Raw genomic sequence first — 56612 nt, 5'->3', positions numbered from 1 at the left:
CGCAAAGAAACGGCCTTTTTCAGCAATGCTTTGCCGACAAGGCAATGGCAAGATTCGACCGTATCAGGAGTCCGATGAAAAAGGTCATGTCCACAATTCATTTCGTCTTCGGCGCACTTCTTGCGGCATTGATCGCGTTTGCCGGCATGCCCGCCGCTGCCCAGGATGGTCCAATCAAGCCCTTCAAGGACGACCTGTTCTCGCGCCAAGCTGTATTGGAGACCCGCGACAGCGGCGCCTATGACGTGATCGACTACCAGGAAATGCGGGACATCAACGGCCGCGACCGGGTGCCGGAGCGACGCGTCAAGGATGCCTATGTTTCCCTCGGCGTGCGGCGCCACCAGGAGAACGAAACGCTGAACCTTCCCGAGAACAGAAAGCTCGATGTCACCAGAGTGGGACAAATGGAAGGTGCGTCCTTTACGGTGATTTTCATCCACGGGCGCGGCGGCGACCGTAGGCTCGGCGCAAACGACTACACGTTCGGCGGCAATTTCAACCGGCTGAAGAACCTCGCAGTCAACAATGGCGGCACCTACTATTCGCCGAGCGTTACCTCCTTCGACGACAAGGGGGTCGCCGACATCGCCGCGCTGATCCGCTATGCGTTCGACCGGTCCTCAAGACGGCCGGTCATCCTCGCCTGCGCCTCGATGGGCGGTTTCATCTGCCAGGGTGTCAGCCGCGACGCGGAGACCGTGCATTATCTCAAAGGCATGGCGCTCCTCGGTGGTCCGCCTGATGCGGGTCTGCCGAAAACGCCTCTCGCAAAGCTCAAGCTGCCGATCTATTTCGCCCACGGCAGCGCCGACGGCGTCTACAAGGCCGAGGAGCAGGCGGCAATCTATCGCAAGCTTGGAAGCGCGGGCTATCCAACCCGTTTCACGCTGTTTCAGACCGGCAGCCACGGCACGCCTATCCGCATGGTTGACTGGCGGAAAGTGCTGAACTTCCTGCTTACCGCCGGCTGAAGCCCCGCCGTTAACCAAAGTCTTGAACCAAGACCTGTCTTTTGCATACCAATTCGGACGGGATGTGTCTAAAACAGGTCCCCGTATCTGTGGAGGTTTCGGTTTCTGCCATCGAAAGAAACCGAACAGGAGAGGAAGCTATCGCCGATGACGCCCGATGTGCGCCCGCTTGTTGCCGGAAACTGGAAAATGAACGGCACGCGCGAGTCCCTGACAGAGATCAAGGCTATGGCCGAGGGCGTTCAGGGCGCGCTGTCCGAAAAGGTCGATGCGCTCATCTGCCCGCCGGCAACGCTGCTCTATGTCGCGACCGCGCTTTCAACCGACAGCCCGCTGATGATCGGCGGTCAGGATTGCCATCAGGATGCTTCCGGCGCCCATACGGGTGACATCTCGGCGGAAATGATTGCCGACTGCTTCGGAACCTATGTCATCGTCGGGCATTCGGAGCGGCGCACCGACCACGCCGAAACCGATCATCTGGTGCGCGCCAAGGCGCAGGCGGCCCATGCGGCAGACCTCACCGCCATCATCTGCGTCGGTGAAACGGCGGGCGAGCGGGACGCTTACCAGACCCTCGAGGTCCTGAAGCGCCAGATTTTCAACTCAGTTCCGGAAACGGCGACAGCCGCAAATACCGTGATCGCATACGAACCGGTCTGGGCGATCGGCACCGGGGTCACACCGACCGCCGATGACGTCGAGATCGCCCATGCCTTCATGCGGGCCGAGCTCACGGCCTGCCTCGGAGAGGAGGGGAGGCGCATGCGCATCCTCTACGGCGGCTCGGTGAAGCCCGGAAATGCCCGGGAGCTGATGAGCGTCGAGAATGTGGATGGTGCGCTGATCGGTGGTGCGAGCTTGAAAGCCAACGATTTCCTCGCCATCTATCGGGTCTACGAGACACTGATGGCCTGAGCCTTTCGATAGGGGCTTGGAATGCACGCAGCTCTCATGTAAAGAGCCGCCAACTCTTTTTGTTGTCTCCCCCGCGGAGGCATGGATTTTGATATGCAGACCGTTCTGATCGTTATTCACCTCATGATCGTGCTTGCCCTCGTCGGCGTGGTGCTGATCCAGCGTTCCGAAGGCGGCGGACTGGGCATCGGCGGCGGCTCCGGCTTCATGTCGGCGCGCGGCACGGCCAATGCACTGACCCGCACCACCGCAATCCTCGCGACGCTTTTCTTCCTCACGTCGCTGGCGCTCGGCATCCTGGCAAGATACGAAAGCCGCCCGAGCGATATCCTGAACCGTATTCCGCAGAGCCAGCAAGGTCAGGGCAGCGGCATTCTCGACCAGCTTGGTCCCGCCCCGACACAGACCCCGGCCCCCGCGGAAAACGGCGTTCCGTCCGGTTCCGGCGCGGCTGCGCCCGCTCCTGCGGCTCCTGCTACGGGTGCAGCTCCGGCGACGCCGGCCGTACCTTCTGCTCCGGCGGAACCCGCCGCTCCGGCCGCACCTTCGGGTGTCCCGACCGGCCAATAAGGTCCGGTCAACGCTTAAAGCTCCGGCAGGCCAAAAGCCTGCCGGTTTTATTTTGGGAAGATTCCACAGCCGTTTTGCCGAAACGGACAATTTGTGCTGGCGGAATCACGAATGAAAAGGTATCCGGTGACTCCCATGGCGCGATATGTATTCATCACTGGCGGCGTGGTTTCCTCCCTCGGAAAAGGAATTGCGGCCGCGGCACTTGGAGCACTGCTGCAAGCCCGGGGCTACCGGGTGCGGCTCAGAAAACTCGACCCCTATCTGAACGTGGATCCGGGCACGATGAGCCCGACCCAGCACGGCGAAGTCTTCGTGACCGATGACGGGGCGGAAACCGATCTCGATCTCGGCCATTACGAACGCTTCACGGGGCGTTCTGCGACCAAGACCGACAACATCACCACCGGCCGCATCTACAAGAACATCATCGACAAGGAACGCCGCGGCGACTATCTCGGCGCGACAGTGCAGGTCATTCCGCACGTCACCAACGAGATCAAGGATTTCGTGACCGAAGGCAACGAGGACTACGATTTCGTCATCTGCGAGATCGGCGGTACCGTCGGCGACATCGAGGCGATGCCGTTCCTGGAAGCGATCCGCCAGCTTGGCAACGACCTGCCGCGCGGCACGGCCGTCTACCTGCACCTGACCCTGATGCCTTACATTCCGGCAGCGGGCGAGCTCAAGACCAAGCCGACCCAGCATTCGGTGAAGGAACTGCAGGCGCTCGGCATTGCGCCCGACATCCTGCTGGTGCGCGCCGACCGGGAAATCCCGGAGGCCGAACGGCGCAAGCTGTCGCTGTTCTGCAACGTACGGCCTTCCGCCGTCATCCAGGCGCTCGACGTCGCCAACATCTACGACGTGCCAATGGCCTATCACAAGGAAGGCCTCGACAACGAAGTGCTTGCCGCCTTCGGCATCGAGCCGGCACCGAAGCCGCGTCTCGAACCCTGGGAAGAGGTCTGCAACCGCATCCGCACGCCGGAAGGCGAGGTGACGATCGCGGTGGTCGGCAAATATACCGGCCTCAAGGACGCCTACAAGTCACTGATAGAGGCGCTGCATCACGGCGGCATCGCCAATCACGTCAAGGTCAAGATCGAGTGGATCGAGTCGGAAATCTTCGAGAAGGAAGATCCCGCGCCGTATCTGGAAAAGGTCAACGGCATCCTCGTGCCGGGCGGTTTCGGCGAGCGCGGCTCGCAGGGCAAGATCAATGCGGCGCGCTATGCCCGTGAAAAGAACGTGCCTTATTTCGGAATCTGCTTCGGCATGCAGATGGCAGTCATCGAGGCGGCCCGCAATCTCGCCGGCATCGACAAGGCTTCTTCGACCGAATTCGGTCCCACCAAGGAGCCGGTGGTCGGCCTGATGACCGAATGGGTGAAAGGCAACGAGCTCGAGAAGCGCTCTGCTTCGGGTGACCTTGGCGGCACGATGCGCCTCGGTGCCTACAAGGCAACTCTGAAGCGTGAAACGAAGATCGCCGATATCTATGGCTCCACCGATATTTCCGAGCGTCATCGCCACCGTTACGAGGTCAATATCGACTACAAGGACCGGCTGGAGAAATGCGGCCTGGTGTTCTCGGGCATGTCGCCGGATGGCGTGCTGCCTGAGACGATCGAATATCCCGATCATCCGTGGTTCATCGGCGTGCAATATCATCCGGAGCTGAAGAGCCGGCCGCTCGATCCGCACCCGCTCTTTGCCAGCTTCATAGAAGCGGCCCTGGAACAGAGCCGGTTGGTTTAATGCGTTTAGAAAACCCGGCTTCGGCCGGGTTTTCTGATTCACGTCCCGCTTCAGGCAGCCTGAGGCAGCGGGCCGACATAAACCGAGCGTGGTCGGATGAGCCGGCCTTCAAGCGCCTGTTCACGGGCATGAGCGATCCAACCGACCGTGCGGCCGATCGCGAAGACCCCGGTGAACGCTTCGCGCGGAAACTTCAGCGCATCCAGCAGCAGAGCCGTGTAGAACTCCACATTGACGTCGAGCGGCCGGTCCGGCTTGCGTTCCCTCAGGATGGCAAGCGCTGCCTGTTCGACCGCTTCCGCAAGCCGGATGCGGTCATGATCGACCTGGCCGGTTGCGATCAACGGTTTCAGGGCACCTTTCAATGCATCGGCGCGCGGATCGCGGACGCGGTAGATCCGGTGGCCGAATCCCATCAGGCGCTCGCCGCGATCGAGCGCATGGCCAAGCCAGGTTTTTGCATCGGCTTCAGTACCGACGGCATCCAGCATGTCGAGTACCGGCCCCGGAGCGCCTCCATGCAGAGGTCCCTTAAGCGCGCTGATCGCCGCCAGGACCGACGAAGTGAGGCCGGCTCTCGTGGAGGCGATGACCCGGGAGGCGAAAGTGGAAGCATTCAGCCCGTGGTCGGAAATCGTCACCAAATAGGCATCAAGGGCGGATACCTGTTCCCGGCTCGGGAGATTCGCATTCAGCATAGCCAGGATGTCGGCGGATTGCGAAAGCGACGGACTCGGCGCGACAGGTGTCTCGCCCTTCTGCAGCCTCAGCAAGGCCGGCAGGAAGACGGCAGGAGCGGCCAGCAGCCGCAGCACGGTTTCGAAATCCTCGCCGTCCGGCAGTCTTGCGATAAGAGCCCGCATGCCATCCACCGGTGGTAATTCCTGGAGTGCCTCATCCGCCGCCTGGACATGCGCAAAGACTTCGGCACGCATGCGGCCGAGCCGGGTCTTCAAGTCATCCGCAATGACAGGACGATCCAGTAGACCCTCCAGCAGCAGGGCTGCGGTATCCTCATACGTCGCGCGCTCGACAAGACGATCCAGCGATACGCCACGAATAACCAGGCGTCCGGCTTCACCATCCACGTCCGACAACCGGGTTTCGGCGGCAACGACGTCTTCAAGTCCATTCTTCATGGGTGTTTCTCCAATGAAAGAACACAAGGGGCAAAACACCTTCGGTTGGCGGCTTTTCCTTGGGTTCGGTTATGTTTTGACCGGCGTTTTGACCGATCGGCTAAATCTCTTCCCTCCGCTGGACAGGTTGTTCCCGTCCTTCGGTCTTGAACCATGCTCCAATGCGTGACCCTGATGCGTCAGCTTCGGTCACAGAATGGCGTTCGGCTCCCGGTTTCCCATTCTCCTTTAAGAGCGCAGCCCAGTTTTACCGGGCTCGCTAGCCACTCATCAGGACAACCGGGATATTGTCGACGCGCCTTCCGTGGTGCTGGTGTCGCGCTGCTCATAGGCGCGCTGATCACGCAGGATCTGGAAGGCGATCGTCAAAAGCTTGCGCGCGATGGCCACACGCGCCTTGTTCACTCCTCTGAACTTCAGATGCTCGTATTGGGCCTGCAGCTGCGCATCGCTGGCGATGGCGGGGGCGACCGCCTCGACGAAGGCCCAGCGCAGCCACTTGTTGCCCTGCTTGATGATTTTGCCGTGAAAGGTCTTGCCGCCGCTCGAATAGGTCGACGGCACAAGCCCGGCATAGGCGGCAAGCTTCTTCGGGTTGCGAAACCGCGATATGTCATCGATCTCCGCATCGATCAGCCGGGCGAAGAACTCGCCGATGCCGGGGATCGTCTTCAACAGCTTCACATTGGCATTGGCTTTGGTCATCGCCCGGATAGTTGCTTCCGACTGTTTGATCCTGACATCGATGTCGCCGATGAAGGCAAGACCTCGGTCGATCTGAATGCGGTCGATCTCCGAGACCTTGACCTGCGCAAGTTGAATGCGGCCGGCCTTGCCGAACAGATCACCAAGCTTCTTCAACTGCGCCGTCTGCTCGGGATAGCGATCAAACACCGTGACGATGCGGTTCTTCACCATCGTGCGCAGCCGCACATAAAACATCCGCTCGCGTAGCGCGACACGCAGCTGTCGTGCCTTTTCGCTGGGCGCCCAGGCCTCCGGCACCAGGTCGGCCCTGAGCAGATGCGCCAGCACCGTCGCATCGATCTTGTCGGTCTTGATCTTGGCATCGGCAATCGCCTTGACCTTCCACGGGTGGGCGAGAACGACATCATCACAAATGTCGTCGAGCCAGTCGTACATCACCATCCAGTTGCGGGTCGCCTCGACAACCGCGTGGCTGTTGTCGCGGTAGCGTTCCAGAAACCCGCCGAGCGACTGGCGGTCGTTCTTCACCCGACCGGAGCGCAACGTCTTGCCACCGCTGTCCTGGACGACCAGATGGCTGTAGGATTTGTGGTAGTCCACGCCGATATGGTAATCGTAAGAGGCAGTCATGCTTCCAACTCCCTTGTTGAGATCTGCAAAACCCCAATAAGGTAAGCCCAAAGGCCGGAAGTGTGACTGTCCCTCGATCTTCACCTGCATGTCAGTGATCCGTTCTCTCAACGGCCGCGGCCTCTTTCATGCCATCTCCTTTACGGCGAGGATGATCCGCCCTAGTCTTGTTGACGTCAATCTTGATGCAATCGATCAATATGAACATGCTCTGGATCACCGCCGACGAGGCCCTTGCCCGGCTCGGAACCAAACCGCAGACGCTCTACGCCAATGTCAGCCGCGGACGCATCCGTGCCAAGCCGGACCCTGCCGACCCGCGTCGCAGCCTTTACCGGGCCAGCGATGTGCAGCGGCTCGCAGAGCGCCATGCCGGCCGGCGCCAGGCGGCTGCGGTCGCGGCGGAAGCCATCCGCTGGGGCGATCCGGTTCTGCCGACCGCCATCTCGACGATTTCCGACGGAAAATTGTTCTATCGCGGTCATGATGCGATCGAGCTTGCCGGCCATGCGACGCTGGAAAAGGTCGCCGCCCTTCTTTGGAACAGCCAGGACATCCGTGTCGAAACGGGTGAGCACCGAACGGGAGAGGCGTCACGCATGGCAAATGCCCTGACAGTCCTTGCGGCGCGCGTCATGAACGACCTGCCGGCATTGGGCAGGACGCCTTCCGTCCTGCAAGCCGAGGCTGTCTCGGTGCTCTCCACGGTGGCCGCCGGGCTCGCACCGTGGAATGGCGAGCCGGTGTCACTGCATCAGCGCCTTGCGCTTGGCTGGCAACGGCCCGAAGCGGCCGACCCGATCCGCAGGGCGCTGGTGCTTGCGGCGGAGCATGAGCTCGCCGTCTCGGCTTTCGCGGCACGCGTCACCGCATCATCCGGTGCGGCCCTTTCGGCAGCAACGCTTTCGGGATTGGCGACGCTGACCGGTCCACGGCATGGCGGCGCATGGCTCAGCGTCACGCGGCTTGCGGAACAGGCCGTATCTGTCGGCGTGCGGGAAGCGATTCGGGGCGCCCTGTCATCGGAAGGACTGGTGCGGGCCTTCGGCCACCGGCTCTACCCGCAGGGCGATCCCCGCGCCAAGGCCCTGTTGGCAAGCTTCGAGGTTCCACCCCTCTACAGATTCCTGGCGGAAGCCGGAGAGGAACTGCTCGGCGAGCCGGCCAATATCGATTTCGCACTTGCCGCGCTTGCGGCCACGTTCGGGCTACCGGAAGACTCACCGCTCGTCATCTTCGCTCTTGCCCGTACCCCCGGCTGGCTCGCGCATGCCATGGAGCAGGTCGATAGCGGCCAGCTGATTCGACCGCGGGCCCGTTATGCAGGCATCCCGCCAGACGATGCTCTTTGAGGCCATGCGAGGGCTCTTGCACCGCGCCTGAACCCCGCTTCCCAAAGCCCCTATAGCGTTTCAGGACCGGATGGATTCGTTCTGGCCTTGTAGGCTGCGAGCGCTCTGTCTCGGGCAAGGCCGTGATCGACGATCGGCCTCGGATAGGTTCGGCCGAGCTCGATTCCGGCCTTATCCAGAACGTACTTCGGAGCATCGAAGGGCTTGTGGATGTACTTGCGGTCCAGGTTGCCGAGTTCCGGTACGTGCTCGCGCACGTAATCGCCCTCCGGATCGAATCTCTCGCCTTGCAGGACCGGGTTGAAGATACGGAAGAAGGGCGAAGCGTCGGCGCCCGAGCCCGCGACCCACTGCCAGTTTGCGGCATTGTTGGCCGGATCGGCATCGACCAGTGTATCGCGGAACCACTTCTCGCCTTTCCGCCAGTCGATCATCAGATCCTTGATGAGAAAAGATGCGGTGATCATCCGCACCCGATTATGCATGAAGCCGTAGCGCCAGAGTTGGCGCATGCCGGCATCGACGATCGGGTAACCCGTCAGCCCCTTCGTCCAGGCGCGGAATTCCTTCGCATCATACCCCCACTGGAAGGTATCGAAAGTGTTGTCCCAGTTCTTCTCGTCCAGTTCCGGGAACTCAATCAGCAGGCTGTAGCAGAAGTCGCGCCATGCGAGTTCACGGCGAAAATGTACCACATCTTCGGAAGCGGTCTTCGGCATGCCCCTGGTCGCATGCCAGATACGAGCCGGGGAAATCTCTCCGTGGGTGAGATGGGGCGACAGCAAGGACGTGGCTCGGACGCTCGGCAGGTCACGACCATGCTTGTAGTCCTGGAGCTTCCGGTCGATAAAGTCGGCGAGCTTTTCCCGAGCGCCATCTTCACCGGGGGTCCATATTGCCGGGAACCCGGCCGCCCAGTCTGGCTTTTTCGGAAGAAGTCCCCAACTGTCCAGTCTCTCTGACCGGTGATGATGATCCTGCGAAGGAATTTTCAGCGGCGGGCCGATCGGCTCCCGCGGCTCGCCGGCCTTTTGCAGAGCGTTCCAGAACGGTGTGAAAACCCTGAAAGCCCTACCGGCGCCGGTGCGGATCGCATGCGGCTCTTGCAGAAGCTGGCCATGAAACGCACGGACGGCGATATCGCGCTTCTTCAGTTCGAGCGCGATGCCGCGATCGACCTGATGCCGCTCATAGGCGCGATTGACAAAAACCATGCGAGCGCCAGTCTGGCGGGCGAGATCGACCAGCACGTCCTCCGCCTTTCCGGAAATCAATGTCAGGCCGCTGCCGGCGGACTTCAGGGATTTCGCCAGCGCCGTCAGGGAGTGATGCAGCCACCATCGCTGAGCGGCTCCCAACGGGCCGACATTCAAATGCTGCGGTTCACGGATGTAGACCGGAATGACTGGGCCGCCGGTTTCCATCGCCGCGTGCAATGCCGGGTTGTCATCCAGGCGCAAATCCCTGCGGAACCAGACGATGCTGGGGACTTCTGATTTCGGCACACTATTCTCCGTGAGGGGACAATGCTTCCCAAGCTCCGGATTCAGTCGATATCCGGATCGTCGTCAGGGACGTATCAGCAGTACGGGACAAGGAGAGCCTGCAGGCAGTTCCGGCGCGTGCGGAGGGCGGATGATCAGCCCGCCGGACTGGGCAAAAATCTTCATCATCGAAGAATCCTGTTTCTGGAAGGCCTCGGCCACCAGATTACCGGCGTGATCCTTCGAGATCTTCGCACGCAGATAATCCTGGCGCTGGTCGTTGGCGGCAACCGCCTTCGCCGTGATGCCTTCCACTTCGCGATGCCTTTCCGGCAGGCGGGCGAGCTTGCGAAGCAGCGGCTCCAGAAAGAGCATACCGGTAACCAGGCTTGCGACCGGATTGCCCGGCAGGCCGAGCACCTGCATGCCTTCAAGGGTCCCGACCATGAGCGGCTTGCCTGGCCGCATGGCGATCCGCCAGAAATCGAGTTGCATGCCTGCGTTCTTCAGCGTCGCCTGCACGAGGTCGTGATCGCCGACCGAGGCGCCACCAAGCGTCACCAGCACATCGGCTTGCGCGGCGCGGGCCTTTTCGATCGCAGCAGCGATATCCTCCTGCCGATCCCTGACGATGCCGAAGTCCAGAACCTCGCCGCCATTGTCGCGCACCAGCGCGGAGACGCCGAACGTGTTGGACGCGATGATCTGCGCCGGACCGGGTGTGTCGCCGGGCAAGACCAGTTCGTCACCGGTCGCCAGGATTGCGACGCGCGGACGGCGATAGACGGAAAGCTCCGGATGGTTCATCGCAGCGGCGACCGTCAGGTGCGAAAAATCGAGAAGGGTGCCGGGATGGAGCACCGTCTCGCCCTCAAAAAAGTCCTGGCCGCGCGGGCGTACATGCCGGCCCTTCACGACGGCGAACGTGGTGCGGATACGGTTGCCGTCGAGCCTTTCGGCATCCTCCTGGATCAATACGGAATCGGCACCTTCCGGCAGGGGCGCTCCCGTGAAGATGCGAACGGTCTCCCCTTTGCCGACCACCCCTTCGAAAGCATGGCCGGCAGCGGCACTGCCGATAACCGTCAATTCGGAGCCGATCGCAGATGCATCTTCGGCCCGCAAAGCATAACCATCCATCGCGGAAGCATCGAATGGCGGCTGAGTAAGCCGGGCGACCACTTCGGCCGCCAGAATCCGGCCGCTGGCCTCGCCAAGCGGAACGGTTTCGCTTCCGGCAATCGGGTCCGCCTTGTCCAGCAGGCAGCTCTTCGCCTCGGAAACGGGCAACAATGCCATCTCTCAGCCCTCCCACTCAGTCCTTTGGGCGATAGGTTCCGGACTTGCCGCCGGTCTTTTCGAGAAGACGAATCCCCCCGATCTCCATCCCCTTGTCGGCGGCCTTGGCCATGTCATAGATCGTCAGGCACGAGACGGAAACTGCTGTCAGCGCCTCCATCTCGACGCCGGTTTTGCCGGTAAGCTTCGCTGTCGCCGTAACGCGCAGGCCCGGAAGTGTCTCGTCTTCCGTGATATCCACCGAAACCTTGGTCAGCATCAGCGGATGGCAGAGCGGGATGAGGTCCGACGTCTTCTTGGCTGCCATGATGCCGGCCAGTCGCGCCGTGCCGATCACATCGCCCTTTTTAGCGTTGCCCTCGCGGATCAACGAGAGCGTTTCCGGCAGCATGCGGACGTAACCTTCGGCCGTCGCCGAACGGTTCGTCTCGGCCTTGTCGCCGACATCGACCATATGCGCCTCGCCGGACGCGCCGATATGGGTGAGGTTCGCCATTATTCCGCCGCCAGGGTCGCGGTCCCGCCGGTCAGGAGCAGGCGGGTCGCCGCAGCCACGTCGTCCTTGCGCATCAGGCTTTCGCCGACGAGGAAGGTATTGATGCCGACCTGTCTGAGGCGCTGGCAATCCTCGTGCGTGAAAATGCCGCTTTCTCCGACGAGCAGACGATCGGCCGGCACCATCGGGGCCAGTTTCTCGCTCGTTTCCAGGCTCAATTCGAAGGTGCGCAGGTTACGGTTGTTGATACCGATCAGCGGCGAGGGGAGTTTGAGCGCCCGCTCCATCTCTTCGGCATCATGGATCTCGATCAGCACGTCCATGCCGAGTTCTGCGGCAACATCGTAAAGCTCGCGCGCCTCACCATCGGACAGCGAGGCCATGATCAGCAGGATACAGTCGGCGCCCCAGGCACGCGCCTCATAGACCTGATAGGGCTCGAACATGAAATCCTTGCGCAGAGCAGGAAGCGAGCAGGCATTACGGGCCGCGGTCAAAAATTCCGGAGCTCCCTGGAAGCTCGGCTTGTCGGTCAATACCGAAAGGCAGGCGGCGCCGCCGGCTTCATAAGCGGCTGCAAGGGCAGGGGGGTCGAAATCCGGGCGGATCAGGCCCTTTGACGGGCTGGCCTTCTTGATCTCGGCAATGAGACCGAATCCGCCTGCATCCTGCTTTGCCTTCAGCGCCCGATAGAAACCGCGCGGGGCCGGCTGGTTGGCGGCGCGGACCTTCACCTCGGCGAGCGGCACACTCGCCTTGGCAGCGGCGATTTCCTCGCGCTTGTAGGCTTCGATCTTCTTCAGGATATCGGTCACGGCTTCAATCCTTTTCGTTCGAGACGGCGACGAGGCGGTCGAGGGCCGCCGCTGCCTCGCCGCTTTCCAGCGAACGGGTGGCAAGCCTCATGCCATCCGCGATCGTCTCCGCCTTGCCGGCAATCACCAGGGCCGCCGCCGCATTGCAAAGGGCGATATCGCGATAGGCATTTTTCGCACCGGCAAGCACCGCACGCAAGGCCGCGGCATTGACCACCCCATCGCCGCCTTTGAGTTCGGCGAGCGTCGCAGGCTGCACACCGAAATCCATCGGTGTCAGCTCGAAGGAACGGATCTTACCGTCTTCCAGCGCGGTAACCTGGGTGATGCCTGTCGTGGTGATTTCATCCATACCGTCGCCATGCACCACCCAGACGGTTTCGGAACCCAGGTCGCGCAGCACTTCAGCGATCGGCTCCAGCCATTTCGGCGCGAAGACACCGAGAAGCTGGCGCTTGGCTCCGGCCGGGTTTGAGAGGGGACCAAGCAGGTTGAAGATCGTGCGCGTGCCGAGCTCGACGCGACTCGGGCCGACATGGCGCATCGCCGCATGATGCATAGAGGCGAACATGAAGCCGATGCCGGCTTCCCTGATGCAGCGGGCTATCAGTTCAGGGCCGATTTCCAGATCGACGCCCAGCACCGACAGCGCGTCGGCCGTGCCGGATTTCGAACTCTGCGCCCGATTGCCATGCTTGGCGACCGGCACGCCGCAGCCGGCGACGATGAGCGAGGCGAGGGTGGAAATATTGTATGTACCCAGTCCGTCGCCACCGGTGCCGACGATATCGATCGCGTCAGCCGGGGCTTCGACGGGCAGCATCTTGGCGCGCATGGTTGCGACTGCGCCGGTAATCTCTGCGACAGTCTCGCCGCGAACACGCAGTGCCATCAGGAAGCCACCGATCTGCGACGGCGTTGCCTCTCCCGACATCAGAATATCGAAGGCTTCGCGCGCTTGCTCACGCGTCAGGCTCTCGCCATTGGCGACCTTGGCGATAAGGGGTTTCAGCTCAGGCATACTCGGTTACCTCGCGCGTCACTGGAGCATGACCTGATTAAGGACGGTCTGGTTGACGGAGACGCCATAACTGTTCTTCAGGCTGTTAACCATCTGATCGAGCATGTCGTCGCCGACCGCCTCCGCCATACGCTCCAGTTGCTCATCGCCGGAAAGCGCATCGGTGGTCACCTGATCGACGGCTGTGACCTTCATCAGGAGACGGCTTTCACCATCGGCGCCAAGCGCGGTGGCAATGATGCCGACCGGGCCGGAGAAAGCTGCCGCGATCGCTTCACCTCCGAAAATTGCGTCCTCCTCACCGCGGCGCAGGCCCTGCTTGTTTTCGACCGAAAGGCCGAGCTCTGCGCCGATGGCCTCAATCGTCTCGCCCTTATCCAGGCGACCCTTGAGCTCATTGGCCTTGGCTGCCAGCGCCTGGCGCTGCTGGTCCGCGGTCCAGTCGGCAATCGCCTTGTCGCGCACTTCGGCAAGCGGCCTGTCGCGCTCGGGGACGATGTTGCGAACCTCGAACCAGACATAACCGTCATTGCCGAGGTTTACCGGGATGGTATCGGCGCCAGGCTCGGTGCGGAAGACCTCGCCGAGCAACTGATTGGAAGCCGGAATATCCTCGATACGCTGCTCCTGCTCGTTGCGACCCGATGCGTCGGCGGTCACGGTGACGATCTTGAGGTTGAGGTCTCTGGCTGTATCCTCAAGCGATGTGCCGCCGCTGCGCATGTCCTCGAACCGATCGTGCACGTTCAGGACTTCCTGGGAGGCTGCAGAAACCGCGAGCTGGTTGCGGATATCCTCCTTTACCTCGTCGAACGAACGGGTCGTTTCCGGGCGAATATTGGTGACGCGCAGGATCACCGGACCAAAGGTGCCGTCGATGACGGGCGTCGTGCCGCCAGCCGCTGCAACCTTGAAGGCGGGCTCGGCAAAAGTCGGATCCGGCATGTTATCTCGGGTGAAATCACCCAGCAGCACGTCGGTCGCCGTCTTGCCCTGGTCCTTGATGATCTGGTCGAAGGTCGCCGTACCATCCTTGAGCTGCGTTGCGGCAGCTTCCGCCATTTCCTTGTCCGGGAAGGTAAGCTGCTCGATCGTGCGGGTTTCGTGGGTCTTGTAGCTGTCCTTGCTTTTCTCGTACTGGGCACGCACCTGATCATCGGAGATCGAGGATGCATCGGCGATATCGGCCGGCTGCAGCTTTACATAGGCGAAGGTCCGGTATTCCGGCGCCCGATAACGGCTTTTCACACCTTCGAACCAGGCGGAAAGCACGTCGTCGGCCGGCGCCTTGACCGGATCGATATTGGCGTTGGAGAGCAGGAGATAGTCAACGGAACGGCTCTCATCGCGATAGTGCTTCAAGGCCTCGACGAGCACTTGCGGCGGCTTGAATCCGTCGGACACCGCCTCGACGACCTGGCTTCGCACCGCAACCTTGCTGCGCTCCTTGATATAGTCATCCTCCCGGATACCTGCATTGCGCAGCCTCGACGTGAAGAGGTTGCGATCAAACTGGCCGTTGACGCCCTTGAAGGCCGGATCCTCGGCGATCAGGCCCGCGAGCCTTTCCTCGGAAAGACCAAGGTTCATATCATCCGAAATCTGATCGAGCGCAGCGCCGGCAGCAAGCTGGGCAAAAACCTCGTTCTCGACACCAAAGGCGCGCGCCTGCTCGGCGGTCAGTTGCGTGCCAAACTGGCGGCTCAGATTGGCGATCTGGCGCTGGTAGGCCAGGCGGAATTCCTCAGCCGATATCTGCTGGTCCCCGACCGTCATCACCGTATTGCCGTTTGCCGTCAACATCGAACTGGAAACACCCCAGATGCCGAAGGAAACGACCAGAAGCAGGAGGAGAGCCTTGGCAACCCAGGAGCGGGCGGCGTTTCTGAGGGAATCAAGCATCGATCAACATACCTTGCGAATAGTCCTGCCGCCTGAAACAAAGCGGATTGAAGGACTGTCTCTAAATCAAACCGAGACGGAAATGAAGGCATGCCGACGGAAAAGCGAACAGTGTTCGTTCATGCGTGTCTGGCAGCCTTCCCACCCGAGGAAATGGGGGCGGCATTCAGGCGATCTGCCAAGGCTCCGGCATCCTGCGGTGCGCGGACCTTCACGTCATTGTCGAAATAGACGTAAACATCCCGACCATGGGTCCGGGGAGGGGAGGCTGAACCGACACGTTCGGCCTCCTTCGGATCCTCTCCCTTCGCCCATTGGCGGATCAGATGAGCCCAGCGGTCGAGCGCTTTGTCGTCGTAGCCGCTGACGTAAAGCTGTTCGGAACCGTGCAGGCGGCAATAGACGAAATCGGCCGTCAGATCCATGAGAAGCGGCCATTCCACGGTGTCGGCTACGACCAGACCAATCTGATAATGGCGCAAGAGATCGATGAATTCCTGCGCGCGGAAACTGTCGTGGCGGATTTCCAGCGCATGGTGCATCGGCCGCCTTGCGTCCATCTCGACATAAGCGCGATCATCGAGGCGGGTGTCGTGCCTTCCGGCAAGTTCGACTGCTTCTTCGGTATTCTTCGGCAGCAGTTTCAGGAACGCCTCGAAGCGGGCCGGCTCGAATTTCATCCGCGGCGGAAACTGCCAGAGAATGGGGCCGAGCTTCTTGCCGAGACGAAGGACGCCGGAGGCGAAGAAATTTGCGAGCGGTGTCCCGATATCATCAAGGCGGCGCATATGGGTGATGTAACGCGAGCCTTTGACCGCGAAGACGAAATCGTCGGGCGTCGCATCATACCATGTGGCAAAGCTCTGGGGGCGCTGAAGACCGTAGAAAGTGCCGTTGATCTCGATCGAGCGAAAATGTTCGGCAGCATAGGTCAGTTCCTGCTTCTGCCGCAGGCCCTTGGGATAAAATACGCCGCGCCAGGGCTTGTAGGTCCAGCCCGAAATGCCGATCCGTATATCGCCCGACCGCTTCTTCATCGTGCCACCTGAGATCACGATGATCGAAACGTTCCGGCGACGCGACGGTTCCTGAAGCGGCCTATTTTGTGAAGATGAAAAAGGCGCCGAGGGCGATGAAACTGAAACCGACGATCTGCTTCCAATGAATCGTTTCGCCGAGATAAAGCACGGAAAAGATCACGAAGACGGAGAGCGTGATGATCTCCTGAATAGTCTTCAGCTGAGCCGCGTTGAAATAGCCGTAGCCGATCCGGTTGGCCGGCACCTGCATGCAATATTCGAAAAAGGCGATGCCCCAACTCGCCAATATAACAATATAGAGCGGCTTATCCCCGAACTTCAGGTGGCCATACCAGGCAAATGTCATGAAGACGTTGGAGAGAATCAGGAAGCCGATGGTGAGGAAGGGAACGGCGGCGTTGGGCATAGGTGATGATTCCGTGGCAGGATAAGAGATGCCTTACGGCAATCACGTCCTCGCCCGAAACACAAGCGGCTGGTCATCCATGAGACGAGAGGAAGCCACTTCAGCGCCGGCGGCCGGGCGCACAACAGAGCCTGCGAAACGGCAATGCTGCCTGACCGGGCATTCCGAGCAGCGCGGATTGCCGAACCTGCAGAAGAGTTGGCCGAGACGTTTTGTCAGGACATGGAATTCCGACAGTTCGAATGCGTCCAATCCGGCACCGCGGCCATGACTGCAAGCGCATCCTTCACGTAAGACGCCTTATCCTTCGCCTGGTAACGCCGTTGATCGCGTGTTCGATACCGGCGTCAGGCCCCAGGAAGCCTGCGAAGGCTCAATGCACGGTGTCGAGTCGGATCTCGTCCTCGAGCGTGCGGAAGGCTTCGTAAAGCGCCTCGACCAGGATATCGGTCAGCTTGTCGGCGTCACCGGTCTGCAGGAACAGCGCGATCGACTGTTCGGACGGCTGGTTTGTAGAGTTGGTCTCGTTCGACATCATAGTCCCCAATCATTCGGGATCATCCCGACGAGAAAACGATAGGGATATTGGCTTGCGCCGAGCTTGATGGATGGAAGGCGCCAAGCATGCCGTCGCTCTCCGCGCACCATTATTCAGCTAGCGTTCATTTAGCAAATGTCAATTCAGTTGCGCCGTATCGCCTTACGGCAAGAGACCCGGCGTGTGGATCACACGAGGCGCACGTCGGGTCTCGATATCGAATTGGAGGGTGCCTTGCGGCTGGCAGCGATCTTCAAACGTCTGTTCTTCGTCTGGCAAAGACGCCGAGACTATGATGTTATCGATTATGCCGTGGGATATCGCGAGCCTTGGATTGAGCAGTCGATTCGCGATTTCGAGCGACGGTTAAAGGACTGACCAACAAGGCCGACGGCCATCTTTCCCTGCGCTAGATCAGCACCGTCTCCACGGGACGCCGCGGAGAAAAGGCAAGTTCCGGGCCATAACCGAAGCGCATCACGATATCAGGCCGCATCCCCCTCTCACCGATCAGCGTCGCCAGTTCCGGTCGCAGACGCGCCACCTCGACGGGTTGATTGACGAAGGCGTGTTTGACGCCGAGGCTGGTCGCCGTCAGCGCGAAACGCTGACTGGCGCGGCCGACTGCAATCCAGTGCGCCGGGCTCTCCGCCTCGGCAAGGAAGACGGCGATTCCCGCCGACGAATCGATCTGACGTGCATATTTGTCGTTCTCGGACGTGGGACTGAAGAAAAGCTCGAACGCGTAGCCGCCAAGAAGATCGGGAAGCACCGGATTGCCGCTCGCAGCCGAGAACAGGCCGTCTCCGGAAGTCATGGCGGCGCGGGGATTGAAGCGCAGCCACTGCTTCAATTCCGCCATGAAGGCGGGGGTGCCCATCTGTGCGTCATTGCCAGCGACGACCAAGTCCCGCACCTGCCGCATCAGGACCCGGTCAGAAAGAAGGACAAGCCGGACGCCCGGTATTCCGGCAGCCCGCCGGAGTTTTTCGAGATGTTCGGCAGGTACAGGACGTCGATCATAGGTGGCGCGGGTGGACTGTCGCGCCGGAATTGCTGCGAAAAGCGGATCGGATCGCGACGCACCTTCGGAAAAGGAATAGCGCAGGCGGGCGCCGTCTGCATCGATCTCCAGTTCGCCCGGTCGTCCTGTCGCCCCCGCAGCGATCAGCAGATTCTCCGCTGCGCAGCCGAGACTGACGAAGAGATGATGGTCGTCCGGATCAACGGCCGGCGTCCTGCGCGACAGATCGGGCAGGATGTCGATAGCGCCGTCTTCGATGCGAAAGCGCCATGGCTGGGTATTGTGACTGTTGGCCGCGAGCGTCGCATAACGGACAAGGTCGGCCATATCCGGTCGGGCCGGGATCGGAGCGCGCAGGTGGGCCGCGTAATCGTCATATCCGCTCATAGACCCGACAGCCGACCGCCACCCGGCGACCCCCGCGCCCCCAAGCAGCAGCGTGCCGGCTGCGCCAAGGAGCATGCTCCGTCTGTTCATGCCGCCTCCTTTTTTCTGGCATTCTATATGGGAGGATGGATATGCGTTTGAGCTTGGTCAAGAAGACAGGCGAATGCGCTGACCCGTAGCGACATGGCCGCCGGATCCGAACAAATCTTGCAGCAATTGGAAAAGATGAAGCAGCGGTCATTCAGGCCGGGATACAAGCTGCCAATGGCGGAAGAGGTGGGATTCGAACCCACGGTACGGTTTCCCGCACGCCGGTTTTCAAGACCGGTTCCTTAAACCACTCGGACACTCTTCCATCGAATGCTGGCTTTATAGCCTGCAGGTTTTCGGCGTCAACTGAGCGCCGCCAATCATTTCCTTTCTACCGACAGTCTGAAATACGTCTGAGCGAATTCGACCGTCCCCTTCATTCGTGAGCCGCCAGCATGGTTAAATCGCTCACAAAAGCGGTAATCTTGCTCCTCGCGCCGTCAAAATTCCGGCTTTCACCCGCCCCCGCATTCGCAATCGATTAACCATACTCGATAAAAGTTTATCTATCTGCCCGATTTTGTTCGCATTTTTGCCATGTTGCCGGCAAGACTCCCCTGCTATCGACTTCGGCGGCATAGGGGTATGCCTCGAACCGGTTCACAATGGCTGCGAAAAGCGGAGCGGTGACGAGGACCGACTGCCGTAGATCGCGGCGAAAGCGGCATGGGACGGACGAGTTTGGGTTTGAGTGGCGGCAAGCTTTCGCTGAGTGCGAAATGGCTCGGGATAACATTGGTCTGCGTCGGAATGGCATCGTGCGCCACGACCGAGGCGCCCAAGAAGAAACCCCGCAGCAAGGAATATTTCTCCGAAAAGGAATATGGCGTAAAAGCAAGCCCTCGGGTCGTCGAGGCAGGAAAGCCCGTGCCGAAAGGTGGCGGTCGTTTCATGGTAGGCCAGCCCTACCAGGTGAAAGGGAAGACCTACGTCCCGAAGGAAGATCCCAACTACAACAAGAAGGGTCTTGCCTCCTGGTATGGTGCTGCTTTCCATGGCCGGTTCACCGCCAATGGCGAAGTTTACGACAGCGAACATCTTTCCGCCGCGCATCCGACCTTTCCCTTGCCGAGCTACGCACGCGTCACCAATCTCGATAACGGCACGTCGGTGATCGTCCGGGTCAACGATCGCGGGCCCTATCATCCTGGCCGCATCATCGACGTTTCCGACAAGACGGCCGAGCTGCTGGACATGAAGCGGACCGGCACGGCACATGTGAACGTGCAATATGTCGGCCGCGCACGGATGGATGGCAGGGACATGCCGTTCCTGATGGCATCCTACATCCGTAAGGGCGACCGCCTGCCGTCGATCCAGCCGGAAGGGCAGATCGCAACCGGCGTCATGGTCGCGTCCAACCAGCCGCTGGGCGACCAGCTCCAGAGCTATGGCTCCGCCATGCCGACGCCTGTCGCGCTTGCTGGCCGCACGCCGAGCGGTCCCGCGCCGGCCGCGACACAGGCCTTTCAGGCATTCGAACAATTCGCGGCGCTACCGCAGATAGGGCCGCTTCCCTCCGAACGGCCGATGGCCGGCGATCGACAACCACGCGCCGTCGCTCCGGTCTATGCTGAATCAGCGCCGGCCAAGAGCACGGCTATGGCGACCTACGCCGAACCGGCAAACGCCCGGGCAACCGTTGCTTACGGGGAACCCGCGGGAGCCAAGGCCCCGCAGGTGATGTTCGGCAACATGATCCTCGAAGCCCCAAGACCTGCTCAAAAGCCCGTGCGTTGAGAGCACCGCAATTGCGGTGAGTCGGCGGCGCTGCTAGGCATAGAGTGACGTGGTCGATGGGGTGATGATGCGGCGCCTTCTGTTTTTCCTTTGCCTGATTGTGCTTGGCGTTGCCCGGCTCTCGGGAGCAGCGAGCGCACAGCAACCCACGCCCGCCTTCGTCACCAAGGCGAAACAGGTTTACATGGTCGAGGCCAAGACCGGCACAGTGCTGCTCGCCTCGAACGAGAATCAGGCTTTCCCGCCGGCCTCGCTCGCCAAGCTGATGACGATGGAGGTCGTTTTCAGCGCCATCAGGCGCGGCGAGATCAGCCGCGACACCGTTTATCCCGTCAGCGAATATGCCTGGCGCACGGGCGGCGCGCCATCCGGTACGACGACCATGTTCGCAGCGCTGAAATCGCAGGTTCGGGTGGAGGATCTCGTCAAAGGCGTGATCGTGCAGAATGCCAATGACGCCTGCATCGTTCTGGCTGAAGGCATTTCCCGTTCCGAAGGCGAATTTGCCGCCCGCATGACCGCCCGCGCCAAGGATCTCGGGCTCAGCCGCTCGCTCTTCGGCAATTCCACCGGCCTGCCGGGTGCGGAGAACCGTACGACGGCACGCGACCTCGTGGAACTTGCCCGACATATCCATCGCGAATATCCGGAATTCTATCCGCTCTATGCGCAGCCGGATTTCGAATGGAACAAGATCTTCCAGCGCAACAAGAACCCGCTTCTTGCGCTGAACATCGGCGTCGACGGCCTTGGCGCGGGTTTTGCGGAAGGGTCCGGCTACGCGCTGGTCGCCTCGGTGGCGCGCAACGGCACGCGGCTCTTTCTCGCCATGGGCGGCCTCGCGAGTGACAAGGAGAGGCTTGAGGAGGCGAGAAAGGTGCTGGAATGGGGACTTTCCTCGTTCGAGACCAAGGTGCTCTTCAAACAAGGGGAGGTGGTCGGTCAGGCAAGCGTCTACGGCGGGACGTCGCGCTATGTGGACCTTGTCGCCAGGGAGCCCGTCGATATCTACCTGCCGACCAACAATCCCGATCGGCTATCGGGGCGAATCGTCTACCGCTGGCCTCTCAGAGCCCCTGTTGCGGAAGGGCAGCCTGTCGGTGTACTCAAGATTTCCTCAGCAGACAGAGTGGTGCGCGAAGTCCCGCTGGTGACCGCCCAATCCATCAAGACAGGCAGTCTGACGAGCCAGGCAACCGATGCGCTGCTCGAACTGATGTTCTTCTGGCTTTGAGACTTTGAGATTTGCGCATTGTTTCGCACTGCACCTATATTGCGCTATAAATTGATGAAGAGATGAATGCGGAAACACGCGTGGCAGAACGTTCCGGATTGTTCGTGACTTTCGAAGGCGGCGAGGGGGCCGGCAAATCCACCCAGATTCGGCGGCTGGCCGACCAATTGCGGCGTCGTGGCCACGACGTGCTCATGACCCGGGAGCCAGGCGGTTCGCCAGGGGCCGAGGCTGTGCGCCATGTCCTGCTTTCCGGTGCGGCAGAAGAATTCGGCGTGCGCATGGAGGCGATCCTGTTCGCGGCCGCCCGCAACGACCATGTCGAAGAAGTGATACGCCCAGCGCTCGAAAGCGGGGCTATTGTGCTTTGCGACCGCTTCATCGATTCTTCGCGCGTCTACCAGGGCGTGACCGGCAATCTGGAACCGGACTTCATCGAGGCGTTGCAGCGGGTGGCGATCGATGGCGTCGTCCCGGATTGTACGCTGATCCTCGATCTCCCGGCCGAGGTTGGCCTGAAACGCGCCCGCAAGCGCGGCGCGGAAAACGCACCGGACCGATTCGAACGCGAAGAGATCGAAACGCACGAGAAGCGCCGCGAAGCCTATCTGGAGATCGCCGAAGTGGAGCCAGGTCGCTGCCATGTGGTGAATGCCGAACGTGCCGAGGATGAGATCGCAGACGAAATTTTCGCGATCATCGAGCCGCTGGTACGCGAGCTCGCCCTCAGGCAGACAAGCAATGCGGAATCGGTCGGATGAGCGAAGAGACCGCCGGCATCCTCGACGGCGCCGTGCCGCCGGCACGCAATCCGCATCTCTATGGCCATCGATCGGCCGAGGATTTCCTTGCGCGCAGCTACCGTTCGGGGAAGGGGCATCACGCAATTCTCATCGAGGGGCCGGAAGGAATCGGCAAAGCGACACTCGCCTTCCGTTTCGCCAATCATGTGCTCACCCATCCCGATCCTGAAGCGGCGCCGGACCATCTCTCCGATCCTGACCCCAACTCGCCGGTGAGCCGGCAGATCGCGTCGGGCGCTTCGCATAATCTGCTGCATCTGACGCGTCCGGTGGACGAGAAAACCGGGAAAGCGAAGACCGCGATCACCGTGGACGAAGTGCGCAGGGCAGGGCATTTCTTCTCGCAGACCTCCGGCACGGGCAATTGGCGGATCGTCATCATCGATCCGGCCGACGACCTCAACCGCAATGCCGCCAATGCCATCCTCAAGATCCTCGAAGAGCCGCCGCGGCGTGCGCTCTTCATCGTGCTCTCGCATGCGCCCGGAAAACTGCTGCCGACGATCCGCTCCCGCTGCCAGTCGCTGAAGCTGTCGCCGCTGAGCGATGAGGACCTGTCGAAGGCGCTCGCCGGGCTTGGCATGCCGCTCGAAGGCGGCCGGACCGAGGAAATCGTGCTGTCCATGGGCAAAGGCAGCGTTGCGCAGGCGCTGAAGCTTCTGAACTATGGTGGCACCGAGATCATCGCCGCCTTCAATGAGGTGATAGCAGCAGACGGCCCCACCGCCCGAAAAGCCATGCACCGCCTGGCGGACGTGCTGTCCGGCAAGGAAAGCGACGTGATCTTCGGCTTCTTCCTGGAGCATCTGAGCGACTATCTGGTCGCCCGCGCACGTGAAGCGGCGTTTGCCGGCGATCTTCCGGCCGCCGACCGGCAGGCCAGGCTCGTCAGCGATATCGCCGAAAAGATCACGGTGGCGCAGGCCTACAACCTCGACCGCAAGCAGACGATCCTCTCGATTCTCGAAGCCGCCCGACGTTGATCGCGGGCAGGGTGGGGAACATCGCAAAGGAACTTTGTGTTTCGCTCCTGCGAAACATGCGCTAAGAGCGCTGCATCATTTCCTTTAAGTGCCCGAGTGCCGACAATGCCGAACAAGACGCCCTATTACATCACCACCGCGATTTCCTATCCGAACGGCAAGCCGCATATCGGCCATGCCTATGAACTGATCGCGACGGATGCCATGGCGCGCTTCCAGCGCCTCGACGGCAAGGATGTCTTCTTCCTGACCGGCACGGACGAGCATGGCCAGAAGATGCAGCAGACGGCCCGCGCCGAAGGCATCTCACCGGAAGCACTCGCCGAACGAAACTCGAATGAATTCCGCGTGATGGGCCGGTTGCTTAATGCGTCCAACGATGACTTCATCCGCACTACCGAACCTCGCCATCACGAGGCTTCGAAGGACATCTGGAACCGGATGGCCGACAACGGCGACATCTACAAGGATACCTATGCCGGCTGGTATTCGGTGCGTGACGAGGCCTATTACGCCGAAAACGAGACCGAAGTGCGTGATGGCGTGCGTTACGGCCCCCAGGGTTCGCCGGTCGAATGGGTGGAGGAGTCGAGCTATTTCTTCCGGCTCTCTGCTTATGAGGACAAGCTCCTCAAGCACTATGAGGAAAACCCGGATTTCATCGGTCCCAACGAGCGCCGCAACGAAGTCATTTCCTTCGTGAAATCCGGCCTCAAGGACCTGTCGGTGTCTCGCACCACCTTCGATTGGGGTATCAAGGTACCGAACGACCCGGCGCATGTCATGTATGTCTGGGTCGATGCGCTGACCAATTACATCACCGCAACCGGCTATCTGGATAATCCGAACGGCCCGCGTGCGAAATACTGGCCGGCGGACGCGCATATCATCGGCAAGGACATCATCCGCTTCCATGCGGTCTATTGGCCGGCCTTCCTGATGTCGGCCAAACTGCCGCTGCCGAAGCGCGTCTTCGCGCACGGCTTCGTGCTGAATGCCGGCGAGAAGATGTCGAAATCGCTCGGCAACGTGGTCGATCCGTTCGAGCTTCTGGAAAAGTTCGGGCTCGACTATGTTCGCTATTATCTCTGCCGTGAGATTTCCTTCGGCCAGGATGGCAATTGCAACGAGCAGCTTATCGCGACCCGCGTCAACGCCGATCTCGCCAATGGCATCGGCAATCTCGCCAGCCGCTCGCTGTCGATGATCGTCAAGAATTGCGATGGCATCGTCCCCGAGCCCGGTGAATTCACCGACGCGGACAGGGAGCTGCTTGCCGCAGCCGACAGCCTTCTCGCAGCCTGCCGGGAGGAGATGGATAAACAGGCTATCCATCGTGCGCTCGCGGCGATCATCGGCGTCGTCTCGGAGACGGACCGTTATTTCGCTGCGCAGGCGCCCTGGGTGCTGAAGAAGACCGACCCGGCCCGCATGGGCACCGTGCTCTACGTGGCAGCGGAAGTCGTGCGCCAGGTCGCCATCCTCCTGCAGCCCTTCATGCCGGATTCATCCACCAAGCTGCTCGATCTGGTAGCCGCGCCGGCCGACGCCCGCGATTTCGCGGCACTCGGCGAGGCAGGGCGCCTGAAGCCGGGAACGCCACTTGAGGCGCCGAAACCGGTCTTTCCGCGTTACGTGGCGCCCGAAGCAAGCGCCTAATATAGCTCCAGGTTTTCCCATGCTGATCGATACCCATTGCCATCTGGATTTCGCCGATTTCGCGGAGGAACGCGACGCGATCGTCGCCCGCGCTCACGAAGCCGGCGTAAGGCAGATGGTGACCATCTCGACCCGTGTGCGAAGGCTCGACGACCTGCTGGCGATCACGGAGAAATATCCGTCAGTCTTCTGCTCGGTCGGCACCCATCCGAACAATGCCGGCGAAGAACTCGATATCCAGACGGAAGACCTGGTGCGGCTCGCGAAGGCGCATCAGAAGATCGTCGCAATCGGCGAGGCGGGGCTCGACTATTTCTACGACACGCAGACGCCGGCCGATCAGAAGACCGGCTTCGTCCGCCACATAGCCGCGGCGCGGGAGACGGGCCTGCCGCTCGTCATCCACAGCCGCAGCGCCGACGCAGACATGATCGAGATACTGACCGTCGAAAGCGGGAAGGGGACATTTCCCTTCATCCTGCACTGCTTCTCGTCCGGTGCCGAGCTCGCCCGTGTCGGCGTGGAACTTGGCGGCTATGTCTCCTTCTCCGGCATCCTGACATTCCCGAAGTCGGAAGAGTTGAGAACCATTGCGCGGACCGTGCCGATAGACCGGTTATTGGTCGAGACCGACGCGCCGTATCTGGCGCCGAAGCGGTGGCGGGGAAAACGAAACGAGCCGTCCTACGTGGTCAATACCGCCGAAGTGCTCGCCGAATGCAAGAACGTGAGCTACGAGGAGATTGCCCGCGTCACCACCGAGAATGCCTTCCGCATCTTCTCCAAGATGCCGAGGCTCTGACCGTTGGCACGGTATCGGCAGCGCTTCACCATTCTCGGCTGCTCGTCGTCACCCGGCGTGCCGCGGCCGAATGGCGATTGGGGCGCCTGCGATCCGGATAATCCGAAAAACCATCGAACACGCGCCGCCTTTCTCGTCGAGCAGATCGCCTCGGACGGCGCCAGCACCGTGGTGGTGATCGACACTGGCCCGGATTTCCGCCAGCAGATGATCGCCGCCAAGGTGGGCCGCGTCGATGCGGTGCTCTATACCCATGCGCATGCGGACCACCTGCATGGCATAGACGACCTGCGGACCTATTTCATGCTGCAGCGCCACCGCATCCCGGTCTATGCCGATCCGTTCACCATGGAGCGGATCCAGCAAGGTTTCGGCTATTGCCTGGAGACGCCGCCGGGCGGCAATTACCCGCCGATCGCGCGGCCGTTCCTGATCGAGACCATGGACGAGCCGATCGTCATCGACGGTCCCGGTGGGCCGATCCGGTTCCTGCCGTACAGACAGGCCCACGGCGATATCCATTCGCTGGGCTTCCGGATCGGTAATGTGGCCTATTGCAGCGACGTCAGCGACTTTCCGCCGGAGAGCATTCCGAAGCTCACCGGTCTCGACGTGCTGATCATCGACGCGCTGCAATACAGATATCATCCGAGCCATCTGTCGCTCGAACAGGCACTCGACTGGATCGCGCGCTTCCAGCCCAAACGTGCGATCCTGACGCATATGCACATTCCGCTCGACTACGATACCGTCATGGCGGAAACGCCGGAGCATGTGGAGCCGGCCTATGATGGACTGGCGTTCGAAGTCGAGATCGATTTCTGACCTGATAATGAACGGGAATGAGCGCTGACCCCAAGGTTTTCCAACCCCAAGATCACGGCCATTAGTTCCATAATCTATCTTATGCGATTTTCGTATGTAGCCCCGTGGGTTCAAGGATGAAGTGCGACACCCTGTTCTTCCCCTTTCAGCTTTCGGCGAAGTCTCGCAATGTCTCGCCAGCCAACCGATAGCGGACCCATTCCTTCATCGGTTCGGCACCGATCGCCTCGTAGACGCGGATCGCCGGCTCGTTCCAATCGAGCACACTCCATTCGAAACGGCCGCAATCGTTTTCAAGCGCGATCGCCGCCAGCCGTTTCAGCATGGCCTTGCCAGCACCTAGCCCGCGCGCCTTTGGAGTCACATAGAGGTCTTCGAGATAAAGCCCGTTCCTCGCCTGCCACGTCGAGTAACTGAAGAACCAGATTGCCATGCCAACCGGTTCGCCATCCTGTTCGCAGATCAGCGCGCGTGTTACCGAATCCCTGCCGAAGATCGACTCCCTAATCGTTTCAACCGTTGCGGCGACCTCGTGTTCGGCCTTCTCATAGATCGCCAACTCGCGGATGAAACCGAGAAGCGTCGCAGTATCCTCGCGGACAGCTTCGCGTATGATGAGCGCCATGGAAAACCCTTTGAAAATAACAGGCTGAGGCCATGTCCTGATGTAAATGACAATGTCAAGACAGAGGTTACGGCCGCAGTCACTCAGCCGCTGATTTGATCTCCGCCACGGCATCGATTTCGTAGGAATAGCCGTCCAGCATGCCATAGGCTTTTTCGATGTTCTCGATCTCGTTTTCCGCCCGGCCTATCGCCTCGCCGATCGTTTCGCAACGCGATCTCAGCATGCGACCCAGAACATCCGTTTCCGGTTTCCTGCCGATGCGGTCGATATGGTTGCGGATGCGGGCGCGGTGACGCTCCATCTCCAAGATATGAATCCGCGCGTTGACGATCTTGTCGGTGAGCTTGCGGCGCATGGCAGCGACCGGATCAAAACTCCCCGGCTCCCGCTCATCCAGGATTACCTCGTTGATCAGCGTCTCAAGGATGACGAGGCCCTGCAAATCCTTGGTGTCTGCAAGTTCCGGATCGAAGCCGGTATCGTCATAGACCTTGCGGCGCACGGGGTCGCAAAGAAGCTCGTAGGACGTCGTCAACCTGCTGAACAGGTCGACGTCGCCGCCGGCATCCGGATGGGCCGTTTTCGCACGCTTGCGGTAGGCAGACTTGATGGTCGCGCCATCCGCCTCGCGGGAAATACCGAGCATCTCATAGGGGTCGATCACAGTGTCACCTGTTTTCGGCAAATCAATTTCATCGTGGTAACGTCTAAGTCCCGCAGGCTCAACCCATTATCCATCCTTATGGCCAATTAGGGGCAGGTCATCCCCCTGCCCGATTTTCCCACAGCGTTGCTTATCCGGAACGCGTCATCTCGGGAGATGCCGATGGGTAGCGGCCGAGCGTGCCACCTGTTCATAAATCCCGGTCATGAATTCCAGGGTCTTCGTCGCCTCATCGAGTCTCCCCCCGAAATCGGGCAAAGACTGGACCGCCTTGATAAGAAGAGAGGCGCGGAGCTGCGCATAACGCTCGGTTACGTCGCGTCCCTTTTCCGTCACCGAATAGGTGACGCCGGAACGCCCGCTGCCCTTGCGCTCCACGAGCCCTGCCCCGATCAGCTTACGCAGACTGTACTGCATATTGGGAATATCTTCGCGGTTGGAAAGTCGTGCCAGGTCCTTGATCGTCTTTGGCCGATCGTTCATGCGAATGATGTGCAGCATGGCATTTTCCGGCCCGCTGGCGGCGAAATCGATGACGGAAGCCAGACATTCGGCCTGCCACCGACCGAAAGCCTCGAAGGCGCGCATCAGAGCATATTCGAGCTCCGCAACGTCCACCTCCAGCGGTGTCCTGGCGAGATGCCAGCTCCGATCCAGACCGTGCCGTACCCCACCCCCGTCCTGCCCTATCGAACTCATCGGCGTGTTTTCCTTCTCCAGTGCAGCAATCATGTTGACAAGCTTTAGGTTTAAAATAAACTTTCTATCGTAATATCTATCAAAAATCTGGGGAACAAACCATGACGGAGAATTCCATGTTCACCGCCGGGCAGTTTTTGCTCGGCACTTTCGCCTCCAATTGCTCCGGCGGCATGTCGGTTACCAAAGTTCCTGAGCGTTGGAAAAATTCCTGGGACAACAATCTGAAATTGGCTCAGCTTCTGGATGCGGCCGGCATCGACTTCATGCTGCCGATCGCCCGCTGGATCGGCTACGGTGGAGAGACCAATTTCCACGGCAATGTTCTCGAAACCGTTACCTGGGCGGCCGGCCTTCTGGCGAAAACCCAAAACATCAACGTCTTCGCCACGATCCACACCGTTGCCAACCATCCGGTCGTCCTTGCCAAGCAGATCGCCACCATTGACCAGATCAGTGGCGGCCGCATCGGCCTGAACATCGTCGCGGGCTGGAACCAACCCGAATACGAGGCGCTCGGGCTCGAACTGCCAACCGATCACGAAACGCGCTATGCCTATGCGGAAGAATGGTTCGATGTGGTCAAGACGCTCTGGCAGCGGGCGGAAACCTTCGACTACGACGGAAAATTCTTCAATCTCAGCCGGGTGCTCGGAGATCCTCGCCCGGCACGCAAGGTGCCCATCCTGAACGCCGCCGGCTCCGGCCAGGGCCGTGCCTTCGCCGTCCGCAATGCCGACTTCCTGTTCACGCCGGCGATCGACCTCGAACGCTCGGCATCCGAGGTTGCCGAACTAAAAGCGCAAGGCAAGGCCGCCGGTCGCGATCTCGGCGTTCTCACCTTCTCGCATGTCGTCTGCCGGCCGACGGAAAAGGAGGCACGCGACTATCTCCAGCATTTTGGAAAGGACAATGCGGATTGGGAGGCCGTAGACAACCTGGTCCGGCTGCAGTTTGCCCATGCGCATTCCTTCCCGCACGATCTCCTCGCGCTCATACGCGACCGCATGGCAGCGGGTCATGGCGGCTTTCCGCTGGTCGGTACGCCGGAACAGGTGGCGGAAGGGATCCTGTCGCTTCACAGGGCCGGCTTTAATGGCACAACGCTGTCCTTCGTCGACTATGCCGAGGAGTTTCCCTACTTCCGGGACACGGTATTGCCGATCCTGGAGGCCGAGGGAATCCGAAGGAGCGTGACGACGGCGGCGGCTGCAGCCTGAGACTGTGGAAATGCTAGTCGCTCGCCGCAAGACCGCCCGGATCGAGCGGAAGAAGCCGGCGTGAAGCTGCATCTGGCTTAGCTGCCTCTGCGCCACAGGGATAGGCGCCGGCCCTCCGCCACCGGCGCCATGAGGAAACTGACCATCACGCAGGGCAGCAATACGAGGAAAGTCGCAGCGAGACTGACATGCTCGGCGATGAAGCCCAGCAGCGGCGGCACACCGATCGTCGAGAGCATCAGCGTCAGCGATAAAGCCGCAAGGTTTTCCGACGGCTGCCCTTTGCCGCGCTCGATCGTCGTCGAGACCGCCAGCGGGAAAGCGAGCGCGATGCCGCAGCCGATCAGAAACAAGGCGACGCCCGCGAGCGTGAGGCTCGACGTCATCACTAAGAGCATGATTCCCATTGCGACCGAAACGGCCGATGCGCGCACCAGAACCATGGGCCTGAAGCTATCCCGGAGCATATCGCCGGACAACCGTGTCAGGCCCATGCCAATGGTAAACGCAGCATAGAGCATGCCGGCAATTGCCGGATCGGCGCCGAGTTCTTCGCGCAAGAAGAAGATGCCCCAATCATAGACTGCGCCTTCGACGATACAGAGCCCGAAGACCATGACGCAGATGAGCAGGATCGTGCGGTCCGGCAGGACATAGGCAGAGCGCTTGCGTTCCGGCTGCGCGTCCGGAGCCACGTCCTTCGGCGTGACCCAGAACACCAGCAGGCAAGCCGCAACGACGAAGGCAGCGGCCATAACCTGTTGTGAAAAAGGCGCCACCGCCCTCTCCGCCAGGAAGCCGGAACACAAGGATCCGACGAGCAGTCCAACCGACCAGAAGCCATGGCTGCGCGCCAGGACCTTCGTGCCGGTTCTTTGCTCGATACCGGCGGAGATCATGTTGGCGGCGACGTCGAAGATTGTGCGAAAGAAGCCGAAGAGAAAGAAACAAAGGACGAAGCCGATGACCGGGGAAATCGTCAGCAGCGGGCTGAGCAAAGCGCAGATCGGCAATGTGACGAGCGCCGTCAGCCGCGGTGTAAAACGGTCTGTAATCCGCCCGGCGAGAGGCAAGGCCAGAAATGTACCGACCGGCGCGCTCAGCAGCGCGAAACCAAGGACTGCCTTATCGATGCCCATCGACGCCTGGATGGCCGGCAGGCGGGTAAAAAGCGAAATGAACAGGATAGCATTGCTGAAATAAAGCAATGCCGGCGGCAGAAAGGTTTTCATAAAAATGTTCCGGGCGAATCAGAGCTCCCGGCGCATTCGTGCCAGCGCGGATCACTTCAGACAAGCGGCGATAACGGAACCCTGCCCTGCGCTACTGAGGGACGAAAATTCACGGAAAAGTATGAATATCAGGCGCAATCCACTGCACCTGTCATCATCCTGCAATCGTTCAGATTCGCCTGCCCGTTCCAGGGGCGATGCCTCAAAAATTTGCGGGGACCATCTTCTCCTTTCACAGAAACGCGCTAGCCTCCTTGCAGCCATCTTGGAGAAAACCGATGCCCGTTCGATTACTTCCTGTCGTTCTGTGTCTCGCTCTCTTATCCTTCACCGCCGCCAAAGCCGAAGACCCCGTCGCGGAGGCTCAGGCGGTCATCTCTGGCCAGATCGCCGCGCTGATGCGCAATGATGCGGAAAGGGCCTACTCCTTCGCCTCTCCTGGCATCCGTAGCCTCTACCCCGACAAGAACCGGTTCCTGGACATGGTGCGCAAGGATTACGAACCCGTCTATCAGGCCAGCAACTATGCCTTCGGCCGCTCGAAACTCATCGGTGGCGGAGAAATGGTGCTGCAGGAAGTGATGATCGGCGCCCGGGAGGGTAAGGACTGGACCGCCATCTACCAAATGCGGCTGATGGATGACGGAAGTTACAAGGTCGATGGCGTGCGGATGATGCGCAATACAGCGAGCCAGGGCATCTGACCCTCACTGCGGATCGAGATCGCCCTTGGCCCACATTTCCTGCGTTTCGGCGTAGAAATCCGCAAAACGGCCTTCGGCGATCGCCTGACGGATGCCCTTCATCAGGTCCTGATAGTAGTGCAGGTTGTTCCAGGAGAGCAGCATGCCGCCCAACGCCTCGTCCGAACGGACGAGGTGGTGAAGATAGGCACGGGAGTAATCCCGCGCTGCCGGGCAGTTCGACTCCTCGTCGAGAGGCCGCAGATCCTCGGCATGGCGGGCATTGCGGATATTGACCTTGCCACGGCGGGTGAAGGCGAGGCCATGGCGGCCGGAACGGGTGGGCATGACGCAGTCGAACATGTCGATGCCACGCGCGACCGACTTCAGGATATCGTCCGGCGTGCCGACACCCATCAGGTAGCGCGGCTTTTCGTTCGGCAACACCGGGAGCGTGGTCTCCAGCATCTTCAGCATGACGTCCTGAGGTTCACCGACTGCGAGGCCGCCCACCGCATAGCCCTTGAGATCAAGCTGTTTCAGACCTTCGGCAGAACGGATGCGCAGATCTGCTATGTCGCCGCCCTGGACGATGCCGAACATGGCCTTGCCAGGCTGATCGCCGAACGCGACGCGGCAGCGCTCGGCCCAACGCAGCGACAATTCCATGGCTCGCTCGATCTCCTTTGGTTCGGCCGGCAGTGCCACGCATTCATCGAGCTGCATCTGGATATCCGAGCCCAGAAGGCCCTGGATTTCGATCGACCGTTCCGGCGACATGTGATGCAGGCTGCCGTCCACATGGCTCTTGAAGGTCACCCCCTTCTCGTCGAGCTTCCGGAGCCCGGAAAGCGACATGACCTGGAAACCGCCGCTGTCGGTCAGGATCGGGTGCGGCCAGCGGATGAGATTGTGGAGCCCGCCGAGGCGGGCGACGCGCTCCGCCCCCGGCCTCAGCATCAGGTGATAGGTGTTGCCGAGGATGATGTCGGCGCCAGTGTCGCGCACCTGATCAAGATACATGGCCTTGACGGTGCCGACCGTCCCGACCGGCATGAAAGCCGGCGTGCGGATCGTGCCGCGCGGCATGGCGATCTCGCCAAGACGCGCACCACCATCGGTGGCCCTGAGGATGAATTGGAAGTTTTCACTCATTTGTCGGTCCGGAAAAGCAGGCACGCGTCGCCATAGGAGTAGAAGCGATAGCCCGTCGATATGGCATGGGAATAGGCAGAACGCATCGTCTCAAGCCCGCAAAATGCGGAGACCAGCATGAACAGCGTCGATTTCGGCAGATGGAAATTGGTCATCAGCATGTCGACTGCCTTGAAGCGATAGCCGGGCGTGATGAAGATGTCGGTCGCACCACTCCATGGTTTTATCATGCCATCTTCGGCAGTCGCGCTCTCGATCAGCCGGAGCGACGTCGTGCCGACGCAGACGATGCGACCGCCTCTTCTCTTCACGGCATTCAGGCTTGCCGCAACCCCGGCGCTCACATAGCCGATTTCCTGGTGCATCCTGTGTTCGGTCGTATCCTCGGCCTTGACCGGCAGGAACGTCCCTGCCCCGACATGCAGCGTCACGAAATGCCGTTCGATACCGGCGGCATCGAGGGCTGCGAAAAGCCCGGGCGTGAAATGCAGGCCTGCTGTCGGCGCCGCGACGGCACCCTCCTCCCGGGCATAGATCGTCTGGTAGTCCTTGCGGTCCTGGGCGTCTTCCGGCCGCTTGGCGGCGATATAAGGCGGCAGTGGAATATGTCCGACTACCGCGATCGCCTCGTCCAGCGCCGGGCCGGAAAGATCAAAGCGCAACGTCACCTCACCGCCCTCGCCCTTCTCCTCGACGGTTGCGGTGAGCGACCCCAGCAGACAGGCATTGCCGCTGTGGCCAAATTCGATGCGATCGCCGATCCTGATGCGTTTGCCGGGTTTCGCAAAGGCCTTCCAGACATCAGGCGCGGTGCGCATGTGGAGGGTGGCGGAAACCTGCTGGCCGCCAGCCCCTTCCCGATGGCGGATGCCTTCGAGCTGGGCCGGAATGACCTTGGTATCGTTGAAGACCAGCGCATCGCCGGCTCTCAGAAAATTCGGCAGTTCCGAGACTCTGTGGTCTGCAAGCACAGGATCGCTCTCGGCCCGGACGACAAGCAGCCGGGCGCTGTCGCGTGGGCTCGCGGGCCTCAGTGCGATGCTTTCCTCTGGCAGGTCAAAGTCGAAAAAGTCGACGCGCATAATTTTCCCGGAAAAGCGAAACCCGCCCCGACACGAGACGGAGCGGGTCGGTCATTCAAGTCAGATCAGACATCGGCGGCGACGCGCAACGACACGATCGAGTCCGGATCCTTGACCGGCTCGCCCTTCTTGATCTGGTCGATATTGTCCATGCCCTCGATGACCTGGCCCCACACGGTGTACTGCTTGTTGAGCCATGGTGCATCGGTGAAGCAGATGAAGAACTGGGAGTTCCCCGAATTCGGGTTCTGGGAACGGGCCATCGAGCAGGTGCCGCGCACATGCGGCACAGCCGAGAACTCGGCCTTCAAGTCGGGCTTTTCGGAACCGCCCATGCCGGCGCGAGCCGGATTGAAGCTTTCGCTTCCCTGCTTGCCGAACTTCACGTCGCCGGTCTGGGCCATGAAATCGGCGATGACGCGGTGGAAAACGACGCCGTCATAGGCGTTTTCGCGCGCAAGCTCCTTGATGCGGGCGACATGGCCGGGTGCCAGGTCCGGCATCAGCGAGATGACGACCTTGCCCTTGGTGGTTTCCATGATGAGGGTGTTTTCCGGATCCTTGATCTCGGCCATTTTCTTCTCCTTTTTTAGCGCCCGATATGTCGTCTGCGACGAGGCGCCCTCGGTTACTTCTTGCCGACGGTGACCTTGATCATCTTGTCGGGGTTGGTGACTTCTCCGTTGCGACCCTCACCGCGCTTGATCTTGTCGACAAACTCCATGCCTGAGACCACCTTGCCGATGACCGTATATTGGCCGTTCAGGAAAGAGCCCTGATCAAACATGATGAAGAATTGCGAATTGGCGGAATTCGGGCTTTGCGCGCGCGCCATCCCAACTGTGCCGCGCTCGAACGGGACCTTGGAGAATTCGGCTGGAAGATCCGGCAGGTCGGAGCCGCCGGTGCCGGCGCGGCCGGGGTTGTAACCTGGGCCGCCTTCCTTGCCGAACTGGACGTCGCCGGTCTGGGCCATGAAGCCATCGATGACGCGGTGGAAGACGACATTGTCATAAGCGCCCTTGGCGGCAAGCGCCTCGACCTGCGCCACATGCTTCGGAGCGACCTCCGGCATCAACTGGATCACAACCGGACCATCCTTGAGCTGGATCGTCAGGACATCGTCCGGCGCGGCAAAAGCCGGCATGACCATGGAAGCGAGGGCGAAAGCGCCGGCAATGGCGAAACCAAGCAATTTCATACGGAACTCCGGGTTCGGAAACGATCAGCGTTTCAGCTTGTTATTCAGGGCTTTGAGGACTGCGGCAGGCACAAAGGCGCTGACATCGCCGCCCATGGAGGCGATCTGCCGGACCAATGTGGCCGTAATGGGCCGTGAGGCGGTGCCCGCTGGCAGGAAGACAGTCTGGATATCCGGCGCCATCTGCCTGTTCATGCCGGCCATCTGCATTTCGTAATCGAGATCGGTTCCATCCCTCAGCCCGCGGATCAGAAGTGCCGCACCGTTGGCGCGGGCCGCATCGACCACAAGATTATCGAAAGAAACCACGGAAACATTGGTTGCCTTGCCGGGCAGGACTTCAAAAAGCGATGCGCGGATGAGTTCGGCTCGCTCCTCGAAGGTGAACATCGGAACCTTGCCCGGATGAATGCCGATCGCGACGATCACCGTCTCGGCAACATTGAGTGCCTGGACGAGCACATCCAGATGACCGTGGGTCATCGGATCAAAAGAACCGGGATAAAAAGCAGTCGTCATGCCGAGTGGCCTGTTCCAACGAATTCTCCGGCCTTTTGTCACGGAAGGCTGCTCGCCGCAAGACTCTCCCAATTCTGAACGGAAGATGAATGCCCCGTTCAAGGGTGTTTCAGCGGCATTGTGATCTTATGCGCATCGTGGCGGGCACTAAGCCCCGTCCGTATCGAGGGAGAAACGAAGGAAAGATGCTGGCGGTGATAGTGATGGGGGCCGTGATGATTGCTTTCCTGGTGGAAGCCATGGTCGTCGCTTTCGGACCAGACGAAGCGTGAAATGGTCGAATTCTGAACGCCAGATGAACGGGCCATTCAAGGACGCTTCAGAGCAATCCGGCTAAGTTTCTCTCAAAATGCGGTGGAACCTGTTTGCGCGACGCGCGTTCAGGCAAACAAGAAGGACAGACGGAGATGATCGCGAAAAGGAAAACGGTCATGCCTGACAAGATCACCATGATCAACCTGGTGTGGACGGCAATGATCGCTGTAATGCTGACGGCAACAGTAACCCTTTATCAAGATAAATCCGAATTGACCGATCTCAATTACCCGCAGGTAACGGGTCGCTATAGCGATCTCTCGTATTACTGACGCGGGTACACGAACCAGAAGGGATGACCATGTTCGTGACGTTGACTGTACTTGCAGGCTTGATCAGCATCATGTTCGTGGCATCCGTGGCATCCACGATTTCCGAACTTCGCCGTGAGCGCGAGGACATGAAGGATTTTCGTGATTTCGCGCGTCGTCACAGCGCGTTCTAAGCAAATTCACAGTAGTACGGACCGGATCACGCAGAACTCCCGTCGCGACCGGTTCAAACAAAAGCCGGAGGATCAGATCCTCCGGCTTTTAACTTTTGTTCGGCTCGTCCAGTTCTGAAGAGGCGCGGCCTACTCGGCCGTACCTTCATCCGTCGGTCCGCCTTCCGGACCTGCACCGATATCACCAGTCTCCGCCGTCACCTCTTCAGGCAGACCATTGCCGTTTTCCTCGTCGCCTTCCGGCTCGCTGATACGCTCGACCGATACGACTTTCTCATCCTTGGCAGTGGAGAAGATCGTCACACCCTTGGTCGCACGGCTGGCGATGCGGATGCCGCTGACGGGCACACGGATCAGCACGCCGCCATCCGAAACAAGCATGATCTGGTCATTTTCCTCAACCGGGAAGGCGGCGACCAGTTCGCCGATCTCGGCGGTCTTGGACGTATCGGTGGCGCGGATACCCTTGCCCCCGCGTCCGGATGTGCGGAAATCATAGGAGGACGAACGCTTGCCGAAGCCTTTTTCCGAAACCGTCAGCACGAATTCCTCGCGTGCCTTCAGCTCTTCATAACGTTCATCGGAAAGCAGCCCTCCCTCGGTGACTTCCTCGCCAACGAGAGCAATATCCTCCTCGTCGACGCCCGCCGCGCGGCGTTCGGCCGCCGAGCGCTTGAGATAGGCTGCACGCTCCCAGGGCTCCGCATCGACATGGCCGACAATGGTCATCGAGATGATGCGATCCCCCTCGCCGAGCGTAATGCCACGCACGCCGATCGAATTGCGGCCGGCGAAGACGCGCACATCATCGACAGGGAAGCGGATGCATTGACCAAGCGCGGTCGTCAGCAGCACGTCGTCACCCGGTTCGTTGACGTCCGAGTTCGGACCCTTGCAGGTCTCGACGGAGAGGATCTCGTCGCCCTCCTCCTCGAGCTTCATGGCGATCTTGCCGTTGCGGTTCACCTGCACGAAGTCCGAAAGCTTGTTGCGGCGGACGGTGCCGCGCGTGGTCGAGAACATGACGTCCAGGTTATCCCAGGTCGATTCGTCCTCGGGCAACGGCATGATCGTGGTGATGCGTTCGCCGGATTCCAGCGGAAGCATGTTGATCAGTGCCTTGCCGCGCGACTGCGGCGTACCGATCGGCAGGCGCCAGACCTTTTCCTTGTAGACGATGCCGCGCGAAGAGAAGAACAGCACCGGCGTGTGCGTGTTTGCAACGAACAGGCGGGTGACGAAATCCTCATCACGCGTCGCCATGCCGGAACGGCCCTTGCCGCCGCGGCGCTGGGCGCGATAGGTGCCGAGCGGCACGCGCTTGATGTAACCGAGATGCGAAACGGTGACGACCATGTCTTCACGGGCGATGAGATCCTCATCGTCCATATCCGGACCGCCTTCGAGAATCTCGGTGCGCCGCGGCGTGCCAAATTCGTCACGGACTGCGGCGAGTTCGTCCTTGACGATCTGCTGGATGCGAAGACGTGACGACAGGATTTCGAGATAGTCGCTGATCTCGACACCGATCTTGTTCAACTCGTCGCCGATTTCATCGCGGCCCAGAGCCGTCAAGCGCGCAAGACGCAGTTCGAGAATTGCGCGAGCCTGCTCTTCCGACAGGTTATAGGTGCCGTCATCATTGATCTTATGGCGCGGATCATCGATCAGGCGGATCAGCGCCTCGACATCGTGAGCCGGCCAGCGGCGGGTCATCAACTGTTCGCGCGCCGTCTGCGGATCGGGCGCACGGCGGATCAGCAAAATGATCTCGTCGATATTGGCAACCGCAATCGCGAGCCCCACCAAGACGTGCGCACGCTCGCGCGCCTTACGCAGCAGGTATTTCGTGCGCCGGCTCACCACCTCCTCGCGGAAGGACACGAAGGCCTTCAGCATGTCGATGAGCGCGAGTTGTTCAGGCTTGCCGCCGTTCAGCGCCACCATGTTGCAGCCGAAAGAGGTCTGCAGCGGCGTATAGCGATAAAGCTGATTGAGGATCACATCCGCATTGGCGTCGCGCTTCAGCTCGACCACCACGCGGTAACCCTGGCGGTCTGATTCATCGCGCAGGTCGGAAATGCCCTCGATGCGCTTTTCCCGCACGAGTTCGCCGATCTTCTCGACCATCGATGCCTTGTTCACCTGATAGGGAACCTCGGTGATGATGATCTGCTCGCGGTCGCCCCGCATCGGTTCGATCGTGGCGCGTCCGCGCATGATGACCGAGCCGCGGCCCGTCTCATAGGCCGACTTGATGCCGGAACGGCCGAGGATAAGGGCGCCGGTCGGGAAGTCCGGACCGGGAATGATCTCCATCAGCTCCGGCAGCTCGATCGCCGGATTGTCGATCATGGCAATGCAGCCATTGATGACTTCCGAGAGGTTGTGCGGCGGTATGTTGGTCGCCATGCCGACGGCGATGCCGCCGGCACCATTGACCAGAAGGTTCGGAAACTTCGCCGGCAGCACGACGGGTTCCGAGAGCGTGCCGTCGTAGTTGTCGCGGAAATCGACCGTCTCCTTGTCGAGGTCGTCGAGGAGGGAATGGGCAGCCTTTTCAAGGCGACATTCGGTATAGCGTTCGGCCGCCGGCGGGTCGCCGTCGATCGAACCAAAATTGCCCTGGCCGTCGATCAGCGGCAGGCGGAGCGACCAGTCCTGCGCCATACGGGCGAGCGCATCATAGATCGCCAGGTTGCCGTGCGGATGGTATTTACCCATCACGTCCCCGGTGACACGGGCGCATTTGACGTATTTCTTGTTCCAGTCGATCCCCAGTTCCGACATGCCATAGAGGATGCGCCGGTGAACCGGTTTCAGTCCGTCTCGGACGTCCGGGAGAGCGCGGCTGACGATCACACTCATGGCGTAATCGAGATAGGACCGCTGCATCTCCTCCATGATGGAAATGGGTTCGATGCCTGGAGGCAGCTTTCCGCCGCCGGGTGTGCTTTGCTCAGTCAAATCGGATCACGATCTCTGTTCGGAATCAGTTGGTTGTTTATAGCGGAAAGCGGTTCCGAGCGCCAATTTCCACCGTGGTTTTGAACAGCTTTTGCGGTGTTTTCCGGGCATTGTACAAGACATAGCACCTCATTTTCGAAAACCCGTTGCAGGCTTCCCTAAACCGCGCGCCTGTCCTAACAATCTTCGCATGCGACTGCAAGGATGCAGCCTGACAGGAGAGGATATGGCCACCCCGGATATGCTGGTCAATGCACTGACCACGATGCTTGTGACACTCGATCCACCGGGGCTTGCGCCGGTCTTCCTGGGACTGACCGTCGGCATGACTGCGCTCCAAAGGCGGCATGTGGCGCTTCGGGGATCGCTGATTGCGTTCGGCATCCTGGCCGTCTTCGCTCTCTTCGGCTCGGGCGTGCTCGGCATCCTGGGGATTTCGATCGGCGCCTTTCGTATTGCCGGCGGCCTGCTTCTCTTCTGGATATCCTTCGAGATGGTCTTCGAAAGACGCCAGGAGCGGAAGGAAAAGACCTCTCAGGCGGCAATCACCATCGACCATATCCACAATATCGCGGTCTTTCCGCTCGCCCTGCCGCTGATCGCCGGGCCAGGCGCCATTTCCGCGACCGTGCTGCTTGCCGGAACATTCCCCGGCCCACTTGACCGCGCCCTGCTGATCGGTGTCATCGGCTTGATCATGCTGCTGGTCTACGTCACCCTGCTGATCGCAGAACGTCTCGACCGTTTTCTTGGCGTCACCGGCCGGGCGATCCTCACCCGCCTGCTGGGCGTCATCCTCGCCGCCCTGTCCGTCCAGTTCATCGTGGACGGCGTGCGTTCGGCTTTTCATCTATAGAGCCCGCGACAAAGCGCCGTTTTCTGCTAAAAGCGCTCGCCAACCGGAATGCCATCAATCGGAATCGAAAGTCCATCATGCAACGCACCCTACGCCGGCTTCTGCCCGAAGCCAGCCCCATCAGTACGAGGGAAAGACTGCGCGCCGCTCTCGGCGCTCTGACGGGAATTCTGGTCACGGGGATGATCGGAGGCCTGGCCTTGCGGGCCGACGCATCGCTTCCGGCCCTGATTGCGCCGATGGGAGCCTCGGCCGTCCTGCTCTTTGCCGTGCCGTCCAGCCCGCTCGCCCAGCCCTGGTCGATCCTCTGCGGCAATACTGTTGCAGCGCTGGTCGGCGTGACCGCCGCCTTGCTCATCAATGATCTGTTCGTAGCATCAGCGGCTGCGATCGGTATCGCGATCGCTCTCATGATGACCTTCCGCTGCCTGCATCCGCCGAGCGGTGCGATCGCACTTACCGCCGTACTCGGCGGGCCGGCCATCCATGAACTTGGATACGGCTTTGTCCTCTGGCCGGTCGCAGGCAATTCGCTGGCCCTGCTCGTGCTTGCCCTGATCTTCAACAACCTGACGGGACGCCCCTACCCTCACGCGATCAAGCCGCCCACGACTGATCACGGCACCGCCGATCCCGCTCCCGTTCAGCGCATCGGCTTCACGTCAGAGGACCTCGACGAGGTGCTGAAGGAATATGACGAATTTCTCGATATCGACCGCGACGATCTCGAAACCATCCTGCGGCGAACGGAATTGCGCTCCTATCGCCGCCGCGCCGTCCATCTCGATTGTGCCAGCATCATGTCCCGCGACGTCGTCGCAGTCGCGCCCGACAACTCGCTGAAGGAAGCGCATGACCTGATGCGCGCCCATCATTTCAAGGCCCTGCCCGTTACCAATGACAAAGCCGAGGTCGTCGGCATCGTTACGCAGACCGATTTCCTCGACAAGGCGAACTGGACCAAAGGACGGCCCAGGATCGGCTTCGGCCAACGCCTGCGCCTGGTGCTTTCCGGCAAAAGCGCGCCCAGCGACACGATCAAGGACATCATGACTGCACCCGTCAGAACCGTTAGTCCCGACACGCCCGTTGCCGATGCCATCGTCATCTTTGCCGAGGAAGGACTGCACTACCTGCCGGTCACCCGGAGCAATAATAAACTCGTGGGGATATTATCACAGTCGGATGTCCTGGTGGCGATGCTCGCCGACGGAGCAACCCAAGACGCCGATATGCGTCTAAGCGCCTGAAATGAAACAGAGCGCTCAGGCATCAATCCCTGCAGGTGTTGATGAAAGTCGAGGAAATCCTCGATTCTAGAACGGGATATCGTCGTCGAGATCGCGCGAGAAATTCCCGCCTGCCGGCTGCTGGCTGCCACCACGAGCCGGGCCGCCCGACGGCCGGCCATAATCATCGCCACCACCGAAGTCACCGCCGCCGTAGTCGTTCCCGACGCGATTGTTACCGCCGCCACCGTAACCACCTCGATCGCCACCGCCCTCACCCCGACCATCGAGCATGGTGAGCGTCGAATTGAAACCCTGCAGCACCACTTCCGTCGTATAACGGTCGTTGCCGCTCTGGTCCTGCCATTTGCGGGTCTGCAACTGGCCTTCGATATAAAGCTTGGCGCCCTTCTTCACATACTGCTCGACAACCTTGCAGAGGCCTTCGTTGAAGACGACGACATTGTGCCATTCGGTCTTTTCCCGGCGCTCGCCGGAATTCCGGTCGCGCCAGGTCTCGGAGGTCGCAATGCGCAGGTTGGCGATCGGCCGGCCATCCTGTGTGCGGCGAATTTCCGGATCGGCCCCGACATTCCCCACCAGAATGACCTTGTTCACGCTACCAGCCATAACTCTTCACCTCGTCTCTGCCGCATCCCGCGGACTTAAAACCAATCATGACACTTTAGCCCATCGGCCTCACTCATTGGGCGCCGATGATTTTTAATCCACAGGCAAATTTGTTCTTTATTTGTTCTATTTTATTCCTATAGTGCTGTCAACCGACTCGAAATGGCGCTGCATTGCAGCAAGTTTCCGTCTCGACAGCGACGGATCAATCACTACATAAGGACCTTCGATCCTCCCGAGAGCATGAAGATGAGTGAACTCAAAACCATTTCAATACGTGGTGCGCGCGAGCACAATTTGAAGGGCATCGATCTCGACCTGCCGCGCAATTCGCTGATCGTCATGACCGGGCTTTCCGGCTCGGGCAAGTCTTCGCTTGCCTTCGACACGATCTATGCCGAGGGTCAGCGGCGCTATGTCGAGAGCCTTTCGGCCTATGCACGCCAGTTCCTGGAAATGATGCAGAAGCCGGACGTCGACCAGATCGACGGGCTTTCGCCGGCGATCTCAATCGAACAGAAAACGACCTCGCGCAATCCCCGTTCGACGGTCGGCACGGTCACCGAGATCTACGATTATATGCGCCTGCTCTTCGCACGCGTCGGCGTGCCCTATTCGCCGGCTACGGGCCTGCCGATCGAGAGCCAGACGGTCAGCCAGATGGTCGACCGCATCCTCTCCTTCGAAGAAGGAACGCGCCTTTATATCCTGGCGCCGATGATCCGCGGACGTAAGGGCGAGTACAAGAAGGAACTCGCCGATCTGATGAAAAAGGGTTTCCAGCGCGTCAAGGTCGACGGGCAGTTCTACGAAATCGCCGACGTCCCGGCGCTCGACAAGAAATACAAGCACGATATCGACGTGGTCGTCGATCGCCTGGTGGTCCGCTCCGACATCTCGGCGCGCCTGGCGGACAGCCTTGAAACCTCGCTGAAACTGGCCGACGGACTGGCGGTCGCCGAATTCGCCGACAAGCCTCTGCCGCCGGAGGAGACTTCGGCCGGCGGATCCGCCAACAAGTCCCTCAACGAAACGCACGAACGGGTGCTGTTCTCTGAAAAATTCGCCTGCCCCGTTTCCGGATTTACCATTTCGGAAATCGAGCCGCGGCTGTTTTCGTTCAACAATCCCTTTGGTGCCTGCCCGACCTGCGATGGTCTCGGCTCGCAGCAAAAGGTGGATGAAGCGCTGATCGTGCCGGAGCCGGCCCGGACGCTGCGCGATGGCGCGATTGCTCCCTGGGCGAAATCCACCTCGCCCTATTACAACCAGACGCTCGAAGCGCTTGGCAAGGTTTTCGGCTTCAAGCTCTCCTGCCGCTGGAACGAGCTCTCGGAAGAGGCGCAAAGGGCGATCCTGCACGGGACCGAGGAGAAGATCGAATTCCATTATGCCGACGGCGCCCGCTCCTACAAGACTGTGAAGACTTTCGAAGGCATCGTGCCGAATCTCGAGCGCCGCTGGAAGGAAACCGATTCCGCATGGGCGCGTGAGGATATCGAGCGCTACATGTCCGCCGCTCCCTGCCCCGCCTGCAACGGCTATCGCCTGAAGCCGGAAGCACTCGCCGTCAAGATCCACAAGCTGCATATCGGCGAAGTCACCGAGATGTCGATCAGGGTGGCGCGCGACTGGTTCGAAGCGCTGCCGGAACACCTGAACGCCAAGCAGAACGAGATCGCGGTGAGAATTCTCAAGGAAATTCGCGAGCGCCTGCGCTTCCTGAACGATGTGGGCCTCGATTACCTGAGCTTGTCGCGCAATTCCGGCACATTGTCAGGCGGCGAAAGCCAACGCATCCGGCTTGCCTCGCAGATCGGTTCGGGCCTGACCGGCGTGCTTTATGTGCTCGACGAGCCGTCGATCGGCCTACACCAGCGCGACAACGCGCGCCTTCTCGACACGCTGAAGCACCTCAGGGATATCGGCAACACGGTGATCGTCGTCGAGCATGACGAAGACGCTATCCTGACGGCGGATTATGTGGTCGACATCGGCCCGGCCGCCGGCATCCACGGCGGCACGGTGGTGGCTCAAGGCGCACCGGCCGAGATCATGGCCAATCCAAAATCCCTGACCGGCAAATATCTTTCCGGCGAGCTCGGCGTGCCGGTGCCCTCCGAGCGCAGAAAGCCAAAAAAGGGCAAGGAAATCAAGGTTTTTGGCGCACGCGGCAACAATCTCAGGAATGTTACAGCTGCCATTCCGCTTGGCGTCTTTACGGCGGTGACCGGCGTTTCGGGCGGCGGCAAGTCCACGTTCCTGATCGAGACGCTTTACAAGGCGGCCGCACGCCGCATCATGGGCGCCCGCGAGATCCCTGCCGAGCACGACCGGATCGACGGTTTCGAATTCATCGACAAGGTGATCGATATCGACCAGTCGCCGATCGGACGGACGCCGCGCTCCAACCCGGCGACCTATACCGGCGCCTTCACGCCGATCCGCGACTGGTTTGCGGGCCTGCCGGAAGCAAAAGCGCGCGGCTATCAACCGGGCCGTTTTTCGTTCAACGTCAAGGGTGGGCGGTGCGAGGCCTGTCAGGGCGACGGCGTCATCAAGATCGAGATGCACTTCCTGCCGGACGTCTATGTCACCTGCGACGTCTGCCATGGCAAGCGCTACAATCGCGAGACCCTGGACGTCACCTTCAAGGGAAAGTCGATCGCCGACGTGCTCGACATGACGGTCGAAGAAGGCGTCGAGTTCTTCTCCGCGGTGCCTGCGGTGCGCGACAAGCTGCAGTCGCTCTTCGATGTGGGCCTCGGCTATATCAAGGTTGGTCAGCAGGCCAATACGCTTTCGGGTGGCGAGGCGCAGCGCGTCAAGCTAGCCAAGGAACTGTCGAAGCGCTCGACCGGCCGCACGCTCTATATCCTCGACGAGCCGACGACCGGCCTGCATTTCCACGACGTCGCCAAGCTCCTGGAAATGCTGCACGAACTGGTGAACCAGGGCAATTCCGTGGTGGTGATCGAGCACAATCTCGAAGTCATCAAGACGGCGGACTGGATTATCGATATCGGTCCGGAAGGCGGCACGGGCGGCGGCGAGATCGTCGCGGCAGGTACGCCGGAACAGATCGTCAGGGAAAAGCGGTCCTATACCGGGCAATTCCTGAAGGAACTGCTGGATCGGCGACCGGCAAAAAAGGTGGAAGCGGCGGAGTAAACATCCGCATTGGGAGGATGTGAATGACTAAAGCCGGCATTATCCGCACGGGCATCGGTGGATGGACTTTCGAACCCTGGGAGGGCACGTTTTATCCCGACAAGCTGCCGAAGAAGAAGCAGCTCGAATATGCCGCGAGCAAGCTCGCGGTCATCGAGGTCAACGGCACCTATTACGGCTCCCAGAAGCCGGAGACCTTTGCGAAATGGGCGGCCGACGTGCCGGACGGTTTTATCTTTTCGCTGAAGGCAAGCCGGTTCACCACCAACCGCAAGGTTCTCGCGGAGGCCGGGGAATCGATCGAGAAGTTCCTAGGTCAGGGGCTGACGGAACTCGGCGATCATCTCGGGCCGCTGCTGTGGCAGTTCGCGCCGACGAAGAAATTCGAGCCGGATGATTTCGAGGCCTTCCTGAAACTTCTGCCGAACAAGCTCGACGGCCTGAAGCTGGCACATGTGGTCGAAGTTCGTCACGACACATTCAAGGTACCGGAATTCGTGGCGCTGCTTGCGAAATACAACATCGCTCCCGTCTGCGCCGATCATTTCGACTATCCGATGATCGCCGATGTCACTGCGGACTTCGTCTATGCACGCCTGCAAAAAGGGTCAGACGAGATCAAGACCTGCTATGCGGAAGAGGATATGAAGGCCTGGGCGAAAAGGTTGGAGACCTGGGCCGAGGGTGACGTGCCGGACGACCTGCCGCTGGTCGACGACAAGCACAGGCCGAAGAAGGAGCCACGCGACGTTTTCGCCTTCTTCATCCATGAAGGCAAGGTGAATGCGCCTTATGGTGCGATGGCGATGCGCGAACTCCTGGAAAGTCGCGGCTAGGGATCTGGCCAGACGCCGGCGTGGTCGGCGAGATCCTCGGCCGTCATGCTCCTGCCTACCCGCTTTGCAGCTTCGCCATGAAAATAGACGGCGGCTGCCGCCGCGTCGAAGGCCGGCATTCCTTGGGCGAAGAGTGCGCCGATCATGCCGGCGAGAACGTCGCCGGAGCCGGCAGTGGCGAGCGACGGCGGTCCGTTCGTGTCGATGTAGGCGCGGCCGTCCGGCGCCGCGATCACCGTGTCGGCGCCTTTGTAGACGATTGCCGCATGAGCACGTTCGGCGGCTTTCACCGCCTTTTCCACCTTGCTCAGGTTTTCGTCGGCGGCCAAATCCGGGAAGAGGCGCGAGAACTCGCCCTCATGCGGCGTCAGCGCAAGATGGGTATTGCCGTCGGCAAAGGCGTCGAACAGTTCCGACGGATCGTCCCTGAATGACGTTATGCCGTCCGCATCGAGCACCAGCGGACGATCCCGCAGAGCCAGCACGAATTGCCTTGCCCTCCCGCCAACGCCGAAGCCGGGTCCGAGCACGAAAGCGGCAAGCTTTGCGGTGCGAAGCCACGTTTCCAGATCTTCCACGGTATCGATCTGATGCAGCATGACAGCGGTGAGCGAAGCCGCATTAATTTCCATGGCATCGCTTGGCGAAGCCACTGTCACCAGCCCTGCCCCCGTCTTCAGCCCCGCCGCCGCCGAAAGTCTGGCGGCACCCGTCCTGCTCGCCGGGCCGGAAAACACCGTTAGATGTCCGCGCCGGTATTTATGCGTATCGGGACCGGATGCCGGCAGGAGATTGCGCCACAACACGGGCGAGTTCTCCCTTGTCTTCCCGGCGACGGTGTCAATGATCCGCGCCGGAATGCCGATGTCGAAGACCTCCACTTCGCCGCAACGCACCCGTCCCGGCAGCAGAAGATGCCCCGGCTTGCGCGTCATGAAGGTGACCGTGCAGTTCGCCTCGAAAGCGGCACCGAGGGGGATGCCGCGTCGCCCGCAGAGACCGGAAGGCAGATCGACAGCAAGGACCGGGATCTTCGCCTCACGGACCTTATGGATCACATCCACGACGGGTTCGGGGACGGCGCGGGCGAGACCCGCCCCGAACAGCGCATCGATCACGACGTCGCCGTTTGCCGGATGATAGTCCTGCAATGGTTGTGACGGCAAACCGGAGAGTTCGCGCGCCAGCTTCGCATCGCCCTTCAGCTTTTGCGGATCAGCCAGATGATAGATGGCAACAGATGCGCCCGCTTGCGCGAGAGCCCGGGCCGCGACATATCCATCACCGCCATTGTTGCCAGGGCCGCACAGCACGACAAAGCGCCGGGCACCTGGAAAATGCCGCAGTGCCGACGCTGCCACCGCCTGCCCCGCCCGTTCCATCAGGCCGAAAGACGGAATGCCGGATTCAGCCGAGGCAGCATCGGCCGCTCCCATCTCGTCAGGCGTCAAAAGAATATGGTCCAGCGATTTGCGCATGCTGCTATTGAACGGAAAGATGAACAGAAAACAAGTGCTGTTTCACACGTCAATTGGCATACAAAATAAGCAAATGATTAAATTATCATCATTTCCGCGTACACATTTACGCTTGTTCAACTTTCAAAAAATCGTCATGAAAGCGCATTTTTTGTGCTGTGATGCACAATATCCGGGAAAAACGGAGGCATTTTTGCCACGAAACCCTCGCTTGTGTTGGGATTTGGTGCAAAACAGCATTATTTTTTTGAAAGTGCCATCCGAGTTTGGCACGATAACTGCATTGGCATGGCCAAGTGGGTAGAGGCCTGCTTCAAGGGAGAAGCGGAGAGATAGTTTCTCATGAAAAAGATCGAAGCGATCATCAAGCCTTTCAAGCTCGACGAAGTGAAGGAAGCCCTTCAGGAGGTCGGCTTGCAAGGGATCACCGTGACCGAGGCAAAAGGTTTTGGCCGCCAGAAAGGTCATACCGAGCTCTATCGTGGCGCGGAATATGTCGTCGACTTTCTGCCGAAGGTGAAAGTCGAGGTCGTCCTGGCGGACGAGAATGCGGATGCGGTCATCGAAGCCATCCGGAATGCCGCGCAGACTGGACGGATCGGGGACGGCAAGATATTCGTCTCCAATGTGGAGGAGGTCATCCGCATCCGTACCGGTGAAACGGGCCTAGACGCCATCTAATCCGCCTCGCGGCCGCCGGCCGGGGCTTCACATCGTCATCTTACACATTGAGGAACGTCATATGACGAGCGCAAGCGAAATCATGAAACAAATCAAGGAAAACGACGTCAAGTTCGTGGACCTACGCTTCACCGACCCGCGCGGCAAGCTGCAGCATGTCACTATGGACATTTCGGCCGTCGACGAGGACATGTTCGCCGACGGCGTGATGTTCGACGGTTCCTCGATTGCCGGCTGGAAGGCCATCAACGAGTCGGACATGGTATTGATGCCGGATCCGGCGACGGTCCATATGGACCCCTTCTTCGCCCAGTCGACGATGGTTATCGTTTGCGACATCCTCGACCCGATCTCCGGCGAGGCCTATAATCGCGATCCGCGCGGCACCGCCAAGAAGGCGGAAGCTTATCTGAAGGCCTCCGGTATCGGCGATACCGTCTATGTCGGTCCCGAGCCGGAGTTCTTCGTCTTCGACGACGTAAAATACAAGGCGGACCCGTACAACACGGGCTTCAAGCTTGATGCGTCCGAACTGCCGTCCAATGATGACACCGACTACGAGACCGGCAACCTCGGCCACCGTCCGCGCGTCAAGGGCGGCTATTTCCCGGTCCCGCCGGTCGATAGCCTGCAGGACATGCGCTCCGAAATGCTGACCGTGCTTGCCGAAATGGGTGTGGTCGTCGAAAAGCACCACCACGAAGTGGCCGCCGCCCAGCACGAGCTTGGCGTCAAATTCGACACGCTGGTGCGCAACGCCGACAAGATCCAGATCTACAAGTATGTCGTGCACCAGGTCGCCAATGCCTACGGCAAGACCGCAACCTTCATGCCGAAACCGGTCTTCGGCGACAACGGTTCAGGCATGCACGTCCATCAGTCGATCTGGAAGGATGGCAAGCCGACCTTTGCCGGCGACGAATATGCAGGCCTTTCCGAGACCTGCCTCTATTACATCGGCGGCATCATCAAGCATGCCAAGGCGATCAACGCCTTCACCAATCCGTCGACGAATTCCTACAAGCGTCTCGTACCAGGCTATGAAGCACCGGTTCTGCTCGCCTATTCGGCCCGCAACCGTTCGGCATCCTGCCGTATCCCCTTCGGCTCCGGCCCGAAGTCGAAGCGCGTCGAAGTTCGTTTCCCGGACCCGCTGGCAAATCCCTATCTCGGCTTCGCCGCCATGCTGATGGCCGGCCTCGACGGCATCAAGAACAAGATCCATCCCGGCAAAGCCATGGACAAGGACCTTTACGACCTGCCGCCGAAGGAATTGAAGAAGATCCCGACCGTCTGCGGTTCACTGCGCGAAGCGCTTGAAAACCTCGACAAGGACCGCAAGTTCCTGACGGCCGGCGGCGTCTTCGACGACGATCAGATCGACGCCTATATCGAACTGAAGATGACCGAAGTGATGCGCTTTGAAATGACGCCGCATCCGGTCGAATTCGACATGTACTATTCATCCTGATCAGGGCGGCGGGGGTCTCTCCCGCGCTTTTCCTCGAACGGCGGGCTTCAGGCCCGCCGTTTTCAGTTGGTGAGGCGGTTGCCTTGCCGAAATTTCTCCGGTGTTCCGATGTCCTCCGCGAATACGCCGCAACCACGTGCTCTCGACTGGCTGATCTTCGTTTTCGTGCCCGTCTTCTTTTCCAGCAACCTGATCTTCGGGCGCGGGGTGATCGGGGAGGTCGGCCCCTTCATCACGGCGTTCATCCGCTGGGCCGGGTCGACGCTGACCATGGTGCCGCTGCTCTATCTCGACTGGCCGGCCGCCTGGACCTTCGTCCGCGAGCACACCTGGCTCTGGCTGTGGCTCGGCTTTTTGAGCATCGGCATCTGCGGCGGCTTCGTTTATTGGGCGCTGACGCTGACCACGGCCTCGAATGCAACGCTGATCTACACGACTTCGTCGCTCTTCATCATCCTGTTCGAATGGCAGTTTTCCGGCCGCAGGATCAGCGGCCGCGAACTGTTGGGCATGGGCGTCGCATTTGCAGGGGTTGCCGCAATCGTACTGCGTGGTGATTTCGGCGCCCTCACGCACATGGACTTCAACCTCGGCGACCTTGGCATGCTTGTGGCGGCGATTGCCTTCGCGGTCTATTCGGTGCTCCTGCGCCGGCCTGCCGCACAGGCCATCCGGCCGCTCTCGCTATTCGGCTTGATCGCCTTTTCCGGATCTCTGCTCCTGCTGCCTCCGGCTGTCTGGGAATTCCTTCACGGCGGGCTCTTGCCCAGGACCGTATCGGCCTGGTCGAAGATTGCCGGCATCATCCTTTTCGCTTCGCTTGCCGCTTTCTTCTGTTTCCAGCATACGGTGCGCATCTTCGGGCCGGCGACAGCCGGCATCACGCTCTACATGATGCCGCCTGTCTCGATCGTCATGGCGGTTGTATTCCTGGATGAAACTTTCGAGCAGTATCATGCGCTCGGAATCGTTCTGGTGCTTGGGGGAGTCATTCTGGCCACCGTAAAACCATGGAAACTTGCGAATACTTAAGTCTATCCCGTGGAACGATGGGGGCTGGCCTGCATTAATCTCTTGATGTCGGGAGGTTTTATTCCCACATTGGATGCGAAAGGACATCGCAACATGAAACAACGCAACGCTAAATTTACCATCGGAGAAGTGGTCCGCCACAAAGTCTTTCCGTTTCGGGGCGTCGTGTTCGATGTTGATCCGGAATATGCCAATACGGAGGAATGGTGGAACTCCATTCCCGCGGAAATCCGGCCGAGCAAAGACCAACCCTTCTATCATCTCCTGGCGGAGAATGACGAGACGGAATATGTCGCCTATGTTTCGGAACAGAACCTGGAACATGACGAAAGCGACGCGCCACTGCGCAATCCGCAGGTCTATCAGATCTTCGATCGCGCTCCATCCGGCCAGTTGAAGCCCAAGATCATTCTGGCCCATTGATCCGGCCTAGCCGGAGCGTTTTGAAACTGAAGAGCGCCGGCGTTCCCGCCGGCGCTTTTTTATCAGAATCAAAAAACCCGGCGCAAGGCCGGGCTTTCGATGGGGTTCAGGCCGGAATTACTGGCCCTGCTTGGCAGCGTTCTGAGCGTCTTCAAGCTTCTTGCGCGTTTCTTCGGCCTTGCGCTGCATGCCCTCTTCCAGGCTCCGCTGGCTCTGGGCGATCTGCTCCTGCGGCATCGCAGGACCATCGAAGGCGCCCGTGAAGCCCTGGAGGGAGACCTTGATCGGATTCGGAGCCCGCCGGAAGTTGATCGAGGTGAAGACCACATCATTGCCCTTCTTGAGGCTTGCGATCATCGCGTCGGTCAGCGGAACTTCGGCTGTGCACTTGTCGGGAAGGCAGACAACGTAATCGAGCTTCTGGCCCTTGCCGCCGTCGATCTGCATGACGATGCCCGGCGGCACGAGGCGTGCGGTCGGCACGGAAACCTGCAGGATCTTGCGGTTGACCTTGCCTTCGACCGTGATCAGGCCGACGGCGGTAATCAACTGGCCGTTCTGAGCTGCAATGATATTCTGGACGACACAGAGATCATTATCGTCCTGCTTGGTGCAGGTCTTGAACCAGCCGAGCGGCGGGGCACCAGGAGCACCGGCTGCCGGAGCCGCCGCGTCCTGTGCAAACGATGCAACCGGCAGCGCGCTCGCGCCGATCGAAAGTGCGAGAGCGGACATCGCCGTCCGCAGAACTTGGGTTGCCTTGAGCATCATAACGAAATCCGTCTCCTGAAATCCGTTGGGCGCGGCCGAAGCCGTTCTCATCCCTCGGGGCGTCTTACTGCCCGTCACCTGTCGGTCAAATGAGGCAATTGAATGACCCGCCCGTCTGGCCAACCTGTTACATCGGGCCGCCGCCGATATCCAGCCCTCCTTTCGCTTTTTTTGACAAGACGTTAATGCCGCCCATCAATCTTTTGCGTGTTCCGGCGGTTGGTGCCCCTCTTTGCTTGCGCTATCTTGCGGGCGAATCAGCGAGGATTTCACCGCCATGAGTCCCATGCGACATTTCATTCCGTTTATGGCCGCACTTCTGATCGGCACGCCCGCACTGGCAGAACCCCTTCATGGAATCGCCATGCACGGCAGTCCGGCGCTACCGCCGGACTACAAGCATTTTTCCTATGTCAACCCGGACGTAAAGAAGGGCGGCAAGGTAGCCTACGGCGTCGTCGGCACATTCGACAGCCTCAATCCCTTCGTCCTGAAGAGCATGCGCACCACCGCCCGTGGGCTCTGGGACCCGATTTTCGGCCATCTCGTCTATGAACCGCTGATGACGCGATCAAGCGACGAACCTTTCACCCTATACGGCCTGCTCGCCGAGAGCGTCGAATGGGACGAGGACCGCAGCTTCATCCAGTTCAACCTTGATCCGAATGCGAAGTGGTCGGACGGCGAGCCCGTCACGGCGGATGACGTGATCTTCAGCTTCGAACTTCTACGCGACAAGGGCCGTATCCCCTTTTCAAACCGGCTGACGCCGGTGGAGAAAATGGAAAAGATTGGCGAGCATGGCGTCCGCTTCACCTTCAACGACAAGGCGGACCGGGAATTCCCGCTGATTCTCGCAACTGCCACGCCGATCCTGCCGAAGCATGCCATCGACCCGGCCACATTCGACCAGTCAACGTTGAAATCGCCGGTCGGCTCCGGCCCCTATCGGGTGAAATCCGTCTCTCCCGGCGAGCGCATCGTCTACGAACGCAATCCGGACTACTGGGGAAAGGACATTCCTTCCAAGGTCGGTTTCGACAATTACGAGCAGGTTACGGTCGAATATTTCCTGCAGGAAAATACGCTGTTCGAGGCGTTCAAGAAGGGGGAGATCGATATCTATCTGGAAGGCAGCCCGACCCACTGGGCACGCGCCTACGATTTCCCGGCCGTGCAGAACGGCGATGTGGTGAAAGACGCCTTCAAGCCACAGCTGCCGACCGGGATGCTCGGTTTCGTCTTCAACACCCGCCGCCCTATCTTTGCCGATGTCAACGTCCGTGCCGGCCTATCGCTTGCCTTCGATTTCGAATGGGCCAACAGGAACCTCTTCGAAGACGCCTATACTCGCACGGAAAGCTTCTGGCAGAACTCTCCCCTTTCCTCTCTCGGCAAACCAGCCGACGAGCGGGAGATCAAGATCCTCGGAACCACCAGGGACAGGATCGAACCGGCCGTGCTCGACGGTACATATCGCCTGCCGAGGACCGATGGCTCCGGCGCCGATCGCAAAGTGCTGCGCGAGTCGGTCGAACTTTTGAAGAAGGGCGGCTATACGATCAAGAACGGCAGGATGTCGGATGCGTCCGGCAGACCGCTCACCTTCGAAGTGATGACCCAGACCCAGGACCAGGAGAAACTGGCGATCACCTATCAGCGGACGCTGAAGATGATCGGGATCGATATGTCGATCCGCACCGTAGACGACGCGCAATACCAGGCGCGTTCCGGCAATTTCGACTACGACGTGATCGTCAAATCCTATCCCTCGTCGCTATCGCCGGGCATCGAGCAGATGGGGCGCTGGGGTTCGTCTTCACGCGACAAGGACGGCAGCTTCAATTTTGCGGGCGTTGCCGACCCCGATCTCGACAGGCTCATCGAGGCCATGCTGACGGCACGCAGCAAGGAGGATTTCGAGGCGACGGTTCGGGCTTACGACCGCATGCTGATTTCCGGCCATTATCTTGTGCCACTCTACCACATCGCGGAACAATGGGTGGCGCGGCGCAAGCATATCGGTTATCCGGAAGCGCTGCCGCTTTACGGCTACCAGCTCAACACCTGGTGGGATAAACGCGCGCAATAACCGGAAACATCCAGCCCTGCCAATGAAAGGACACCCGCCGTGGAGCGCGTAACCGTCGACATCGTATCGGATGTGGTCTGCCCCTGGTGCTATCTCGGCAAGGCGCGGCTGGAACTTGCAATCGCCGAGGTCCAGGACGAGGTGGGCGTCGATGTCAACTGGCGGCCCTTCCGGCTCAATCCGGACCATCCGCAGGAAGGCGTCGATCACCAGGCCGATCTGGCGCGCAAGCTCGGCGGCAAAGATGCCGTGGACCGCGCGCATGAAATGCTGAAGAAACTCGGCGAAGAGGTCGGCATCCGCTATAATTTCGAGGCGATCAAGATCGGCCCCAATACGCTCGATGCGCATCGCCTGCTGCACTGGGCGATAATGGAAGGCCGAGAGGTTCAGGACAGGGTCGCGACCGCGCTCTTCAGGGCGAATTTCGAAGAAGGCCGCAATGTCGGTGATCACATGGTTCTAGCCGATATCGCCGCGCAAAGCGGCCTCAACCGCAAGGTGATTGAAAACCTTCTGAAAACCGAAGCGGACAAGGATACGATGCTGTCCGAGATCGACGCGGCGCAGAAGATGGGCGTCACTGGCGTGCCCTTCTTCATTATCGACGGGCAATATGCGGTCAGCGGCGCCCAGACGCCGGATGTGTTTGCCAATGCGTTGCGCGAAATCGCCAAATTGAAGGCGGAAGCCCGCAAGGGCATGATCTGAACTGCTCGGGAGTCATTGTCTTGCGTAACGACCAGAGCATGAAGGGCGTTCTCCTCGCCTTCGCTTCGTTTGCGGCCTATTCCTGGAGCGATGCCAGCGTCAAGATGATCGAAGGCGCGTTGACGGCCTATGAGATGGGCTTTTTCGGAGCCGTCTTCATGCTTGCCGGTTTTCCATTTCTGCTGAAACCCGACGACCGGTGGACGGATGCCTTCAGAAGCAGCAACCGGCCGCTGTGGATCCTGCGTTTCTTCTCGTCTGCCATCGGTACGATCGGCAGTGTCGCCGCCTTCACCTATCTCTCGATGGCGGAAGCCTTCGCGCTGATCTTCCTGTTGCCTTCGTTCGTGACGATCATGTCCGTGCTCTTCCTCAAGGAAGCGGTCGGCATCAAGCGCTGGAGCGCCGTCATCATCGGTTTCATCGGTGTGCTCGTCGTGCTTCGCCCCGGCTTCCGCGAGCTTTCCATCGGCCATGTCGGCGCTGTCTTCGCGGGACTTTCCGGCGCGATCTCCATCATCGTTTATCGCGCCATGGGACCGTCGGAGAAAAACATCTCACTCTATGGCGCCGGCATCATCGGCGTGCTCGTCGTGCTGGGCATCCTCATGATCCCGGACTTCCGCTGGCCGACCCTGCCTGAATGGGCCATGCTTGCCGGATACGGTCTTCTCGCGGCGCTCGCCACCATCCTGCTGATGTATGCGGCCTATTACGCGCCGGCCGCCCTTGTCGGTCCGACGCAATACAGCCAGATGCTCTGGGCGATCCTGTTCGGCTATCTGATCTTCGGCGACACGGTCGACCTGCCGATGCTCCTTGGCATCGTCCTGATCATCGGCTCCGGCCTGCTCACGCTTGCGCGCGAGCGGGCTCGCGATGTGCCGCTACCGACATCCGTCGCGACCGACCCGCAAGCCGCGGTCGTCACCAAACCCGATACTCAATCCGACACTTAATCATCTTTCGCCAACTCGGCAAATTGCGTCATCACCTGGGCGGCAGCCGTGAGCCGTTTCATCGGCGATGGCAGGTCGCGCGTCAGGAACACGCTCTGATCCGGCCGGATTTTTGCCAGCGTTCCCTGCTTGGCGATGTAGCCGACCAGCGCCGCCGGATTGGGGAACTGCTTGTCACGGAAGCTGACGACCAGGCCCTTCGGGCCGGCATCCAGCTTTTCGACATTGGCCTTGCGGCAGAGCGACTTGATATAGACGACCTTCAGGAGGTTCTGCACTTCGGGCGGCATGGGACCGAAACGGTCCACCATTTCCGCGCCGAAACCATCGATCTCTGAAAGTTCGGTCAATTCGCCAAGCCGGCGATAAAGACCCATGCGCAGATGCAGATCGGGCACATAGCTTTCCGGGATCATCACTGTGATGCCGACGGAAATCTGCGGCGACCAGCCGGTGTCGGTGATTTCGTCGTCCCCCTTCACTTCGGCGACAGCTTCCTCCAGCATCTGCTGATAGAGCTCGAAACCGACTTCCTTGATATGGCCCGACTGCTCCTCCCCGAGCAGATTGCCCGCGCCGCGAATGTCGAGGTCGTGGCTGGCGAGCTGGAAGCCTGCACCCAGCGTATCGAGCGACTGCAGCACTTTCAGTCGACGATCGGCGGTCGTCGTCAGCGGCTTGTTGACCGGCAGGGTAAAGAGCGCGAAGGCGCGCACCTTGGAGCGTCCCACCCGACCGCGAAGCTGGTAAAGCTGCGCCAGCCCGAACATATCGGCCCGGTGGACGATCAGCGTATTGGCGGTCGGCACGTCGAGGCCGGATTCGACGATGGTGGTCGATAGAAGTACGTCGTATCTGC

The 56612-nt window shown here is 60.3% G+C and carries 55 protein-coding genes and 1 tRNA gene (1 of these 56 only partly in view); 27 read left to right on the top strand and 29 right to left on the bottom strand.

What is annotated here, in order from left to right:
* The first annotated feature begins 86 nt into the window (after positions 1–86).
* The 4 genes from QEO92_RS10000 to QEO92_RS09985 all read left to right on the top strand — a co-directional run bounded on the left by QEO92_RS10000 (position 87) and on the right by QEO92_RS09985 (position 4226).
* The gene (locus QEO92_RS10000; RefSeq protein WP_037148449.1) at positions 87–974 is read left to right on the top strand and encodes an alpha/beta hydrolase family protein; all 888 of its coding nucleotides are present in this window, start codon (positions 87–89) and stop codon (positions 972–974) included.
* A gap of 147 nt (positions 975–1121) precedes the next feature.
* Positions 1122–1892 carry a triose-phosphate isomerase gene (gene tpiA, locus QEO92_RS09995; RefSeq protein WP_227702892.1) on the top strand — a complete coding sequence of 257 codons (771 nt, stop codon included), beginning with the start codon at positions 1122–1124 and terminating at the stop codon, positions 1890–1892.
* Positions 1893–1985: 93 nt separating this feature from the next.
* Positions 1986–2462: a preprotein translocase subunit SecG gene (secG, locus tag QEO92_RS09990; RefSeq protein ID WP_227702891.1), complete on the top strand. Its 477-nt coding sequence runs from the start codon at positions 1986–1988 to the stop codon at positions 2460–2462.
* A 126-nt stretch (positions 2463–2588) separates the two neighbouring features.
* Entirely contained in the window at positions 2589–4226 is a 1638-nt protein-coding gene (locus QEO92_RS09985; RefSeq protein WP_280107519.1) for a CTP synthase, read from the top strand.
* A gap of 50 nt (positions 4227–4276) precedes the next feature.
* On the opposite strand, the gene QEO92_RS09980 is transcribed toward QEO92_RS09985, so the two are convergent.
* Entirely contained in the window at positions 4277–5365 is a 1089-nt protein-coding gene (locus tag QEO92_RS09980; protein ID WP_037146959.1) for a citrate synthase/methylcitrate synthase, read from the bottom strand.
* 270 nt (positions 5366–5635) lie between these two features.
* Entirely contained in the window at positions 5636–6703 is a 1068-nt protein-coding gene (locus QEO92_RS09975; protein WP_210059136.1) for an IS110 family RNA-guided transposase, read from the bottom strand.
* Positions 6704–6909: 206 nt separating this feature from the next.
* On the opposite strand from QEO92_RS09975, the gene QEO92_RS09970 reads away from it, so the two are divergent.
* On the top strand, positions 6910–8055 hold the full coding sequence (locus tag QEO92_RS09970; RefSeq protein ID WP_227705129.1) for a citrate synthase: 1146 nt from the start codon (positions 6910–6912) through the stop codon (positions 8053–8055).
* Between the two features lie 50 nt (positions 8056–8105).
* Here QEO92_RS09970 and QEO92_RS09965 read toward each other — a convergent pair whose 3' ends face one another.
* From QEO92_RS09965 to QEO92_RS09915, 12 genes are all read right to left on the bottom strand, one after another.
* Entirely contained in the window at positions 8106–9560 is a 1455-nt protein-coding gene (locus QEO92_RS09965) for a cryptochrome/photolyase family protein (protein ID WP_037146957.1), read from the bottom strand.
* 63 nt (positions 9561–9623) lie between these two features.
* Positions 9624–10838, bottom strand: coding sequence for a molybdopterin molybdotransferase MoeA (locus tag QEO92_RS09960; RefSeq protein WP_227702890.1), 1215 nt, complete (start codon positions 10836–10838; stop codon positions 9624–9626).
* Positions 10839–10854: 16 nt separating this feature from the next.
* Positions 10855–11334 (bottom strand): cyclic pyranopterin monophosphate synthase MoaC, encoded by a 480-nt coding sequence (moaC, locus tag QEO92_RS09955; protein WP_037146952.1) that lies wholly within the window; start codon positions 11332–11334, stop codon positions 10855–10857.
* On the bottom strand, positions 11334–12149 hold the full coding sequence (gene trpC / locus QEO92_RS09950) for an indole-3-glycerol phosphate synthase TrpC (RefSeq protein ID WP_227702889.1): 816 nt from the start codon (positions 12147–12149) through the stop codon (positions 11334–11336). Before trpC ends, moaC begins: the two co-directional genes overlap by 1 nt.
* Positions 12150–12153: 4 nt before the next feature.
* On the bottom strand, positions 12154–13170 hold the full coding sequence (gene trpD, locus QEO92_RS09945) for an anthranilate phosphoribosyltransferase (RefSeq protein WP_037146948.1): 1017 nt from the start codon (positions 13168–13170) through the stop codon (positions 12154–12156).
* An 18-nt stretch (positions 13171–13188) separates the two neighbouring features.
* A complete protein-coding gene (locus QEO92_RS09940) occupies positions 13189–15072 on the bottom strand; it encodes a peptidylprolyl isomerase (protein ID WP_227702888.1) in 1884 nt (627 codons plus the stop codon).
* Between the two features lie 119 nt (positions 15073–15191).
* Positions 15192–16109, bottom strand: a complete 918-nt coding sequence (locus tag QEO92_RS09935; RefSeq protein ID WP_227702887.1) for a DUF72 domain-containing protein — start codon at positions 16107–16109, stop codon at positions 15192–15194.
* A gap of 61 nt (positions 16110–16170) precedes the next feature.
* The gene (locus QEO92_RS09930) at positions 16171–16518 is read right to left on the bottom strand and encodes a DMT family protein (protein ID WP_037146943.1); all 348 of its coding nucleotides are present in this window, start codon (positions 16516–16518) and stop codon (positions 16171–16173) included.
* Positions 16519–16560: 42 nt separating this feature from the next.
* Entirely contained in the window at positions 16561–16770 is a 210-nt protein-coding gene (locus QEO92_RS33225; RefSeq protein WP_407721119.1) for a hypothetical protein, read from the bottom strand.
* A gap of 121 nt (positions 16771–16891) precedes the next feature.
* On the bottom strand, positions 16892–17056 hold the full coding sequence (locus tag QEO92_RS09925) for a hypothetical protein (RefSeq protein WP_210165744.1): 165 nt from the start codon (positions 17054–17056) through the stop codon (positions 16892–16894).
* A 409-nt stretch (positions 17057–17465) separates the two neighbouring features.
* Positions 17466–18557 carry an Acg family FMN-binding oxidoreductase gene (locus tag QEO92_RS09920; protein WP_227702886.1) on the bottom strand — a complete coding sequence of 364 codons (1092 nt, stop codon included), beginning with the start codon at positions 18555–18557 and terminating at the stop codon, positions 17466–17468.
* Between the two features lie 175 nt (positions 18558–18732).
* A tRNA-Ser gene (locus QEO92_RS09915) sits at positions 18733–18822 on the bottom strand.
* Between the two features lie 401 nt (positions 18823–19223).
* Here QEO92_RS09915 and QEO92_RS09910 point away from each other — a divergent pair.
* From QEO92_RS09910 to QEO92_RS09880, 7 genes are all read left to right on the top strand, one after another.
* Positions 19224–20297, top strand: coding sequence for a septal ring lytic transglycosylase RlpA family protein (locus QEO92_RS09910; RefSeq protein ID WP_227702885.1), 1074 nt, complete (start codon positions 19224–19226; stop codon positions 20295–20297).
* Between the two features lie 67 nt (positions 20298–20364).
* Positions 20365–21531: a D-alanyl-D-alanine carboxypeptidase family protein gene (locus tag QEO92_RS09905; RefSeq protein WP_227705128.1), complete on the top strand. Its 1167-nt coding sequence runs from the start codon at positions 20365–20367 to the stop codon at positions 21529–21531.
* Between the two features lie 62 nt (positions 21532–21593).
* Positions 21594–22292 carry a dTMP kinase gene (gene tmk, locus QEO92_RS09900; RefSeq protein ID WP_265105683.1) on the top strand — a complete coding sequence of 233 codons (699 nt, stop codon included), beginning with the start codon at positions 21594–21596 and terminating at the stop codon, positions 22290–22292.
* On the top strand, positions 22289–23317 hold the full coding sequence (locus QEO92_RS09895) for a DNA polymerase III subunit delta' (RefSeq protein ID WP_037146930.1): 1029 nt from the start codon (positions 22289–22291) through the stop codon (positions 23315–23317). The genes tmk and QEO92_RS09895 overlap by 4 nt, the downstream gene beginning before the upstream one ends.
* 105 nt (positions 23318–23422) lie before the next feature.
* Positions 23423–24976, top strand: coding sequence for a methionine--tRNA ligase (gene metG, locus QEO92_RS09890; RefSeq protein ID WP_037146925.1), 1554 nt, complete (start codon positions 23423–23425; stop codon positions 24974–24976).
* A 19-nt stretch (positions 24977–24995) separates the two neighbouring features.
* Positions 24996–25778 (top strand): TatD family hydrolase, encoded by a 783-nt coding sequence (locus QEO92_RS09885; protein WP_037146922.1) that lies wholly within the window; start codon positions 24996–24998, stop codon positions 25776–25778.
* A gap of 3 nt (positions 25779–25781) precedes the next feature.
* Positions 25782–26603 carry an MBL fold metallo-hydrolase gene (locus QEO92_RS09880; RefSeq protein WP_037146919.1) on the top strand — a complete coding sequence of 274 codons (822 nt, stop codon included), beginning with the start codon at positions 25782–25784 and terminating at the stop codon, positions 26601–26603.
* Positions 26604–26748: 145 nt separating this feature from the next.
* Here QEO92_RS09880 and QEO92_RS09875 read toward each other — a convergent pair whose 3' ends face one another.
* From QEO92_RS09875 to QEO92_RS09865, 3 genes are all read right to left on the bottom strand, one after another.
* On the bottom strand, positions 26749–27228 hold the full coding sequence (locus QEO92_RS09875) for a GNAT family N-acetyltransferase (protein ID WP_227702884.1): 480 nt from the start codon (positions 27226–27228) through the stop codon (positions 26749–26751).
* Positions 27229–27307: 79 nt separating this feature from the next.
* Positions 27308–27895, bottom strand: a complete 588-nt coding sequence (locus tag QEO92_RS09870; RefSeq protein WP_037146913.1) for a J domain-containing protein — start codon at positions 27893–27895, stop codon at positions 27308–27310.
* 144 nt (positions 27896–28039) lie between these two features.
* Positions 28040–28594: a winged helix DNA-binding protein gene (locus QEO92_RS09865; protein WP_227702883.1), complete on the bottom strand. Its 555-nt coding sequence runs from the start codon at positions 28592–28594 to the stop codon at positions 28040–28042.
* Positions 28595–28695: 101 nt separating this feature from the next.
* On the opposite strand from QEO92_RS09865, the gene QEO92_RS09860 reads away from it, so the two are divergent.
* Entirely contained in the window at positions 28696–29814 is a 1119-nt protein-coding gene (locus QEO92_RS09860; protein WP_227702882.1) for an LLM class flavin-dependent oxidoreductase, read from the top strand.
* Positions 29815–29891: 77 nt separating this feature from the next.
* Here QEO92_RS09860 and QEO92_RS09855 read toward each other — a convergent pair whose 3' ends face one another.
* Complete coding sequence (locus tag QEO92_RS09855; RefSeq protein ID WP_037146908.1) at positions 29892–31046, bottom strand: MFS transporter; 1155 nt, start codon at positions 31044–31046, stop codon at positions 29892–29894.
* Between the two features lie 278 nt (positions 31047–31324).
* On the opposite strand from QEO92_RS09855, the gene QEO92_RS09850 reads away from it, so the two are divergent.
* Complete coding sequence (locus QEO92_RS09850; RefSeq protein ID WP_037146905.1) at positions 31325–31750, top strand: DUF4864 domain-containing protein; 426 nt, start codon at positions 31325–31327, stop codon at positions 31748–31750.
* A gap of 3 nt (positions 31751–31753) precedes the next feature.
* On the opposite strand, the gene tgt is transcribed toward QEO92_RS09850, so the two are convergent.
* The 6 genes from tgt to QEO92_RS09820 form a co-directional block, all read right to left on the bottom strand.
* Positions 31754–32884 (bottom strand): tRNA guanosine(34) transglycosylase Tgt, encoded by a 1131-nt coding sequence (gene tgt, locus QEO92_RS09845; RefSeq protein ID WP_227702881.1) that lies wholly within the window; start codon positions 32882–32884, stop codon positions 31754–31756.
* On the bottom strand, positions 32881–33966 hold the full coding sequence (queA, locus tag QEO92_RS09840) for a tRNA preQ1(34) S-adenosylmethionine ribosyltransferase-isomerase QueA (RefSeq protein ID WP_227702880.1): 1086 nt from the start codon (positions 33964–33966) through the stop codon (positions 32881–32883). The genes tgt and queA overlap by 4 nt, the downstream gene beginning before the upstream one ends.
* Before the next feature lie 65 nt (positions 33967–34031).
* Positions 34032–34541: a peptidylprolyl isomerase gene (locus QEO92_RS09835; protein ID WP_227702879.1), complete on the bottom strand. Its 510-nt coding sequence runs from the start codon at positions 34539–34541 to the stop codon at positions 34032–34034.
* 53 nt (positions 34542–34594) lie between these two features.
* Positions 34595–35167 carry a peptidylprolyl isomerase gene (locus QEO92_RS09830; RefSeq protein WP_227702878.1) on the bottom strand — a complete coding sequence of 191 codons (573 nt, stop codon included), beginning with the start codon at positions 35165–35167 and terminating at the stop codon, positions 34595–34597.
* Positions 35168–35191: 24 nt separating this feature from the next.
* Positions 35192–35686 (bottom strand): pantetheine-phosphate adenylyltransferase, encoded by a 495-nt coding sequence (coaD, locus tag QEO92_RS09825; protein ID WP_037146892.1) that lies wholly within the window; start codon positions 35684–35686, stop codon positions 35192–35194.
* A 98-nt stretch (positions 35687–35784) separates the two neighbouring features.
* The gene (locus QEO92_RS09820; RefSeq protein WP_227702877.1) at positions 35785–35994 is read right to left on the bottom strand and encodes a hypothetical protein; all 210 of its coding nucleotides are present in this window, start codon (positions 35992–35994) and stop codon (positions 35785–35787) included.
* 123 nt (positions 35995–36117) lie between these two features.
* On the opposite strand from QEO92_RS09820, the gene QEO92_RS09815 reads away from it, so the two are divergent.
* Positions 36118–36273, top strand: a complete 156-nt coding sequence (locus QEO92_RS09815; RefSeq protein ID WP_200883929.1) for a hypothetical protein — start codon at positions 36118–36120, stop codon at positions 36271–36273.
* 29 nt (positions 36274–36302) lie between these two features.
* Entirely contained in the window at positions 36303–36446 is a 144-nt protein-coding gene (locus QEO92_RS09810) for a hypothetical protein (RefSeq protein ID WP_200883928.1), read from the top strand.
* A 129-nt stretch (positions 36447–36575) separates the two neighbouring features.
* On the opposite strand, the gene gyrA is transcribed toward QEO92_RS09810, so the two are convergent.
* Positions 36576–39413: a DNA gyrase subunit A gene (gene gyrA / locus QEO92_RS09805; RefSeq protein WP_227702876.1), complete on the bottom strand. Its 2838-nt coding sequence runs from the start codon at positions 39411–39413 to the stop codon at positions 36576–36578.
* Between the two features lie 226 nt (positions 39414–39639).
* On the opposite strand from gyrA, the gene QEO92_RS09800 reads away from it, so the two are divergent.
* Positions 39640–40269 carry a MarC family protein gene (locus QEO92_RS09800; protein WP_037146889.1) on the top strand — a complete coding sequence of 210 codons (630 nt, stop codon included), beginning with the start codon at positions 39640–39642 and terminating at the stop codon, positions 40267–40269.
* 77 nt (positions 40270–40346) lie between these two features.
* Entirely contained in the window at positions 40347–41519 is a 1173-nt protein-coding gene (locus QEO92_RS09795) for an HPP family protein (protein ID WP_037146886.1), read from the top strand.
* Between the two features lie 66 nt (positions 41520–41585).
* On the opposite strand, the gene QEO92_RS09790 is transcribed toward QEO92_RS09795, so the two are convergent.
* A complete protein-coding gene (locus QEO92_RS09790) occupies positions 41586–42128 on the bottom strand; it encodes a single-stranded DNA-binding protein (protein ID WP_037146883.1) in 543 nt (180 codons plus the stop codon).
* Positions 42129–42377: 249 nt separating this feature from the next.
* On the opposite strand from QEO92_RS09790, the gene uvrA reads away from it, so the two are divergent.
* Positions 42378–45299 (top strand): excinuclease ABC subunit UvrA, encoded by a 2922-nt coding sequence (uvrA, locus tag QEO92_RS09785; RefSeq protein WP_227702875.1) that lies wholly within the window; start codon positions 42378–42380, stop codon positions 45297–45299.
* A 23-nt stretch (positions 45300–45322) separates the two neighbouring features.
* A complete protein-coding gene (locus QEO92_RS09780) occupies positions 45323–46135 on the top strand; it encodes a DUF72 domain-containing protein (RefSeq protein ID WP_227702874.1) in 813 nt (270 codons plus the stop codon).
* Here the strand turns inward: QEO92_RS09780 and QEO92_RS09775 are convergent.
* Complete coding sequence (locus QEO92_RS09775; RefSeq protein ID WP_227702873.1) at positions 46132–47613, bottom strand: NAD(P)H-hydrate dehydratase; 1482 nt, start codon at positions 47611–47613, stop codon at positions 46132–46134. The two genes, QEO92_RS09780 and QEO92_RS09775, sit on opposite strands and share 4 nt — an antisense overlap.
* Positions 47614–47955: 342 nt before the next feature.
* Here QEO92_RS09775 and QEO92_RS09770 point away from each other — a divergent pair, with 342 nt between their 5' ends.
* From QEO92_RS09770 to hspQ, 4 genes are all read left to right on the top strand, one after another.
* The gene (locus QEO92_RS09770; RefSeq protein ID WP_037146875.1) at positions 47956–48294 is read left to right on the top strand and encodes a P-II family nitrogen regulator; all 339 of its coding nucleotides are present in this window, start codon (positions 47956–47958) and stop codon (positions 48292–48294) included.
* A gap of 61 nt (positions 48295–48355) precedes the next feature.
* Positions 48356–49765: a type I glutamate--ammonia ligase gene (gene glnA, locus QEO92_RS09765; protein WP_037146872.1), complete on the top strand. Its 1410-nt coding sequence runs from the start codon at positions 48356–48358 to the stop codon at positions 49763–49765.
* Between the two features lie 108 nt (positions 49766–49873).
* The gene (locus QEO92_RS09760; protein ID WP_227702872.1) at positions 49874–50797 is read left to right on the top strand and encodes a DMT family transporter; all 924 of its coding nucleotides are present in this window, start codon (positions 49874–49876) and stop codon (positions 50795–50797) included.
* A gap of 93 nt (positions 50798–50890) precedes the next feature.
* Positions 50891–51220 (top strand): heat shock protein HspQ, encoded by a 330-nt coding sequence (hspQ, locus tag QEO92_RS09755; RefSeq protein WP_037148432.1) that lies wholly within the window; start codon positions 50891–50893, stop codon positions 51218–51220.
* 117 nt (positions 51221–51337) lie between these two features.
* Here the strand turns inward: hspQ and QEO92_RS09750 are convergent, their stop codons facing one another.
* Entirely contained in the window at positions 51338–51991 is a 654-nt protein-coding gene (locus QEO92_RS09750) for an invasion associated locus B family protein (RefSeq protein ID WP_227702871.1), read from the bottom strand.
* Between the two features lie 286 nt (positions 51992–52277).
* Between QEO92_RS09750 and QEO92_RS09745 the strand changes: the two genes are divergently transcribed.
* Genes QEO92_RS09745 through QEO92_RS09735 form a run of 3 tightly spaced genes read left to right on the top strand, consistent with a single transcriptional unit; the run spans position 52278 to position 55753 of the window.
* Positions 52278–54083, top strand: a complete 1806-nt coding sequence (locus tag QEO92_RS09745; RefSeq protein WP_407722070.1) for an extracellular solute-binding protein — start codon at positions 52278–52280, stop codon at positions 54081–54083.
* A 39-nt stretch (positions 54084–54122) separates the two neighbouring features.
* Complete coding sequence (locus QEO92_RS09740) at positions 54123–54794, top strand: DsbA family oxidoreductase (RefSeq protein WP_037146863.1); 672 nt, start codon at positions 54123–54125, stop codon at positions 54792–54794.
* Between the two features lie 38 nt (positions 54795–54832).
* The gene (locus QEO92_RS09735) at positions 54833–55753 is read left to right on the top strand and encodes a DMT family transporter (RefSeq protein WP_227705127.1); all 921 of its coding nucleotides are present in this window, start codon (positions 54833–54835) and stop codon (positions 55751–55753) included.
* Here QEO92_RS09735 and mfd read toward each other — a convergent pair.
* Positions 55750–56612, bottom strand: partial view of a transcription-repair coupling factor gene (gene mfd / locus QEO92_RS09730; protein WP_227702869.1) — the final stretch only. Its footprint extends 2647 nt past the window's final position; only the last 863 of its 3510 coding nucleotides appear in the window; the start codon falls outside the window, past its right edge — the gene reads right to left on this strand; it ends in the stop codon at positions 55750–55752. The genes QEO92_RS09735 and mfd overlap by 4 nt on opposite strands.

This window comes from Neorhizobium petrolearium, from assembly GCF_029854435.1.
Classification (GTDB): Bacteria; Pseudomonadota; Alphaproteobacteria; order Rhizobiales; family Rhizobiaceae; genus Neorhizobium; species Neorhizobium petrolearium.
This window is presented reverse-complemented; position numbering and strand designations above follow the sequence as displayed.

What these genes read in the sequence shown, in the direction of transcription:
- QEO92_RS10000 (WP_037148449.1), top strand. Translation starts at nt 87, where the DNA reads ATGTCCACAATTCATTTCGTCTTCGGCGCACTTCTTGCGGCATTGATC.
- tpiA (WP_227702892.1), top strand. Translation starts at nt 1,122, where the DNA reads ATGACGCCCGATGTGCGCCCGCTTGTTGCCGGAAACTGGAAAATGAAC.
- secG (WP_227702891.1), top strand. Translation starts at nt 1,986, where the DNA reads ATGCAGACCGTTCTGATCGTTATTCACCTCATGATCGTGCTTGCCCTC.
- QEO92_RS09980 (WP_037146959.1), bottom strand. Translation starts at nt 5,365, where the DNA reads ATGAAGAATGGACTTGAAGACGTCGTTGCCGCCGAAACCCGGTTGTCG.
- QEO92_RS09975 (WP_210059136.1), bottom strand. Translation starts at nt 6,703, where the DNA reads ATGACTGCCTCTTACGATTACCATATCGGCGTGGACTACCACAAATCC.
- QEO92_RS09970 (WP_227705129.1), top strand. Translation starts at nt 6,910, where the DNA reads ATGCTCTGGATCACCGCCGACGAGGCCCTTGCCCGGCTCGGAACCAAA.
- QEO92_RS09960 (WP_227702890.1), bottom strand. Translation starts at nt 10,838, where the DNA reads ATGGCATTGTTGCCCGTTTCCGAGGCGAAGAGCTGCCTGCTGGACAAG.
- moaC (WP_037146952.1), bottom strand. Translation starts at nt 11,334, where the DNA reads ATGGCGAACCTCACCCATATCGGCGCGTCCGGCGAGGCGCATATGGTC.
- trpD (WP_037146948.1), bottom strand. Translation starts at nt 13,170, where the DNA reads ATGCCTGAGCTGAAACCCCTTATCGCCAAGGTCGCCAATGGCGAGAGC.
- QEO92_RS09940 (WP_227702888.1), bottom strand. Translation starts at nt 15,072, where the DNA reads ATGCTTGATTCCCTCAGAAACGCCGCCCGCTCCTGGGTTGCCAAGGCT.
- QEO92_RS09935 (WP_227702887.1), bottom strand. Translation starts at nt 16,109, where the DNA reads ATGAAGAAGCGGTCGGGCGATATACGGATCGGCATTTCGGGCTGGACC.
- QEO92_RS09930 (WP_037146943.1), bottom strand. Translation starts at nt 16,518, where the DNA reads ATGCCCAACGCCGCCGTTCCCTTCCTCACCATCGGCTTCCTGATTCTC.
- QEO92_RS09925 (WP_210165744.1), bottom strand. Translation starts at nt 17,056, where the DNA reads ATGATGTCGAACGAGACCAACTCTACAAACCAGCCGTCCGAACAGTCG.
- QEO92_RS09920 (WP_227702886.1), bottom strand. Translation starts at nt 18,557, where the DNA reads ATGAACAGACGGAGCATGCTCCTTGGCGCAGCCGGCACGCTGCTGCTT.
- QEO92_RS09910 (WP_227702885.1), top strand. Translation starts at nt 19,224, where the DNA reads ATGGGACGGACGAGTTTGGGTTTGAGTGGCGGCAAGCTTTCGCTGAGT.
- QEO92_RS09905 (WP_227705128.1), top strand. Translation starts at nt 20,365, where the DNA reads ATGCGGCGCCTTCTGTTTTTCCTTTGCCTGATTGTGCTTGGCGTTGCC.
- tmk (WP_265105683.1), top strand. Translation starts at nt 21,594, where the DNA reads ATGAATGCGGAAACACGCGTGGCAGAACGTTCCGGATTGTTCGTGACT.
- QEO92_RS09895 (WP_037146930.1), top strand. Translation starts at nt 22,289, where the DNA reads ATGAGCGAAGAGACCGCCGGCATCCTCGACGGCGCCGTGCCGCCGGCA.
- metG (WP_037146925.1), top strand. Translation starts at nt 23,423, where the DNA reads ATGCCGAACAAGACGCCCTATTACATCACCACCGCGATTTCCTATCCG.
- QEO92_RS09885 (WP_037146922.1), top strand. Translation starts at nt 24,996, where the DNA reads ATGCTGATCGATACCCATTGCCATCTGGATTTCGCCGATTTCGCGGAG.
- QEO92_RS09875 (WP_227702884.1), bottom strand. Translation starts at nt 27,228, where the DNA reads ATGGCGCTCATCATACGCGAAGCTGTCCGCGAGGATACTGCGACGCTT.
- QEO92_RS09865 (WP_227702883.1), bottom strand. Translation starts at nt 28,594, where the DNA reads ATGAGTTCGATAGGGCAGGACGGGGGTGGGGTACGGCACGGTCTGGAT.
- QEO92_RS09860 (WP_227702882.1), top strand. Translation starts at nt 28,696, where the DNA reads ATGACGGAGAATTCCATGTTCACCGCCGGGCAGTTTTTGCTCGGCACT.
- QEO92_RS09855 (WP_037146908.1), bottom strand. Translation starts at nt 31,046, where the DNA reads ATGAAAACCTTTCTGCCGCCGGCATTGCTTTATTTCAGCAATGCTATC.
- QEO92_RS09850 (WP_037146905.1), top strand. Translation starts at nt 31,325, where the DNA reads ATGCCCGTTCGATTACTTCCTGTCGTTCTGTGTCTCGCTCTCTTATCC.
- tgt (WP_227702881.1), bottom strand. Translation starts at nt 32,884, where the DNA reads ATGAGTGAAAACTTCCAATTCATCCTCAGGGCCACCGATGGTGGTGCG.
- queA (WP_227702880.1), bottom strand. Translation starts at nt 33,966, where the DNA reads ATGCGCGTCGACTTTTTCGACTTTGACCTGCCAGAGGAAAGCATCGCA.
- QEO92_RS09835 (WP_227702879.1), bottom strand. Translation starts at nt 34,541, where the DNA reads ATGGCCGAGATCAAGGATCCGGAAAACACCCTCATCATGGAAACCACC.
- QEO92_RS09830 (WP_227702878.1), bottom strand. Translation starts at nt 35,167, where the DNA reads ATGAAATTGCTTGGTTTCGCCATTGCCGGCGCTTTCGCCCTCGCTTCC.
- coaD (WP_037146892.1), bottom strand. Translation starts at nt 35,686, where the DNA reads ATGACGACTGCTTTTTATCCCGGTTCTTTTGATCCGATGACCCACGGT.
- QEO92_RS09820 (WP_227702877.1), bottom strand. Translation starts at nt 35,994, where the DNA reads ATGGCCCGTTCATCTGGCGTTCAGAATTCGACCATTTCACGCTTCGTC.
- QEO92_RS09815 (WP_200883929.1), top strand. Translation starts at nt 36,118, where the DNA reads ATGCCTGACAAGATCACCATGATCAACCTGGTGTGGACGGCAATGATC.
- QEO92_RS09810 (WP_200883928.1), top strand. Translation starts at nt 36,303, where the DNA reads ATGTTCGTGACGTTGACTGTACTTGCAGGCTTGATCAGCATCATGTTC.
- QEO92_RS09800 (WP_037146889.1), top strand. Translation starts at nt 39,640, where the DNA reads ATGGCCACCCCGGATATGCTGGTCAATGCACTGACCACGATGCTTGTG.
- QEO92_RS09795 (WP_037146886.1), top strand. Translation starts at nt 40,347, where the DNA reads ATGCAACGCACCCTACGCCGGCTTCTGCCCGAAGCCAGCCCCATCAGT.
- QEO92_RS09790 (WP_037146883.1), bottom strand. Translation starts at nt 42,128, where the DNA reads ATGGCTGGTAGCGTGAACAAGGTCATTCTGGTGGGGAATGTCGGGGCC.
- uvrA (WP_227702875.1), top strand. Translation starts at nt 42,378, where the DNA reads ATGAGTGAACTCAAAACCATTTCAATACGTGGTGCGCGCGAGCACAAT.
- QEO92_RS09780 (WP_227702874.1), top strand. Translation starts at nt 45,323, where the DNA reads ATGACTAAAGCCGGCATTATCCGCACGGGCATCGGTGGATGGACTTTC.
- QEO92_RS09775 (WP_227702873.1), bottom strand. Translation starts at nt 47,613, where the DNA reads ATGCGCAAATCGCTGGACCATATTCTTTTGACGCCTGACGAGATGGGA.
- QEO92_RS09770 (WP_037146875.1), top strand. Translation starts at nt 47,956, where the DNA reads ATGAAAAAGATCGAAGCGATCATCAAGCCTTTCAAGCTCGACGAAGTG.
- glnA (WP_037146872.1), top strand. Translation starts at nt 48,356, where the DNA reads ATGACGAGCGCAAGCGAAATCATGAAACAAATCAAGGAAAACGACGTC.
- QEO92_RS09760 (WP_227702872.1), top strand. Translation starts at nt 49,874, where the DNA reads ATGTCCTCCGCGAATACGCCGCAACCACGTGCTCTCGACTGGCTGATC.
- hspQ (WP_037148432.1), top strand. Translation starts at nt 50,891, where the DNA reads ATGAAACAACGCAACGCTAAATTTACCATCGGAGAAGTGGTCCGCCAC.
- QEO92_RS09750 (WP_227702871.1), bottom strand. Translation starts at nt 51,991, where the DNA reads ATGATGCTCAAGGCAACCCAAGTTCTGCGGACGGCGATGTCCGCTCTC.
- QEO92_RS09745 (WP_407722070.1), top strand. Translation starts at nt 52,278, where the DNA reads ATGCGACATTTCATTCCGTTTATGGCCGCACTTCTGATCGGCACGCCC.
- QEO92_RS09735 (WP_227705127.1), top strand. Translation starts at nt 54,833, where the DNA reads ATGAAGGGCGTTCTCCTCGCCTTCGCTTCGTTTGCGGCCTATTCCTGG.